Annotated in this window: 47 protein-coding genes, 1 pseudogene and 2 riboswitches; of the genes and pseudogenes, 28 read left to right on the forward strand and 20 right to left on the reverse strand. The window is 65.6% G+C overall.

Annotation, left to right across the window (positions count from 1 at the left end; genetic code table 11):
* The first annotated feature begins 53 nt into the window (after window positions 1-53).
* The 5 genes from AC1D34_RS13705 to AC1D34_RS13725 all read left to right on the forward strand — a co-directional run bounded on the left by AC1D34_RS13705 (window position 54) and on the right by AC1D34_RS13725 (window position 4,278).
* Window positions 54-572: a tripartite tricarboxylate transporter TctB family protein gene (locus tag AC1D34_RS13705; RefSeq protein WP_441488947.1), complete on the forward strand. Its 519-nt coding sequence runs from the start codon at window positions 54-56 to the stop codon at window positions 570-572.
* A gap of 4 nt (window positions 573-576) precedes the next feature.
* Window positions 577-2,079 carry a tripartite tricarboxylate transporter permease gene (locus AC1D34_RS13710; protein WP_476824507.1) on the forward strand — a complete coding sequence of 501 codons (1,503 nt, stop codon included), beginning with the start codon at window positions 577-579 and terminating at the stop codon, window positions 2,077-2,079.
* Window positions 2,080-2,141: 62 nt separating this feature from the next.
* Entirely contained in the window at window positions 2,142-3,116 is a 975-nt protein-coding gene (locus tag AC1D34_RS13715; protein WP_476824508.1) for a tripartite tricarboxylate transporter substrate-binding protein, read from the forward strand.
* 81 nt (window positions 3,117-3,197) lie between these two features.
* The gene (locus tag AC1D34_RS13720; RefSeq protein ID WP_441488945.1) at window positions 3,198-3,725 is read left to right on the forward strand and encodes an ureidoglycolate lyase; all 528 of its coding nucleotides are present in this window, start codon (window positions 3,198-3,200) and stop codon (window positions 3,723-3,725) included.
* A gap of 121 nt (window positions 3,726-3,846) precedes the next feature.
* Window positions 3,847-4,278 (forward strand): DUF1236 domain-containing protein, encoded by a 432-nt coding sequence (locus tag AC1D34_RS13725; RefSeq protein WP_441488944.1) that lies wholly within the window; start codon window positions 3,847-3,849, stop codon window positions 4,276-4,278.
* Window positions 4,279-4,377: 99 nt separating this feature from the next.
* Here AC1D34_RS13725 and upp read toward each other — a convergent pair whose 3' ends face one another.
* From upp to AC1D34_RS13755, 6 genes and pseudogenes are all read right to left on the reverse strand, one after another.
* A complete protein-coding gene (gene upp, locus AC1D34_RS13730; protein WP_441488943.1) occupies window positions 4,378-5,019 on the reverse strand; it encodes a uracil phosphoribosyltransferase in 642 nt (213 codons plus the stop codon).
* 70 nt (window positions 5,020-5,089) lie between these two features.
* A pseudogene (locus AC1D34_RS13735) lies at window positions 5,090-6,051 on the reverse strand (DUF1688 family protein).
* Window positions 6,052-6,066: 15 nt separating this feature from the next.
* A complete protein-coding gene (locus AC1D34_RS13740) occupies window positions 6,067-7,329 on the reverse strand; it encodes a GTP cyclohydrolase II (protein WP_476824509.1) in 1,263 nt (420 codons plus the stop codon).
* Window positions 7,330-7,439: 110 nt separating this feature from the next.
* A complete protein-coding gene (locus tag AC1D34_RS13745) occupies window positions 7,440-7,607 on the reverse strand; it encodes a Thivi_2564 family membrane protein (protein WP_441488940.1) in 168 nt (55 codons plus the stop codon).
* A gap of 231 nt (window positions 7,608-7,838) precedes the next feature.
* Window positions 7,839-9,977: a glycine--tRNA ligase subunit beta gene (gene glyS, locus AC1D34_RS13750; protein WP_441488939.1), complete on the reverse strand. Its 2,139-nt coding sequence runs from the start codon at window positions 9,975-9,977 to the stop codon at window positions 7,839-7,841.
* Complete coding sequence (locus AC1D34_RS13755; RefSeq protein ID WP_069882152.1) at window positions 9,977-10,894, reverse strand: glycine--tRNA ligase subunit alpha; 918 nt, start codon at window positions 10,892-10,894, stop codon at window positions 9,977-9,979. Before AC1D34_RS13755 ends, glyS begins: the two co-directional genes overlap by 1 nt.
* A 238-nt stretch (window positions 10,895-11,132) precedes the next feature.
* Between AC1D34_RS13755 and AC1D34_RS13760 the strand changes: the two genes are divergently transcribed.
* Together AC1D34_RS13760 and AC1D34_RS13765 are read left to right on the forward strand one after the other, a co-directional pair.
* Window positions 11,133-11,423, forward strand: a complete 291-nt coding sequence (locus tag AC1D34_RS13760) for a hypothetical protein (RefSeq protein WP_441488938.1) — start codon at window positions 11,133-11,135, stop codon at window positions 11,421-11,423.
* A gap of 137 nt (window positions 11,424-11,560) precedes the next feature.
* On the forward strand, window positions 11,561-11,881 hold the full coding sequence (locus AC1D34_RS13765) for a hypothetical protein (RefSeq protein WP_476824510.1): 321 nt from the start codon (window positions 11,561-11,563) through the stop codon (window positions 11,879-11,881).
* Window positions 11,882-12,068: 187 nt separating this feature from the next.
* Here the strand turns inward: AC1D34_RS13765 and AC1D34_RS13770 are convergent, their stop codons facing one another.
* On the reverse strand, window positions 12,069-12,824 hold the full coding sequence (locus tag AC1D34_RS13770) for a tRNA1(Val) (adenine(37)-N6)-methyltransferase (protein ID WP_476824511.1): 756 nt from the start codon (window positions 12,822-12,824) through the stop codon (window positions 12,069-12,071).
* Entirely contained in the window at window positions 12,817-13,041 is a 225-nt protein-coding gene (locus tag AC1D34_RS13775; RefSeq protein WP_069877466.1) for a putative signal transducing protein, read from the reverse strand. Before AC1D34_RS13775 ends, AC1D34_RS13770 begins: the two co-directional genes overlap by 8 nt.
* A 150-nt stretch (window positions 13,042-13,191) precedes the next feature.
* On the opposite strand from AC1D34_RS13775, the gene AC1D34_RS13780 reads away from it, so the two are divergent.
* On the forward strand, window positions 13,192-14,208 hold the full coding sequence (locus AC1D34_RS13780; protein ID WP_069877467.1) for a polyprenyl synthetase family protein: 1,017 nt from the start codon (window positions 13,192-13,194) through the stop codon (window positions 14,206-14,208).
* 34 nt (window positions 14,209-14,242) lie between these two features.
* Here AC1D34_RS13780 and AC1D34_RS13785 read toward each other — a convergent pair whose 3' ends face one another.
* The 3 genes from AC1D34_RS13785 to AC1D34_RS13795 all read right to left on the reverse strand — a co-directional run bounded on the left by AC1D34_RS13785 (window position 14,243) and on the right by AC1D34_RS13795 (window position 19,036).
* The gene (locus tag AC1D34_RS13785) at window positions 14,243-15,127 is read right to left on the reverse strand and encodes a 4-(cytidine 5'-diphospho)-2-C-methyl-D-erythritol kinase (protein ID WP_476824512.1); all 885 of its coding nucleotides are present in this window, start codon (window positions 15,125-15,127) and stop codon (window positions 14,243-14,245) included.
* 32 nt (window positions 15,128-15,159) lie between these two features.
* Window positions 15,160-16,938 (reverse strand): tetratricopeptide repeat protein, encoded by a 1,779-nt coding sequence (locus tag AC1D34_RS13790; protein WP_476824513.1) that lies wholly within the window; start codon window positions 16,936-16,938, stop codon window positions 15,160-15,162.
* A 418-nt stretch (window positions 16,939-17,356) separates the two neighbouring features.
* Window positions 17,357-19,036 (reverse strand): electron transfer flavoprotein-ubiquinone oxidoreductase, encoded by a 1,680-nt coding sequence (locus tag AC1D34_RS13795; RefSeq protein ID WP_441488933.1) that lies wholly within the window; start codon window positions 19,034-19,036, stop codon window positions 17,357-17,359.
* 219 nt (window positions 19,037-19,255) lie between these two features.
* Between AC1D34_RS13795 and AC1D34_RS13800 the strand changes: the two genes are divergently transcribed.
* The 4 genes from AC1D34_RS13800 to ypfJ all read left to right on the forward strand — a co-directional run bounded on the left by AC1D34_RS13800 (window position 19,256) and on the right by ypfJ (window position 23,658).
* Entirely contained in the window at window positions 19,256-20,068 is an 813-nt protein-coding gene (locus tag AC1D34_RS13800; RefSeq protein ID WP_441488932.1) for a uracil-DNA glycosylase, read from the forward strand.
* Window positions 20,069-20,218: 150 nt separating this feature from the next.
* Window positions 20,219-21,649, forward strand: a complete 1,431-nt coding sequence (locus AC1D34_RS13805) for a cytochrome ubiquinol oxidase subunit I (protein ID WP_476824514.1) — start codon at window positions 20,219-20,221, stop codon at window positions 21,647-21,649.
* 13 nt (window positions 21,650-21,662) lie between these two features.
* Entirely contained in the window at window positions 21,663-22,667 is a 1,005-nt protein-coding gene (cydB, locus tag AC1D34_RS13810; RefSeq protein ID WP_441488930.1) for a cytochrome d ubiquinol oxidase subunit II, read from the forward strand.
* A gap of 109 nt (window positions 22,668-22,776) precedes the next feature.
* Window positions 22,777-23,658: a KPN_02809 family neutral zinc metallopeptidase gene (gene ypfJ, locus AC1D34_RS13815; protein ID WP_476824515.1), complete on the forward strand. Its 882-nt coding sequence runs from the start codon at window positions 22,777-22,779 to the stop codon at window positions 23,656-23,658.
* A gap of 102 nt (window positions 23,659-23,760) precedes the next feature.
* Here ypfJ and AC1D34_RS13820 read toward each other — a convergent pair whose 3' ends face one another.
* A complete protein-coding gene (locus tag AC1D34_RS13820) occupies window positions 23,761-24,249 on the reverse strand; it encodes a glycosyltransferase family A protein (protein WP_441488929.1) in 489 nt (162 codons plus the stop codon).
* A 127-nt stretch (window positions 24,250-24,376) separates the two neighbouring features.
* Here AC1D34_RS13820 and AC1D34_RS13825 point away from each other — a divergent pair, with 127 nt between their 5' ends.
* From AC1D34_RS13825 to AC1D34_RS13835, 3 genes are all read left to right on the forward strand, one after another.
* Window positions 24,377-25,444: a radical SAM protein gene (locus tag AC1D34_RS13825; protein ID WP_476824516.1), complete on the forward strand. Its 1,068-nt coding sequence runs from the start codon at window positions 24,377-24,379 to the stop codon at window positions 25,442-25,444.
* Window positions 25,445-25,495: 51 nt separating this feature from the next.
* Window positions 25,496-26,107, forward strand: a complete 612-nt coding sequence (gene rnhB / locus AC1D34_RS13830; RefSeq protein WP_476824517.1) for a ribonuclease HII — start codon at window positions 25,496-25,498, stop codon at window positions 26,105-26,107.
* 190 nt (window positions 26,108-26,297) lie between these two features.
* Window positions 26,298-27,482 carry a DNA methyltransferase gene (locus tag AC1D34_RS13835; protein WP_476824527.1) on the forward strand — a complete coding sequence of 395 codons (1,185 nt, stop codon included), beginning with the start codon at window positions 26,298-26,300 and terminating at the stop codon, window positions 27,480-27,482.
* Here the strand turns inward: AC1D34_RS13835 and mutY are convergent.
* Entirely contained in the window at window positions 27,457-28,545 is a 1,089-nt protein-coding gene (gene mutY / locus AC1D34_RS13840) for an A/G-specific adenine glycosylase (protein ID WP_441488926.1), read from the reverse strand. The genes AC1D34_RS13835 and mutY overlap by 26 nt on opposite strands.
* Window positions 28,546-28,625: 80 nt before the next feature.
* Between mutY and AC1D34_RS13845 the strand changes: the two genes are divergently transcribed.
* The 11 genes from AC1D34_RS13845 to AC1D34_RS13895 all read left to right on the forward strand — a co-directional run bounded on the left by AC1D34_RS13845 (window position 28,626) and on the right by AC1D34_RS13895 (window position 38,306).
* Window positions 28,626-29,222 carry a demethoxyubiquinone hydroxylase family protein gene (locus AC1D34_RS13845; protein ID WP_476824528.1) on the forward strand — a complete coding sequence of 199 codons (597 nt, stop codon included), beginning with the start codon at window positions 28,626-28,628 and terminating at the stop codon, window positions 29,220-29,222.
* Window positions 29,223-29,234: 12 nt separating this feature from the next.
* Window positions 29,235-29,798 (forward strand): GNAT family N-acetyltransferase, encoded by a 564-nt coding sequence (locus tag AC1D34_RS13850; RefSeq protein WP_441488925.1) that lies wholly within the window; start codon window positions 29,235-29,237, stop codon window positions 29,796-29,798.
* Between the two features lie 48 nt (window positions 29,799-29,846).
* Window positions 29,847-30,329 (forward strand): DUF721 domain-containing protein, encoded by a 483-nt coding sequence (locus tag AC1D34_RS13855; RefSeq protein ID WP_441488924.1) that lies wholly within the window; start codon window positions 29,847-29,849, stop codon window positions 30,327-30,329.
* A gap of 104 nt (window positions 30,330-30,433) precedes the next feature.
* Entirely contained in the window at window positions 30,434-31,063 is a 630-nt protein-coding gene (locus AC1D34_RS13860) for a DsbA family protein (RefSeq protein ID WP_441488923.1), read from the forward strand.
* Window positions 31,064-31,105: 42 nt separating this feature from the next.
* The gene (gene smc, locus AC1D34_RS13865; protein ID WP_476824518.1) at window positions 31,106-34,561 is read left to right on the forward strand and encodes a chromosome segregation protein SMC; all 3,456 of its coding nucleotides are present in this window, start codon (window positions 31,106-31,108) and stop codon (window positions 34,559-34,561) included.
* A gap of 219 nt (window positions 34,562-34,780) precedes the next feature.
* Window positions 34,781-35,128 (forward strand): AtpZ/AtpI family protein, encoded by a 348-nt coding sequence (locus tag AC1D34_RS13870; RefSeq protein WP_113512844.1) that lies wholly within the window; start codon window positions 34,781-34,783, stop codon window positions 35,126-35,128.
* 44 nt (window positions 35,129-35,172) lie between these two features.
* Window positions 35,173-35,931 carry a F0F1 ATP synthase subunit A gene (locus AC1D34_RS13875; protein WP_069877479.1) on the forward strand — a complete coding sequence of 253 codons (759 nt, stop codon included), beginning with the start codon at window positions 35,173-35,175 and terminating at the stop codon, window positions 35,929-35,931.
* A 64-nt stretch (window positions 35,932-35,995) separates the two neighbouring features.
* A complete protein-coding gene (locus AC1D34_RS13880; RefSeq protein WP_043231023.1) occupies window positions 35,996-36,223 on the forward strand; it encodes a F0F1 ATP synthase subunit C in 228 nt (75 codons plus the stop codon).
* Window positions 36,224-36,303: 80 nt separating this feature from the next.
* Complete coding sequence (locus AC1D34_RS13885; protein WP_084651150.1) at window positions 36,304-36,888, forward strand: F0F1 ATP synthase subunit B family protein; 585 nt, start codon at window positions 36,304-36,306, stop codon at window positions 36,886-36,888.
* Window positions 36,889-36,900: 12 nt separating this feature from the next.
* The gene (locus tag AC1D34_RS13890) at window positions 36,901-37,377 is read left to right on the forward strand and encodes a F0F1 ATP synthase subunit B family protein (protein WP_441488920.1); all 477 of its coding nucleotides are present in this window, start codon (window positions 36,901-36,903) and stop codon (window positions 37,375-37,377) included.
* A gap of 188 nt (window positions 37,378-37,565) precedes the next feature.
* Window positions 37,566-38,306, forward strand: coding sequence for a dienelactone hydrolase family protein (locus AC1D34_RS13895; protein WP_476824519.1), 741 nt, complete (start codon window positions 37,566-37,568; stop codon window positions 38,304-38,306).
* A gap of 4 nt (window positions 38,307-38,310) precedes the next feature.
* Here AC1D34_RS13895 and AC1D34_RS13900 read toward each other — a convergent pair whose 3' ends face one another.
* The 7 genes from AC1D34_RS13900 to AC1D34_RS13930 form a co-directional block, all read right to left on the reverse strand.
* Window positions 38,311-39,588, reverse strand: coding sequence for a L,D-transpeptidase family protein (locus AC1D34_RS13900; RefSeq protein ID WP_476824520.1), 1,278 nt, complete (start codon window positions 39,586-39,588; stop codon window positions 38,311-38,313).
* Between the two features lie 130 nt (window positions 39,589-39,718).
* Window positions 39,719-41,293 (reverse strand): aminomethyl-transferring glycine dehydrogenase subunit GcvPB, encoded by a 1,575-nt coding sequence (gene gcvPB, locus AC1D34_RS13905; protein ID WP_476824521.1) that lies wholly within the window; start codon window positions 41,291-41,293, stop codon window positions 39,719-39,721.
* Window positions 41,293-42,633 (reverse strand): aminomethyl-transferring glycine dehydrogenase subunit GcvPA, encoded by a 1,341-nt coding sequence (gcvPA, locus tag AC1D34_RS13910; RefSeq protein ID WP_476824522.1) that lies wholly within the window; start codon window positions 42,631-42,633, stop codon window positions 41,293-41,295. The genes gcvPB and gcvPA overlap by 1 nt, the downstream gene beginning before the upstream one ends.
* A gap of 82 nt (window positions 42,634-42,715) precedes the next feature.
* Window positions 42,716-43,090: a glycine cleavage system protein GcvH gene (gene gcvH, locus AC1D34_RS13915; RefSeq protein WP_441488915.1), complete on the reverse strand. Its 375-nt coding sequence runs from the start codon at window positions 43,088-43,090 to the stop codon at window positions 42,716-42,718.
* 32 nt (window positions 43,091-43,122) lie between these two features.
* The gene (gcvT, locus tag AC1D34_RS13920) at window positions 43,123-44,280 is read right to left on the reverse strand and encodes a glycine cleavage system aminomethyltransferase GcvT (protein WP_476824523.1); all 1,158 of its coding nucleotides are present in this window, start codon (window positions 44,278-44,280) and stop codon (window positions 43,123-43,125) included.
* Window positions 44,281-44,337: 57 nt separating this feature from the next.
* A riboswitch (glycine riboswitch) is annotated at window positions 44,338-44,435 on the reverse strand.
* Between the two features lie 4 nt (window positions 44,436-44,439).
* A riboswitch (glycine riboswitch) is annotated at window positions 44,440-44,539 on the reverse strand.
* Window positions 44,540-44,633: 94 nt separating this feature from the next.
* Window positions 44,634-45,245: a hypothetical protein gene (locus AC1D34_RS13925; RefSeq protein WP_476824524.1), complete on the reverse strand. Its 612-nt coding sequence runs from the start codon at window positions 45,243-45,245 to the stop codon at window positions 44,634-44,636.
* Window positions 45,242-45,754 (reverse strand): invasion associated locus B family protein, encoded by a 513-nt coding sequence (locus tag AC1D34_RS13930; RefSeq protein WP_441488912.1) that lies wholly within the window; start codon window positions 45,752-45,754, stop codon window positions 45,242-45,244. The genes AC1D34_RS13925 and AC1D34_RS13930 overlap by 4 nt, the downstream gene beginning before the upstream one ends.
* 446 nt (window positions 45,755-46,200) lie before the next feature.
* On the opposite strand from AC1D34_RS13930, the gene coxB reads away from it, so the two are divergent.
* On the forward strand, window positions 46,201-47,085 hold the full coding sequence (coxB, locus tag AC1D34_RS13935) for a cytochrome c oxidase subunit II (protein ID WP_476824525.1): 885 nt from the start codon (window positions 46,201-46,203) through the stop codon (window positions 47,083-47,085).
* A 56-nt stretch (window positions 47,086-47,141) separates the two neighbouring features.
* On the forward strand, window positions 47,142-48,096 hold a 955-nt coding region (locus AC1D34_RS13940), incomplete at its 3' end, for a cbb3-type cytochrome c oxidase subunit I (protein ID WP_476824526.1).

Below are 48,096 nucleotides of genomic sequence, written 5' to 3' on the forward strand. Positions count from 1 at the left end.
CCGCCAGACCGCAGACTGGAGGAGCCCGCCAGACCGCAGACTGGAGGAGCCTGATGAGCTTGAACACTATTGAACGCGCGCAGGGGCTGCGTGTCCGTTCGCAACAGGATCTGGCCGCCGGGCTGTTCATGATCCTGCTCGCTGTCGTGGCGCTGTTCCTCGCCAGCGATCTGCCGATGGGGTCGCTGCGGCAGATCGGGCCKGGCATGCTGCCGAAGGCGTTCGCCGTGATCTGCGCCGGGCTCGGAGCGCTGCTGGCCCTGAGTTCGCTGCGCTATAACGGCGAGAAGCTCTCGGGCTGGTCCTGGCGCGGCGTCATCTTCGTGCTCGGCGGCGCGGTCGTCTTCGGCCTCACCATTCGTGGCTTCGATCTGGGGCCGATCAAGGTCCCGCAGCTCGGTCTCGTCGTTTCAGGCCCCCTCGTCGTGCTGATCTCCGGCCTGGCCGCGGATGATCGCAAGATCAAGGAGCTGGTGATCTTCGCGCTCGTTATGACGACCTTCTGCGCGCTGCTGTTCAAATATGCATTGGGCCTGCCGATCCCCCTGGCACCCTGGCTGTTGGGGATCTGATTCAATGAGTGAAATGATTGCACACCTGCAGCTCGGCTTCGGCGTCGCGCTCTCGCTGCAGAATATCGCACTCGCCTTCGCCGGCTGCCTCGTCGGCACGCTGATCGGTGTGCTGCCCGGCGTCGGGCCGATCGCCACCATCGCCATGCTGCTGCCGATCACCTTCGGCCTCGATCCTGTCGGCGCTCTGATCATGCTGGCCGGCATCTATTACGGCGCCCAGTATGGCGGCTCGACTACGGCGATCCTGGTCAACATCCCCGGCGAGGCGACAGCGGTCGTCACCACCCTCGACGGCCACCAGATGGCCAAGCAGGGCCGCGCCGGCGTCGCGCTCGGAACCGCAGCGCTCGGCTCCTTCTTCGCCGGCTGCGTCGCCACCCTGATCATCGCCGCGCTCGGCGCGCCCCTGACCAAGCTCGCACTGCTGTTTGGCCCGGCCGAGTATTTCTCGCTGATGGTCATGGGGCTTTGCTTCGCGGTCGTGCTTGCGCGCGGCTCGATCCTCAAGGCCTTCTGCATGATCATGCTCGGCCTTCTGCTCTCGACGATCGGCACCGATCTCGAGACCGGCCAGGAGCGCATGACCTTCGGCTTCCCACCTTTGTCCGATGGCATCGACTTCGCCGTGCTTGCAATGGGCGTGTTCGGCTTCGCCGAGGTGCTCAGGAACCTCGAGAATCCCGAGACGCGCGACGTCGTGCGCGCCAAGATCGGCCGCCTGCTGCCGGACTGGAACGACATCAAGCAGTCGTTCTTGCCCGTCGTACGCGGCACCGCCATCGGCGGCATTCTCGGCATCCTGCCGGGCAACGGCGCGGTGCTGGGCCCGTTCGCCAGCTACACGATCGAGAAGAAGATCGCCAAGGACCCCTCGCGCTTCGGCCGCGGTGCCATCGAAGGCGTGGCAGGTCCGGAATCGGCCAATAATGCCGGCGCACAGACGGCCTTCATCCCGCTGCTCACGCTCGGCATCCCGCCGAATGCGGTGATGGCGCTGATGGTCGGCGCGATGACCATCCACGGCATCATCCCCGGCCCGCAGGTCATGACCAAGAACCCAGAACTGTTCTGGGGCATGATCGCGTCGATGTGGATTGGCAACCTGATGCTGCTGATCATCAACCTGCCGCTGGTCGGCGTCTGGGTGAAGCTGCTTCAGGTGCCCTACCGCCTGATGTTCCCGGCGATCCTGATCTTCTGCTGCATCGGCATCTACTCGGTGAACAACCAGCCGGTCGACGTCGCCTTCACGKCGCTGTTCGGCCTGTTCGGCTACATCCTGATCAAGCTCGGCTTCGAGCCAGCCCCGATGCTGCTCGGCTTCGTGCTCGGCAAGCTGATGGAAGAGAAGCTGCGGCAGGCGCTGATCATCTCGCGCGGCTCGTTCATGACCTTCATCGAACGGCCGATCTCCGGCGGCCTGCTGGCCGTCGCCGTGATCATTCTGGTCGTCGCTCTGCTGCCATCGATCTCCCAGAAGCGCGACGAGGTGTTCACCGAATGACGGGGTTGCCTCGCCATCCATTTCACCATCACGCTACGTCACCGATCTCTGGGAGGATCCACATGAAGAAACTCGTACTTGGTTTGGCTACGACAGTTGCGCTCGCCCTCACCGGCAGCGCGCAGGCACAGTCGAAATATCCGGAGAAGCCGATCACCATGATCGTGCCCTTCGCTGCCGGCGGCCCGACCGACATCATCGCCCGCATCGTCGGCGAGAACATGTCGAAGACACTCGGCCAGCAGGTCGTGATCGAGAACGTGGCGGGCGCCGGCGGCACGACCGGCATCACCCGCGCCCTGACCGCAACGCCCGACGGCTACACCATTGCGATGGGCCATCTCGGCACCTTCTCGGCTGCGCCGGCGACCTATCCAGGCCTGAAATACGACCCGATCAACGGCATGCAGCCGATCGGCCTCGCCGGCGGCACGCCGATCCTGATCGTCGCCCGCAAGAATTTCGAGCCGAAGGACCTGAAGGAGTTCGTCGCCTATGTGAAGGCGAACACCGACAAGGTGAACGAGGCCCATGCCGGCGTCGRATCGGTCTCATGGACGACCTGCACGCTGTTGAAGGGTCAGCTTGGCGTGCCGAAGCTGAATGCCGTCGCCTATCGCGGCACGGGCCCGGCCCTCAACGATCTCGTCTCCGGCCAGATCGATTTCATGTGCGACCAGATCGTCAGCGTCGCCGAGCAGGTCAAGGCCGATACGATCAAGGCTTATGCGATTGCCTCGACCGAGCGCTCGCCCGCCCTGCCGAACGTGCCGACCACCAAGGAAGCCGGGATGCCCGAATATCAGATCGAGGCCTGGAACGGCATCGCCGCGCCGAAGGGCACGCCGAAGGAGGTCGTCGACCGGCTCGTCGATGCACTCGACAAGGCGCTGAAGGACGAAGGCGTCAAGAAGCGCCTTCTCGATCTCGGCACCGTGATGCCGAGCGCCGAGGAGCGCACGCCCGCCGGCTTCGGCGCGTTGATCAAGCGTGACGCCGACAAGCTCAGCCCGACCCTGGCGGCGGCGCCGAAGTAAGCGCCCTCCCTATCGGCTTCCATGGCGGCGGGCCCAGCGGTCCGCCGTTTTCTTTTGGCCCCGAACCGATAGCATCGCGCCATGACCGAGACTATCAGCCTCACCATCGAGCCTCTCACCGCCGAGACCTTCGCGCCCTATGGCCGGCTGCTTGCGCCGGAAGGGCCCCGCGATGCCGGGCGCGAGGGCTATGACATCTGGATCAAGCCGTTCAGCGCCGAGAGCCAGGCCAGGCTCCAGATCGTGCGCTATCACGCCCGCCCCTTCGTCGTGCGGGTCATGGAACGGCATCTTCATGTCACTGAAACCCGGATGCCGCTGGGAGGACCATCCGCCATCCTCGTGGTCGCACCGCGCGAGGCAGATTGCCCGACTGGTGCCAATCTGCGTGCCTTCCGCCTCGAACAAACCGGCATCCTGCTGCATCGCGGCACCTGGCATTCGATCGACGCCTATCCCGAGTCAGGCGCGCATGCAGATTTCCTCTTCCTTTCGGAAGAGGCGACCGTAAGCGAGCTCTTCGACACCCCAAACAGCCCCCCACGAAGGACCGAAGTCGTCGACCTCGGCAAGCGAGACATTCACGTCGTGATCGACGTTAGTCGTTGATATCGCGGACCGATCGCGAGTTCTTTCGCGGTCAGTCACATCTCGTTACCTCGAAATTCCGGAACCTAATCTGCAGTACATCGTTCTCCTCCCAGTTTCCCGATTTCGAAGGAGAATGAAAATGATCAAGAAGCTCCTTATTGCTGCTGCTATCGCTGCAACTCCTGCGATGGCCTTTGCCCAGACGGATACAGCGCCGAAGGGCGGCGCGGTCGGCGGTGCAACCAGCGGGGCGGTGAGCGGCGCCGTCGGTGGCGCGGTTGTCGGCGGTCCGGTCGGTGCCGTTGTCGGCGGCGTCGGCGGCGCGGTGGTCGGCGCGATCATCGGCGACGCGACGACACCGCGCTTCCGCCAGTATGTCGTCGAGCAGCGGGTCCCGTCCTACACCTATGCCGAGCCCGTTGCCGTCGGCACGGTCCTGCCGGAGCAGGGCGTGGTCTACCGTCAGGTTCCGGCGGAGTATAATGCTCCGAACTATCGCTATACGGTCATCAACAACCGTGCCGTCCTGGTCGAGCCGCAGACTCGCCGCATCGTCCAGGTGATCGAATAACCGGTGATCGAAACGATCCGAAGGGCGACCTTGTATCGAGACCCGGTCGCTCTTCAGATCCGGCCCGCTCCAGCGATGGGGCGGGCCTCAATCCTTGTGTCAGCGCGTGCCGAACATGCGGTCGCCGGCATCGCCGAGGCCCGGCACGATATAGCCGTGCTCGTTCAGGCGCTCGTCGATCGCTGCCGTCCAGATGCGCACATCCGGGTGAGCACCGCGCAGGCGTGCGACCCCTTCCGGCGATGCCAGCAGGCAAACGAAGCGAAGGTCCCTGGCACCGCGCTCCTTCAGCCGATCCATCGCCGCCACGGCCGAGTTTGCCGTGGCCAGCATCGGGTCCATGACCACGATCATGCGGTCGGCAATGTCGGACGGGGCCTTGAAATAATACTCGACCGCCTGGAGCGTATCAGGATCGCGATAGAGCCCGATATGAGCGACGCGGGCAGCCGGGACGAGTTCCAGCATGCCATCGAGGAAGCCGACGCCGGCGCGCAGGATCGGCGCGAAGACCAGCTTCTTGCCGGCGATGATCGGCTGCATGCTCTTGGTCAGCGGCGTCTCTATCTCGATCAGCTCGGTCGGCAGGTCGCGCGTGACCTCGTAGCAGAGCAGCATGCCGATCTCGTTCAGGAGCTGCCGGAAGCTCTTGGTCGAGCGATCCTTCTCCCGCATCAGCGTCAGCTTGTGCTGGACCAGCGGATGGTCGACCACGGTGACGCCGTCGGAATGCCTGGTCATACGCTCTACCCCTCATCGTTCTCATGAGCCCTCGCCCCAGGCGAAGGCTGCTGCTCACGGCAGCACGGTCTCAGAATACCGTGCCATCGCTGACGATGGTCAAGGGCGGCCCGCCATCCCCGCGTTTTTCTCGTGCGATGCGCCGTCCGGCAGCCCAGGTCCCACCCTCGAGGATCTTGGCGGCGAATATGAGAGCCATTGCGAGAGCTTGTGGAACGGCACGAGCCCGGCCGTGGAGACATCCGGAGCGATCAGCGGATGACGCCAGGTATCGCCCAGGGCAATTCCTGCGATCGTCAGTCGTGACGGCCAGATGCCGCCAAAGGTGCCGAGAACCTCGGCCAGGATGTGGGCGGCGCGGATCGAGCCGCCCGACGCCGTCTCGATGAAGCGATCGAAGAGGTCGCCCGGCCGTGTCAGGCCCTGGCGTTCGAGTTCCTCGCCGAGTCGGTTCAGCAATGCGGCCCGCCCTTCGAGCGCAAGCAGGGGATTGGCCGGTCCGGCCTGGAAACCGGCGGCGAATGCCTCGGTGTCGAGCCGCTTCAGGGCCTCGGAATCGGCCCGTAGCGGGTCCGCCGCGTCGCTCGAGAACAGCCCCGCAGCGAACATGCCGAGCGAGGCGAGCGCCAGCCCTTCCGATCGGCCGATCGGCTTGCCCGTCACCCTGTCGTGATAACTCCAGGCGGGCCCCGCACCGGCATCGAGCAGAACGCTGACGACCGCGAGATCGTAGGCCGCGCGGCCGCGCGCTCCGGCATCCGGGAAATGCGCCCCGCGCTCAAGCATGCTCCAGCGATCCATGCCTCCGACCACGAAATGGCGCCAGCGCGCGTGGARGGGGATGTCCAGCGTCGGATAATTTGCCCGGATCGTCTCGAGGACATAGTCCGCGCAGGCCGCCAGCCGCTCGGGATGCACGGAGAAATGCAGCAGGCGGCCTTCAAGGCCGAGCTGGAGCATTTCCTGCGCCCGCTCACGGATTGCGGCGGGCTTCAGGAGCCGGCGGACGGCCTCGGGGTCACGGTCGGGCATGGCTGGCTGGTGCTCTCAGAACTTGTCGAGGTCGCGACCGACGGTCGCCTTCAGCGTGTTGTCGCCAGGCGTGCCCTCCGGCGAGTAGTAGCCGGCTGCCTTCTTGGCCTCGATCTCGACCGAGGCATCGGGCGGGATCAGCTCCGGCGGAATGGCAACGCGCTCGCCGATCTCGATGCCCGACTGCACCATGGCGTCGTATTTCATGTTCGACATCGACATCAACCGGTCGATGCGCGTGACACCGAGCCAATGCAGCACATCCGGCATCAATTGCTGGAAGCGGGCATCCTGCACGCCGGCAACGCATTCGGTGCGCTCGAAATAGGTCGCAGCGGAATCGCCACCCTCCTGGCGCTTGCGGGCATTGTAGACGAGGAACTTGGTGACCTCGCCAAGCGCCCTGCCCTCCTTGCGGTTGTAGACGATGAGGCCGACGCCGCCGCCTTGCGCCTCCTTCACCGCCTCCTCGATGCCATGCACGAGATAGGGCCGGCAGGTGCAGATATCGGAGCCGAAGACATCCGAGCCGTTGCATTCGTCATGGACACGGCAGGCAACCCTGCGCTTCGGATCGGTGATCGCTGAGATATCGCCGATGACATAGCAGGTGATCGAGCCGATCGGCGGCAGGAAGACGTGCAGATCGGGTCGGGTGACGAGTTCGGGGTACATGCCGCCGGTCTGCTCGAACAGCGTGCGGCGCAATTCCTGCTCCGACGTACCGAAGCGCTCGGCAATGCCCGGCAGATGCCAGACCGGGTCGATCGCGATCTTGGTGACGCTGATATCGCCGGACTTGTGCAGGATACCCTCATCGGCGGCGAGCCTGTGGCCAGCCATCGCCGCGAGAATCTCCGGCAGGTTCAACCGCGCCTTGGTGATGGCGATGGTTGGCCGGATATCGACGCCCTCGGCAATCAGTCGCCCGAAATCCTGTGCGACCCGATGGCCGTAAGGGTCCAGCGAGACGATCTTGCCGGGTTCAGCCCATTGCGGCTGCGGCAGAATGTCAGTGGTCGGCTGCGTGTTCGTCAGGTCCGGGCGCTGCGACGGATTCATGGCGCGCGCCGAGATCGCAAGCGCACGATAGACCGAGTAGGAGCCGCCATGGGCTCCTATGACGTTGCGGTCAGCCGGGTTGGTGGTCGAGGCAATGACCGGGCCGCGCTCGACGGCGGTTTCCGCACCCCATCGGATCGGGAAGCGCGTCGCCGCACTGCCAGGCTCGGGATGCGWCGTCAGGCGGATATGGGTGGTCCGGTTCTGCGAATTCATCGCGACGCTCTCGAATCGGAAAAGGGCCCATGACGGAGTCGTCCGGGCCCTTTTGACCGATAGGAGAGTGGATCAGTGCTCAGCGCACGTCAATCGACCCGCGCTGGCGCTCAGAAAACCGCGAGATAGCGCAGCAGCGAGATGATGCCGATGATGATGACGATGATCTGGACGATGTTCTTGATCTGGGCATCGAGCGGCAGCATGCGCACGAGATAGAGCACCAGACCGATCACCAGAATCGTGATCAGAAGCGAAATCAGAATACTCAGACCCATAGCCCACATCCTTTATCGCGGCCGCTTGCCGGCCCCCCGGAGGCCGTGCGCGAGGCGTTCGCGGCACGGTTTCTCTGCAGGACAGAACGTCGCAGGATGGGAATTGGTTCCGTTTCAGGGGCCGAGCGCCCGCTTATCCCGAGCTTTCACCGCCATTTTCGGCATAATCGGGCCTGACCCGACCATGCCTGTCGCGAGGCGCGGATGCTCGCCGCAAGGCGCCGTGGCGCGCTAGCCTGCGATCCGCGAGAAATCCGCCACGGCGCGCGTCGCCTCACGCAGCTGGTTGAGCAGCTTGAGGCGGTTGGCGCGCAGGGCCGGATCGGGATCGTTGACCGTAACCTTGTCGAAGAAGGCATCGACCGCGGGCCTGAGCTCGGCCAGCGCAGCCATCGCACTCTCGAAATCCTCCTTGGCGACGGCAGCCTCGGCCTTCGGCGTTGCCTGGGCCAGTGCAACGGCGAGCCCCTTCTCTTCGATCAGCCCGGCATCGGCGATGAGCTGGAGATCGGCGGCAGCGGCAAAAGCGCCCTCGCCGTCCTTCTTCTCCTCGGCCTTGAGGATATTCGCCGCACGGCGATAACCGCTGAGCAGGTTCACGCCGTCTTCGGTGTCGAGGAAGCGGCTGAGCGCGTCGACGCGGCGGGTGATGAGCAGGAGATCGTCGCTGTTCGATGCGCCTTCGCCCAGCACGGCATCGACCAGGTCATGCCGCGCCCCGGCATCGCGCAGCACGACCTTCAAGCGGTCATGGAAGAAAGAGACGAGGTCTGGATCCCTGGCCAGATCGGCGAGCGAGAGCCTGACCCCATTCTCGACAACCAGCCTGATCACGCCCAGCGCCGCGCGGCGCAGCGCATAGGGATCCTTGCTCCCGGTCGGCTTCTCGTCGATGGCCCAGAAGCCGACCAGCGTATCGAGCTTGTCGGCCAGCGCCACGGCAACGGAGACCGGATCCGTCGGCACGCGATCGGAGGGGCCGAGCGGCTTGTAGTGCTCTTCGATCGCTGCGGCGACAGAAGCGTTCTCGCCCTGCAGCTCGGCATATTTCCGGCCCATCAGCCCCTGCAATTCCGGGAACTCGCCGACCATCTCGGTCGGCAGATCGGCCTTGGCGAGTTTCGCCGCGCGTTCGGCGAGAGCGGGATCGGCACCGACGAGCGGCGCCAGCTCGCGAGCCAGCGCCGCGATGCGCTGCACGCGCGCGCCCTGCGTCCCAAGCTTGGCGTGGAAGACGACGCCGAGCTTATCAAGCTTGGCCATGCGCTGGTCGAGCGGCTTGGCGAGGTCGAGGCCAAGTGTCCCGGCACTCTCCCTGAACGTGTCGAGATCGGGCAGTGAGCCCTTGTCGGTCGCGAAGAAATAGGCCGCGTCCGAGAGGCGCGCACGCACGACGCGGCCATTGCCGGCGACGATTGCGCTGCCGCCATCGCTGGCGTTCAGGTTCGAGACAAGGATGAACTTGTTGGCGAGCGCGCCCGTCACCGGGTCACGCAGCACGAAGCATTTCTGGTTGGCGCGGATCGTGGCGCGGATCGCCTCGCCCGGAATCTCGAGGAAGCGCTCCTCGAAGGCGCCCATCAGCACGACCGGCCATTCGACGAGGCCGGCGACCTCCTCGAGCAGGCCTTCATCCTCGACGAGGTCCAGCCCCTGCGCGAAGGCGAGGTTCCGGGCGTCGGTGAGGATGATTTCCTTGCGCCGGTCGGCATCGAGCACGACCTTCGCCTTTTCCAGATGCGCGACATAATCGTCGAAACGCCTGACTGTTATGGCCTGAGGCGCATGGAAGCGGTGGCCATAGGTCGTGTTGCCGGAGGCAATGCCGTCGACCTCGAACCGGACCACCTCGGGCTCCTCGGTCTCCGGCCCGAAGGTGCAGAGGATCGAGTGGAGCGGGCGCACCCAGCGCAGGCTGGCGCCGGCGGCGGAGGCTTTGCCCCAGCGCATCGATTTCGGCCAGGGAAAGCTGCGAATCACCTGCGGGACGATCTCGGCGATGGCGGCGACCGTCTCCTGCCCCGGCTTCTCGATGATGGCGACGTAGGAATCGCCCTTCTTGGGGTCGCTGACGATGGTCGCCTGGTCGAGCGAGGCAAGCCCTGCCGCCTTCAGGAACCCTTGGACGGCGGCGTCGGGCGCGCCCACGCGCGGCCCCTTGCGCTCCTCGCGGATATCGCGGCCGCGCACCGGCAGTTCAGCGATGTGCAAGGCGAGGCGGCGCGGCGTCGCAAAGGCCCTGGCGCCCTCATAGACGAGGCCGCGTTCGACCAACTCATCGGTGACGAGCTTCTTGAGGTCTTCCGCCGCCTTGCGCTGCATGCGGGCGGGAATCTCTTCCGAGAAGAGTTCGAGCAGGAGATCGGGCATCAGTTCGCTCCCCCGCCGGCGGTCTTCAGCCAGGCCGCACCGCAGGCCTTGGACAGTTCACGCACGCGCAGGATGTAGCTCTGGCGCTCGGTGACCGAGATCACCCCGCGCGCATCGAGCAGGTTGAACATGTGGCTGGCCTTGATGCACTGGTCATAGGCCGGCAGCGCCAGCGAGTGGCGCGGATCATTGGCTCCCTCCCCGGCTTCGCCCGCGGCGAGCAGCGCCCGGCACTCGGCCTCGGCATCGTTGAAGTGGCGGAACAGCATCGCCGTGTCGGCATGTTCGAAATTATAGCGCGAGAATTCCTGCTCGGCCTGGAGGAAGACATCGCCGTAGCTGACGCGATCCTCACCCTCGAGCCCGTTGAAATTCAGATCCATGATGCGGTCGACGCCCTGCAGATAGCAGGCGAGACGTTCGAGCCCATAGGTCAGCTCTCCCGCGACAGGCGCGCATTCGACGCCGGCGACCTGCTGGAAATAGGTGAACTGACTCACCTCCATGCCGTCGCACCAGCACTCCCAGCCGAGCCCCCAGGCGCCCAGTGTCGGGCTCTCCCAATCGTCCTCGACGAAGCGGATATCGTGGAGCCCCATGTCGACGCCAATGGCCTGGAGCGAGTCGAGATAGAGCTGCTGCAGATCCGGCGGCGATGGCTTCAGAATGACCTGGAACTGGTAATAATGCTGCAGGCGGTTGGGGTTCTCGCCATAGCGGCCGTCCTTCGGCCGACGCGAAGGCTGGACATAGGCAGCCTTCCAGGGCTTGGGACCGAGCGCGCGCAGCGTCGTCGCCGGGTGGAACGTACCGGCGCCGACTTCCATGTCGTAGGGCTGCAGGACGACGCAACCGCGCTCCGCCCAGAAGCGCTGCAAGGTCAGCAGCAGGCCCTGGAACGAGCGGGTCGGGTTCATCGGATCGGAGACGGGAGCACCGGCCAAGAGCTTGAGCCTTCCAGACAATCTAAGAATAGCGGCGTGCTTAGGGGCAGCCACGGCGCGCGGTCAAGCATTCCGCGCATGACCATGGAACCGACGCGGACAGCATTCGTTCATGATCGGCGGGATAATCTCCGCAGCAACCGTACAGTCCGCGGCGTTCGGGGCGAGCGCTCGAGACGGGCCGGCGGCGTCAGCCAGCAGGAGTAGCTTAATGCTGTCATCACGTTTCATTGCCGCTCTCTTCGGAGCGCTCACCCTCATGTTCGCGGCCTTCACCGTCGCCCCCGCAACGGCCGCACCGGTCAGCACCGGCACGATGCAGACGACGCAGGCTCCGACTGATCTGGTCCAGCAGGCGCAGTACTATGGCCCGCGTCCCTATTATGGCCCGCGCCGCCCGTATTACGGCCGCCCGGTCTATCGTCCGCGCTGCTTCTACAGTAACCGCCGCGTCTGGAACGGCTATCGCTGGGTGATGCGTTCGGTGCGCGTCTGCCGCTGATCGCGGCGTGAATTGTGGCTGCCATGTGGCGGTCCGATGAAGGATAGCTGAACGGCGCGGTGTCGCGCCGTTCAGTTTTTGAGCGTTAGCATCTTCACCGAATTGGTGTTCGACCGGCAGGGGAGAGAATCCACGCCATGCTTCGCAAAGCTTTTCTCGGTGTCGCGGCAGCGGTCAGCCTCGGCGGCGGCGTCATCGCCAGCGCCCCGGCCTCGGCCCAGGTCGTCACCCTCGGCTTGAGTGCAGCCGCGCAGGCGGATCATGGCTACGAGCAGGTCCAGTACGGCTATGGCCCGGGTTGGGGCCMGCGCCCCTATTACGGTCGGCCCTATTATGGCGGTCCGCAGCCCTATTACGGCTATGGCGGTCCGTATTACCGCCCGCGCTGCTTTTTCCGCCCGTTCCGTTATTGGGATGGCTGGCGCTGGGTCGTGCAGCAGCAGCGGATCTGCCGCTGATCTCACCGTCCGTGATTGCATCGGCTTTCCCGAGAGCGGTGATCCACTTTTCGGGCCGGTGATCTAACCTTCTATGTTCGCATCGGCTTTCCCGAAAACCGCAATCCACTTTTCGGGCCGATCATCTAACCTTCTGTGTTCGCATCGGCTTTCCCGAAAACCGCAATCCACTTTTCGGGCCGATGCTTTAGCCGAGCAGTGCCCGGCCACGGTGAACCGCTTCGCTGAGTTCGGTGAAGCGGCCATCAGGCCCGTTCAAGACAAAGGCCGGCAGCAGCGCTGCCGGCTTTCTGCTGTTCAGCGTCGCCGTGACGATGATGCGAATCGCCGGCCGGTCGGCCGAGGCGTGCACGGGGCGGATGGCCACGCCACCAAAGCCGGTTTCCAGCCCATTCAGAATAGCCCCCAGCGCCTCGGCCCGATGAATGATCGCGACGCGTCCGCGCGGCTTGAGCAGCCGGCGCGCTGCCTTCAACCAGATTTCGAACGGCTGATCGGCGACATGCGCCGTTCGCCGGTTGCTCACTGGCGACGCCTTCACCGTATCGTCTGCAAAGAAGGGCGGGTTCATTGCCACGCAGGCGAAACCTGCTGGCACAAGGCTGGCTTCGGCACCGGCCCCGACATCGGCCGCAACGAGCCTGACCCGATCGCCGAAGCCGTTCAGGACGATGTTCTGCTCGGCCAGCGCCGCAAGGCGGGGATRCCGCTCGATCAGCGTGACCGTCAGCTCCGGCCGAAGCATCGCCGCGGCCAGACCGACCGTCCCGACGCCAGCGCCGAAATCGGCCAGCGGGCCTGTTTCGTCTTCCGACAACGCCGCAGCGAGCAGAATCGCGTCCGTGCCGGCACGATGCCCCTTCTTCGGCTGACGAAGAATCAGACGGCCATCGAGCAATCGATCCTCGACGATCTCGCCGAGATCCGTCTCCGAATCACTCATCGCGCAGCTCGGCGCCGAACCCCGCCTCGATCAAAAGCGCGCGGGCCCTTCGGCGATCCACCTCGCGCACGAGCAGGCGCCTCTGGAAGGCTCCGGTCATGCCCTCAAGCGCGCTCATGTGCTGGTCGGCGATCAGACAATCGAGATTGGCGGATGCGAGCAGCGCCTCGATGGCGCCAAGCAGGACAAGGTCATTGGTACGGACGAGTTCGTGCATTGTGTCATGGAGACGAAGGCAGGGTCTGCGCGCAAGCCATTTTCGGCCCTGGACTCGCGGGTGCGGCGTCAAAGTGCGATTGCGGGGGCTGGCCACCCATGCAACGGTTGTGGCAATGCAACAAAGCTGAAATCGGCCGGAGTGAGCAGCGTGGGCGTCGTCGTACCCTTCGAGGACAAGGAACAGGGACAGGCCAGTATCGAGGGTCTCGTCGGCCTGACACGCACCGACATGGAGCGCGTCAATGCGATGATCCTGTCGCGCACCGGCTCGGACGTCACCATGATCCCCGAGGTCGCCAACCACCTGATCTCGTCGGGCGGCAAGCGCCTGCGGCCGATGCTGACGCTCGCCACGGCCGCGCTCTGCGGCTATCGGGGCGAGGGTCATGTCAAGCTCGCGGCCAGCGTCGAGTTCATGCACACCGCAACGCTGCTTCATGACGACGTCGTCGACGAGAGCGACATGCGCCGCGGCAAGCTCGCGGCCCGCATGGTCTGGGGCAATGAAGCGAGCGTGCTGGTCGGTGACTTCCTGCTCGGACAGGCCTTCAAGATGATGGTCGAGGTCGGCTCGCTCCGCGCGCTCGATATTCTCTCCACCGCAGCCGCCGTCATCGCCGAAGGCGAGGTGATGCAGCTCGCCGCGGCCAAGAACACCGCCACGACCGAGGACGAGTACCTCGCCGTCATCCGCGGCAAGACCGCGGAGCTGTTCGCGGCGGCCTGCGAAGTCGGGCCGGTGATCGCCGAATCACCCAAGGCCGATGCTGCCGCCTGCCGCAGCTATGGGCTCAATCTCGGCATCGCCTTCCAGCTCATCGACGACGCGCTCGACTACGGCGGCGTCGCGAACAAACTCGGCAAGAACACCGGCGACGATTTCCGCGAGGGCAAGATCACCCTGCCGGTCGTGCTCTCCTTCCGGCGCGGCGACGAGACCGAACGCGCCTTCTGGCGCCGCACGCTGCAGGATGGCGAGATCAAGGACGGCGATCTCGAGGAGGCGCAAGCGATCATGCGCCGTCACCGTGCCCTCGACGATACGATCGAGCGGGCCCAGCACTACGCCAAGATGGCGAAGGATGCGCTCGGCCTCTTCCCCTCATCGCCGATGAAGCAGGCGCTGAACGAGACAGTCGATTTCTGCGTGGCGCGGGCGCACTGAGCGTGGCGCGGGCGCACTGAGCAGCCCGCGGACCTCATCTCAGCAGGGTCGGCTTGATCCACCAATCCGGCCGCTCATCCGCCAGCAGCTTCGCAGCGGCAGCGCTCTGCCGGCAATCGTCGAACAGGGCAAAGCAGGTCGCGCCCGAGCCTGACATTCTGCCGAGCCGGTAACCCGGCAGCCGGGACAGCCGCTGCAGGACGTCGGTGATGATCGGCGCGACMTGAGCCGCCGGGGCTTCGAGATCGTTGCCGGTCCGATGCAGCGCCGCAAGCAGGTCCGGGGCAGCAGCGAAGCGCTCCGCCGCACCGATGCCCGATTCCACTGCGGCCGGGCAAGATTGCCCCTGCGCAAGTCCGAGCGTACGGAAAACGTCTGCGGTGCCGACGGCGACATTCGGGTTGACCAGAATGGCGAAGAGCGGCGGCAGGCACAGTGCGGGGCCGAGGCGCTCGCCAATCCCGGCCATGATGCGAGCGCGCGACTCGAGGCAGACCAGGACATCGGCGCCAACCCTGATGGCGGCGCGCTGCAGCTGAGGCGAGGCAGGCGAGAGCCCGTTCAGCCCTGCCAGCAGACGCRAGGTTGCTGCTGCGTCAGCCGAGCCTCCGCCAATGCCGGAGGCGACCGGCAGACGCTTGACGAGGTGGAAATGTCCGGTTCGCAGTCCGGGGAGCTCGTCTGCCAGCGCCTGCACCGCACGGAGAACCAGATTCCCATCATCCGCGACAAGACTGGTGCCTTGCGGACCGCCGATCGTCAGGCCGAGGCCTGAAGCCGGTTCCAGCGCCAGCGAATCACCGACACTGGCGAAGGCGACGAGGCTCTTCAGCTCGTGATAGCCATCGGCGCGACGGCCGAGGATTTTCAGATCGAGATTGACCTTGGCGCGAGCGCGGGTCGTCAGCGCAACAGGCACGCGAGGTCCGTCACCGCATCACAATGCATCGGTCAGCCGCCATCCGCCTTCGGCTCGGCGGCATTGGCCGACGGGGCCTCCTCCAGCCCCTTCTCGATCTTGTGCTTGATCTTGACCAGATCCTCGGGCTCCGGGCTGAGATCGCGGGCGGCGTTCCACTGAAAGACCGCCTCCAGCTTGCGGTCGACGCGCCAATAGACATCGCCGAGATGATCGTTGATCACCGGATCGGAGGGCCGCAGCTCCATCGCGCGCTCGAGTTCGCGGGTCGCCTCGGTATAGCGGCCGAGCCGGTAGTAAGCCCAGCCGAGCGAATCGGTGATGTAGCCGTCACGCGGGCGCAGTTCGACGGCCCGGCGCAGCATGCCCAGCGCTTCATCGAGCTTGAGATGCTGATCGACCAGGGAATAGCCGAGATAGTTGAGCACCAGCGCCCGCTCGCGCCCCAGCGCCTCCGGCATCAGTTCGAGGGCCTTGCGCAGATCCTCCTCGGCCTCCGCCCAGCGCTTGATGCGCTCGCGGGCAATGCCACGGAAGTAATAAAGGTCCCAGTTCGAGCGGCCCGGCGAAGCGAGCTTCGCGATCGCCTTGTCATAGGTGTCGGCAGCCTCGGCGAAGCGCTTGCGTGAGCGGTAGACATTGCCGAGCGCCGAGAGCGCGTCGACATCGTCAGGACGCGCTGCGATCAGCGCTTCGAGATGCTTCACCGCCTCGTCCGACTTGCCAAGCGCTTCCAGCGCCAGACCGGACTGGATCTCGGCATTGGAGGCCAGCGGCGAACCCGGCGGCATGCGGTTGTAGACCGTCACCGCATCATCGAGCTGCTTGGCCCGCTCCAGGATGTCGCCGAGCGTCAGGACGGCGAGATCGTGATTGGGGTCGAGATAGAGGGCGAGCCTGAGATAGAGCAGTGCAGCGGCCTCGTCTCCCTGGCGGTTCCCCGCGCTGGCGAGGCCGTAGAGCACTTCGGCTGCACCCTGCTGCGCCGTAGCGACCGAGCGGGCAAGCGGCTCCTTGGCGGCGACCCGGGTCAATCCGTCACGCACGATGGGGTGATTCGGCAGGAGCCTGTCGAAGGCGCCATAGGTTGCCGCAGCTCCTTCGAAATCGCCGGAGCGGGTCTGGAAGCGAGCCCAGAGATCGACGAGACGCAGCGTCGTCTTCTCGGCCTCATAGGCCGCCTTGAGCCTGCGCTCGGAATCCGCCTTGCGGCCGGCGATATCGAGGATCAGGCCGGCATGATAGTCGCGGAAGAGATTGTAGGAAGGCTCGCCCTTGAGCCGCTCGAGCGTCTCGAGCGCGCGGTTGGTCTGGCCGGAGCCGGCATAGGACCATGCGGACAGCAAGGTCGCCGTGATGTCGGCGGAACGCCCGCGCCCGCCGCGCTGCAGGTGATTGCGCGCCGTCTGATACTGTTTCTGCTTGATGGCGCGAATGCCGATCGCGAGCTGCGCCAGCCCGTTGCTCGGGTCGCGCTGCACCAGCTTCTCGGCGGCGCGGAACGCGTCATCCATGGAGCCATCGGCCAGGAAGGCGACGAAACCACGCTCCAGCAGATCGTTGTTCTTCGGATCGCCCTTGATCGCCTCCCGCAGGAAGACCGAGGCCGCGCCAWGGTCTCGGCCGGCACCGGCCACGATCGCGGCCAGATAGTTGCCTTCAAGGCTTTCGGCAGGCTCAAGCGGCTCGGTGGTGCGGGTCGGCGTATTGGCTTGCGTGGTGGCCTGCGCAGCGGCCCCGGCATGAAGCGCGACAAACAAGGCCAAGGCCAATGTCGCGCCGGCCCCTCGGCCGTTCATTCGAAACGTCACGACTGCTATTCTCCCTCGGTCCGCTGCCTCGTGTGGCACAGGGGCTGGGTCCATTCAGCGCGACCGTGACCGCTTCGCATAGGCGCGCAAGATGGCCGTTTCCGGGCGCCCCGGCAAGCCGCAAAGCCGGCGCAGATCGCCTCCGTAGCAAGGATGCAACAACCACTGCAATCACGTCGTGCAGCGCACAAATTCAATCACGTCACGCTGCAGATCGGCACGCCATCACCATTGCAGCTGCATCTCTCGGCTCTGTGGCGACGATTCGCCCAGGATCATCCCAGGGAGACGATCGTTCGCTCGGTCGCCGCGATGATCGACCGCACCTCGCCGGGGCCAAGTGACCATTTCGGCAGGACAAGCCGCCGCCCTGGCAGGGCGCGGCCTCCTTATCGCACCGGTCACCGTCGCCGGCTCATCACATGTTCGAGTAGCCCGGGCCACCGCCGCCCTCAGGCACTACCCAGGTGATGTTCTGGGCGGGATCCTTGATGTCGCATGTCTTGCAGTGCACGCAGTTCTGCGCGTTGATGACGAAGCGCGGATCGCTCTTCGTCTCGTTGTCCTTGTAGACGATCTCGTAGACGCCGGCCGGGCAATAGAGCCGGGCGGGCTCGCCATAGAGTGGCAGATTCTTCGCCACAGGAATGGCGGGGTCGGTCAGCTTCAGATGGGCGGGCTGGTCTTCCTCGTGATTGGTCGAGGACAGGAACACCGACGACAGCTTGTCGAAGGAGAGCTTGCCGTCCGGCTTGGGATAGGTGATCGGCGTCACCTCGCTCAGTGGCTTCAGCGTCGCGTAATCCGGCTTGCCATGCTTGAGCGTGCCGAAAGGCGACCAGCCGAAGAGCTGGTTCAGCCACATGTCGATGCCGCCGAGCACCACACCGCCGATCGTCCCGAATTTCGACCAGAGCGGCTTGACGTTGCGGACCGGCTTGAGGTCGCGGCCGATCGGAGACGCGCGCCAGCTGGTTTCGATCTCGCTGACTTCGTCATGCGCGCGTCCCGCCGCCAGCGCCGGCACGAGATGCTCGGCCGCCAGCATTCCGGACAGGATCGCGTTGTGGCTGCCCTTGATGCGCGGCACGTTGACGAAGCCGGCCGCGCAGCCGACCAATGCCCCGCCCGGGAAGCTGAGTTTCGGCACGGATTGCCAGCCACCTTCGGTGATGGCGCGCGCGCCGTAGGACAGGCGCTTGCCGCCCTCGAAGACGTCCCGGATCATCGGGTGCGTCTTGAAGCGCTGGAACTCGTCGAAGGGCGAGAGTGTCGGGTTCTCGTAGTTGAGATGCACGACGAAGCCGACGGTGACGAGATTGTCGTCGAAATGATAGAGGAACGAGCCGCCACCGGTCTTGCCGTCGAGCGGCCAGCCGAAGGAGTGCTGCACCCGGCCCTTGTGGAACTTCTCCGGCTTGACCTGCCAGATCTCCTTGAGGCCGATGCCGTATTTCTGGGGCTCACGATCCTTGTCGAGACCAAAGCGCTGGATCGCGATCTTGGACAGCGAGCCGCGCGCTCCTTCGCCGAGCAGCGTATAGCGCCCGCGCAGCTCCATGCCGCGGGTGAAGCGTTCGGAGACCGTGCCGTCCTTGGCGATCCCCATGTCGCCCGTGGCGACACCAGTGACGGCGCCCTTCTCATCGAAGAGAAGCTCAGCGGCCGCGAAGCCTGGATAGATCTCGACACCCAGCGCCTCGGCGCGGGTCGCCAGATAGCGCGTCACCAGCCCGAGCGAGCCGACGAAATTGCCGTGATTGTTCATCAGCTTCGGCATGCCGAAATTCGGCAGCCGGATTCCGTTCGGCTCGGTCAGGAAATAGAAGATGTCCTCGCTGACTTCCGTGGTCAGCGGGCGTGCCTCGTCCTGGCGCCAGTGAGGCAACAGCGCGTCGAGACCAATCGGATCGATAACCGCGCCCGAGAGGATATGGGCGCCGACCTCCGCCCCCTTCTCGACCACGACCACCGAGATGGCCTCGTCGAGCTGCTTCAGGCGAATGGCGGCTGCGAGACCAGCGGGACCTGCGCCGACGATGACGACGTCATAGTCCATGCTCTCGCGCGGGGTGCTTTGCGCTTCCTCGAGTTCCATCCTGCCCTCCGCCAGCAACTTTCGCCTTGACAGCGATAGTTTACATATGAACGATCACACTCTCTGGCTCAAGCCAAACCGAAACCAGATTGGAACCCCTCTATCCGAGCCCACGTTCCAATTTGCAACCGCGTTTGACCGCTCCGGCGAGCACGCGGAGCCGGGACAGCCGCCCGACAGGTGTCGCGAAGCCGCGCCGGACCGTGCTAAGACGCCGGGATGATCCCTGCTGGCCACGATCCCGTCGAACTCATTGCCTGGTACGCCGAGATGGGCGTCACCGAGATGCTCGACGAGACGCCGCATGACCATTTCGCCGAATCCGCACAGGCCGCCGAGGCAGCCGCCACGCAGGCTGCAGCACGCCGCAATCCTCTGCGTGCGGTTCCTGCCGCGCGCGTCATCGCGGCCGACGCGACGGCGCCCGACGAGGCCATGCAGAGCGCGCGCCTGCTGGCCGGGCAGGCGAAGACGCTCGACGAATTGAAGGTGGCACTGGCCAGCTTCGAGGGCTGCGCGCTCAAGGCCACCGCGAAGAATCTCGTCTTCGCCGACGGCAATCCGGAGGGGCGCGTGATGTTCGTCGGGGAGGCCCCCGGCGCCGATGAAGACAGGCTCGGCCTGCCCTTCGTCGGGCGCTCCGGCCAGTTGCTCGACCGGATGCTGGCGGCCATCGGCCTCAACCGGCAGGAACATGTCTACATCGCCAATCTTCTGCCCTGGCGTCCGCCCGGCAACCGCACGCCGACGCCGCAGGAGGTCGCGATCTGCCTGCCCTTCATTCAACGGCAGATCGAACTCGCCAATCCCGACATCCTCGTCTGTATCGGCGGCCCCTCTGCCCAGGGCCTGCTCGGCTTCACCGGCATCCTCGCCTCGCGCGGCAAGTGGACCGAGTACGATATGGGCACCCGGCGCATCCGCGCCCTCGCCACGCTTCACCCCGCCTATCTGTTGCGCCAGCCCCTGCAGAAACGCCTCGCCTGGCGCGACATGCGGGCGCTCAGGACAGCACTCGACGCAGCCAGCTAAAGTATTCGCCTGCGACAACGCAGCCCTGCCTCTGCGACAATCCGGCCCCTCGCGCAGTTTCGGATTTGACTAAGTTGCCCCGCAGCGACGATGCTGTGCGGGCAGAGTCGTTTCAAGCCGCTCGTGCGGCGTGCCGGCCGGAGCCTTGCGATGGAAATCGACGCATTTCTGCTTTCGCGTATTCAATTTGCTTTCACGGTTTCCTTTCACATCGTCTTCCCCGCCTTCACGATCGGGCTTTCCGCCTATATCGCGACATTGCTCGGCCTCTGGCTGAAGACCGGCGACGACAAGTTTCATCTGCTCGCCCGGTTCTGGACCAAGATCTTTGCGGTCTCCTTCGCGATGGGCGTCGTTTCGGGAATCGTGCTGTCCTACCAGTTCGGCACGAACTGGAGCCGGTTCTCGACGGTGGTCGGCAACGTCATCGGTCCGCTGATCGGCTACGAGGTGCTGAGCGCCTTCTTCCTCGAGGCCTCCTTCCTGGGCGTCATGCTGTTCGGCTGGAAGCGCGTCCCGCCCTGGCTGCATTTCCTGTCCGCGGTGATCGTCGCCGCCGGAACGGCCTTGTCGGGGTTCTGGATTCTCTCGGCCAATAGCTGGATGCAGTATCCGACCGGCCACGAGATGCGCGACGGCATCGCCTATCCGGTCGACTGGCTGCAGATCATCTTCAATCCGACCTTCCCCTTGCGCTTCATGCACATGATGACGGCGGCCTATCTGACCACCGCCTTTGTGGTGCTGGCGACGGGAGCGCGCCATCTCCTGGCCGGGACGAGCATCGAGCCTGCTAGGACGATGGTGCGAATGGCGATCCTGATGATCGCCCTGACGGCTCCGATCCAGGCCGTCATCGGCCACCAGCACGGCGAGGACACGGCGAAATACCAGCCGGCGAAGCTCGCAGCGATCGAAGCGCATTGGGATTCGTCGAAGCCCGGCGCTCTGGTTCTCTTCGCCTGGCCCGACGAGAAGGCCGGCATCAACCGCTACGAAATCGCGATTCCCGGGCTCGCCAGCCTCGTGACCCATGGCAGCATGAGCGCTCTCTTTCCCGGCCTGAATGATTTCGCGCCGCAGGACCGGCCGTCCGTCAAGATTCCCTTCTTCGCCTTCCGGCTGATGGTCGGCATCGGCTTCCTGATGATCGGCTTCGGTTGGCTCGGTGCCTATCTCTGGTCACGTGGCAAGGTGTTCGAAGCACGACGTTGGCTCTGGCTGGCGCAATACACCTGGCCACTCGGTTTCGTCGCCATCCTCGCCGGCTGGTTCGTGACCGAGGTCGGGCGCCAGCCCTGGCTCGCAACGGGTGTGCTGCGTTCGGTCGACTCCGTCTCGCCGGTGACGGCGATGCAGGTCGCAATCTCGCTCGCGCTCTTCGTCTGCGTCTATTCCGTGGTCTTTGCGGCCGGGATCCTGCTGATGAACCGGTTGATCGACAAGGGCCCCGACGCTCTCCTCGCCACGGACCCACCGGAGCAGCCTTCGAAGCGGACGCTCAAGGCGACGCAGGATGACGCCTCCGTGCTGTTCGGCGACGGGCATCCCGGCGACGACAAGATCCAGCCGGCGAATTGAGGGGAGAGCTGAGATGGAATGGTATCTCCCCGTCATCTGGGCCGTCCTGATCGGCACGGCCGTGATGCTCTATGTCGTGCTCGACGGTTTCGACCTCGGCATCGCGATCCTCTTCCCGACGACCAGGGACGAGGGCGAACGCGACCAGATGATGAACTCGGTCGCGCCCTTCTGGGATGGTAACGAAACCTGGCTCGTGCTCGGCGGCGGCGGCCTCTGGGTCGCCTTTCCAACCGCCTACGCCATCATCATGCCGGCCTTCTACACACCGATCATCCTGATGCTGCTGGCGCTGATCTTCCGCGGGGTCGCCTTCGAATTCCGCTGGGTCGCCAAGCCGCATCACAGGAAATGGGACATTGCCTTCTGGCTCGGCTCGACCCTTGCGGCCTTCGCTCAGGGCCTCGTGCTCGGTGGCTTGATCCAGGGCATCACCGTGAGCAACCGCGAGTTTGCCGGCGGCCCCTTCGACTGGCTGACGCCGTTCTCGGTGATGTGCGGGGTCGGCGTCGTCGTCGGCTACGCGCTGCTCGGCGCGACCTGGCTCGTTTTCAAGACGGAAGGTGCCGTCGCGGACAGGGCACGGCACCAGGCGAAATGGCTGCTGCTCGGTCTGATGGCTTTCGCGGTGATCGTCTCGCTGTGGACGCCCTACGCACATCCGCGCATCGCCGCGCGCTGGTTCACGCCGTCCAACCTGCTGCTGCTCTGGCCATTCCCGGTCCTGACGGCGTTCTGCGGCTATATGGTCTGGAAGCGGCTGCACGGGCAGCACGAATTCACGCCCTTTGCCTTCACCATCGCGATCTTCCTGCTCTGCTTCCTGGGACTCGCGATCTCGAACTATCCCTATCTGGTGCCCCCGAGCCTGACGATCTGGGATGTGGCCGCAGCGCCGTCCTCCCATATCTTCGTCCTGATCGGCGTCTGCTTCCTGCTGCCGATGATCCTGTTCTACACGGCCTTCGTCTACTGGACCTTCCGCGGCAAGGTGAGGGCCGACAGCGGCTATCACTGAGGTAGCAGGAAGAACCTGGGGAACCACCCGCGCGCGAGCCGGTTGACGAATAGCTTGAGTTCCGGGCCTCTCTCCACGAGATTGCTCGGGACTAGACGGGGACTCCGCCATGCGTTGGGAAGATTATCGCCAGTCCGAGAATCTCGAGGACAGGCGCAATGGCGGCGGCGGCTTCGCGGGGCTTCCCGGCGGGCGCGGCGGTGTCGSCATCGGAACCATGGTCGTGCTCGGCCTTGTCGGCTGGGCGCTCGGGATCGATCCGCGCATCCTGATCGGTGGCGCCGAAATGCTCGGGGTCGGGCGCAGTGCTCCGACCCAGGAGAGCCGCCCGGCCTCAGGCCCGCCGCAGGATGAAATGGGCCGCTTCGTTTCGGCGGTGCTGGCGCAGAACGAAGATATCTGGACCAAGATCCTGCCGCAGCAGGCGAACCGCCGCTACGAACCGCCGAAGCTCGTGCTGTTCTCGCGCATAGATCGCTCGGGGTGCGGCACGGCACAGGCAGCGATGGGGCCGTTCTATTGCCCCGAAGACAAGAAGGTCTATCTCGACCTCTCCTTCTTCCAGGAGATGCAGCGCAAGCTCGGCGGTGGTGGTGACTTCGCCTATGCCTATGTGATCGGCCACGAGGTCGGCCATCACATCCAGAACCTGCTCGGTATCCTGCCCAAGGTGAACCAGCTGCGACAGCGCATCTCGGAGCGCGAATCGAATGCGCTGTCAGTGCGGGTCGAGCTGCAGGCGGACTGCTTCGCCGGCGTCTGGGCGCATAATGTCCAGGCGATGGGCCGAATCGACCAGGGCGATGTCGACGAGGCGATGCGGACGGCGGCGGCGATCGGCGATGACCGGCTGCAGCAAGCCTCGCAAGGCGTGGCCGTGCCCGATTCCTTCACCCACGGCTCGTCGGCGCAACGCACACGCTGGTTCACGACCGGCTTCAAGTCCGGCTCGCTGCAAAGCTGCGATACCTTCCGGACGAACCAGCTTTAGATCATCGGACCCGATCCCGTATCCGGTCCGATCTCACCTTCTGGGGTTGCGTCGGCTTTCCCCGAATACCGCGATCCACCTTTCGGGCCGATCCCTTGCGTCTCAGGATACGGCACGCTCCCGGCGCACCGAGAGACGCCGCGGCGCGGCATTCAGCCGCCCGGCCAGAACCAGTCCCTTCGGCACCACAAGGCCGGCCCGCAGCCGACGCGGGCCGAATGACAGCGCGGCGCGCTCCTTGAGCCCCGCAGCAACCCCGCTCAGCGGCAACAAGGCCGGCCTGTCGGGCGCCAGCAGCAGATGGCGCTCGGTCGCCTGAATCCAGTTTGGCTGCAGGATGTCCCCGGCGCTCAACAGAAGCAGCCAATCGCCGCGCGCCTGTGCGGCACCGGCATGCCAGCTTTCAGGCACGGCCGCCCTGACATAGGTCGCACCCGTCGCATCGGCGAGGCGTTCCACCTCCCCCTCACCATCCGCATCGACGACCACGGCATGGCCGAGGAAACCTTCGGCAACGGCCGGGATCAGCACGGAAAAAGTCGCAGCGAGTGCTCTGGCCGGTCCGTCGGCCCTGATGACGGCTGTAAGCATGGCCCATTGATTATGGCGCAGCGCAACATGCCGCAATCCCGCCACTTGCATTTTGTTCCCTATATGTTCACATTAATGGTCACGGAAACGCCGATTCTTACGGCCCTCTCAGGAACGGCTCAGCGCCATGCAGCAAGCCAGACCCAGTTCGCGACCGATCGCAGCCCAGCCGCTCAGGCGGCATGACGGCGAAACCCTGTCGGCATCCGCGCGTGTCGCTCCGGCCGAGCCCCTCGCCTATGCCGGCCACCGCATCGATCCGGAACGACGGCGCGGGCGCGGGGCAACGATCAATCCAGGCGGACGCTTCGAGACCGAGCAGCGCGTCGCCGAAGATGATGGCTGGGGCTCTCTCGGCGAATTACCAGCCTTCAAGACGGAAGTCGCGATTGAGAAAGCGCGCACGATCATCACGCGGAATGATTCGCCGGATATTTCGTTCGATCGCTCGATCAACCCCTATCGCGGCTGCGAACATGGCTGCGTCTACTGTWTCGCGCGGCCGAGCCATGCCTATCTCGGGCTTTCGCCCGGGCTCGATTTCGAGAGCAAGCTGACAGCCAAGCCCGACGCCGCGCTGCTGCTCGAGAAGGAATTATCGGCACCGTCCTACCAGCCGCGCACCATTGCGATCGGCACCAATACCGACGCCTATCAGCCGATCGAGAAGAAGCTGCGGATCATGCGCTCGATCCTGGAGGTGCTGGCGCGCTTCCGCCACCCGGTCGGCATCGTCACGAAATCGGCACTGGTGCAGCGCGACATCGACATCCTGGCGCCGATGGCAGCGCAGGGCCTCGCCAAGGTCGCGATCTCGGTGACGACGCTCGATCCCAAGATCGCGCGCGGTATGGAGCTCCTCGACGCCGCCAAGGCCGCCGGGGCGCGCGAGGCCGGTTACGTGCTGCTGCGGCTGCCGCTGGAGGTGAAGGATCTCGTCCAGGACTGGCTGCTGACCCACCATCCAGACAAGCTGCGCCATGTCGTTTCGCTGATCCGCTCGACACGCGGCGGCAAGGATTACGACTCGGCCTGGGGCCAGCGTCAGGTCGGTTCCGGTCCCTATGCCTGGATGATCGGGCGGCGCTTCGAAATGGCGGCCGAACGGCTCGGCTTCAACGCGACGCGATTGCGGTTGCGCAGCGACCTCTTCCTGAAGCCGGAAAAGGAAAAGGCACAGCTCAGCCTGTTCTAGACGACGGCCTTCCGGCATAAGCCCGGCAACGATTTCTTTCCTGGACCGGGCATGGCCGCCGATTTCAGCCGCGAGACGCACGCAATTGAGCAAGGATTCTGGCCGTTGGCCGGCGTCGACGAGGTCGGACGCGGGCCGCTGGCCGGGCCGGTGGTCGCGGCTGCCGTCATTCTCGACCCCGACCTGATTCCGGCTGGCCTCGCCGATTCGAAGGAACTCAGCGCYGCAAGGCGCGAAGCGCTGTTCGGGGAGATCGCCAAAGCCGCGCTCGGTATCGGGATCGGCAGCGTCACAGCGCAGGAGATCGACGCGCTCAACATCAGGCAGGCGACGCTGCTCGCCATGAAGCGCGCGGTTGCCGGTCTGCCTGTCCAGCCGCGGCATGTGCTGGTCGATGGCAACGACCCTCCCACTCTGCCCTGCTCCTGCGATGCGATCATCAAGGGCGACGGCAGCGTGGCCTCGATTGCGGCCGCATCGATCATCGCAAAGGTGACCCGCGACCGGATGATGGCGCGCCTGGCGACGCATTATCCGGCCTATGGTTTTGCCGGGCATGCCGGATATGGCACGGCCGCGCATCGCGCCGCGATACAGACCCACGGCCCGTGCCCGGAGCACCGTTTTTCCTTCGCGCCGATCAAGGGCGTCTGGCGGCGCTGAGCGGTTGTGCGATGCCCGCGACACGTTAGCCGTTTCTTAACACCCGATCCGGATTCAGCTGGTTTGCCAACGCACTAGGCAAAAACTGCAGCCCCAAAACGAGACGCATTTTTTTCAACCCGGAAACCCGGCTTTTACCCTGACTCCCCCAAGATCGCGACTGTTGAAGTTGCGTAAATGGTTCGGCGTCATGGGTACCTCGCGTACCGGGACTGCCAGCGCCGCCGTCCGGATTCAGGTTTCGCGTACCGGACGGCCTGCGCTGCAGTCTCGGATGAAGGCTTCRAGCCTTTCATTTGATCTTCCGCTCGATCAGGTCGTCGTCGGCGACTGCATCGCCGCGCTCGACCGCCTGCCTCCGGCAAGCGTCGACCTCGTCTTCGCGGATCCACCCTACAATCTTCAGCTTGGCGGCGATCTCCGCAGGCCTGACGACAGCCTCGTCGATGCCGTCGACGACGACTGGGACAAGTTCGCCTCCTTCGCCGAGTATGACGCCTTCACGCGAGCCTGGCTGACCGCCTGCCGGCGGGTGCTGAAGCCGGACGGCGCAATGTGGGTGATCGGCTCCTATCACAACATCTTCCGCGTCGGCGCGATCCTGCAGGATCTCGGCTTCTGGATGCTGAACGACATCGTCTGGCGCAAGGCCAACCCGATGCCGAACTTCCGCGGCCGGCGCTTCACCAACGCGCATGAAACACTGATCTGGGCCGCGCGCGGCGAAAGCTCGAAATACACCTTCCATTACGAGGCGTTGAAGGGCGGCAATGACGACCTGCAGATGCGCTCGGACTGGTATCTGCCGCTCTGCACCGGCGAGGAACGTCTGAAGGACGCGTCCGGCGCCAAGGTGCATCCGACTCAAAAGCMGGAGGCCCTGCTGGCCCGCGTCATGCTTTCGGCCAGCAACCCCGGCGACGTAATCCTCGATCCGTTCTTCGGCACCGGCACCACGGGTGCCGTCGCGAAAGCTCTCGGTCGGCGGTTCATCGGCCTTGAACGCGACCCGGTCTATGCCGAGGCGGCGCGCAAGCGCATCGCCGCTGTCCAGCCATTGCCGCCCGAATCGTTTTCCACCGCGCCTTCGAAGCGCAGCGAACCGCGCGTGCCCTTCCTCAGCCTGGTCGAGGCCGGGCTGGTCAAGGCCGGTGAGAGTGTCGTCGACGAGAAACGCCGCCACAAGGCGACGATCCGGGCCGATGGCACGCTGTTGCTTGGCCCGGCTGTCGGCTCGATCCACAAGGTCGGAGCGCTGGCCCAGGGGTTACCCGCCTGCAATGGCTGGACCTTCTGGCATGTCGAGCGCCCGGAAGGGCTGACGCTGCTCGATTCACTGCGCGGCGAGATCAGGGCGCAGATGGCAGCGGCCTGAGCGCCTCGAGCCCTGCCTCGAGCGCTTTCAGGAAGACCGCCGGGAACGGCTCGTCACGGAGCCGCGCCAACGGAGTGAAGCGGGAACCTTGCGGCGCCGGCGTCGCCCGCGGGGCACGCGCGACAAGGACCGTGAGCTCGAGCGGAAAATGGGTGAAGACATGGCGAATGGGCGTTGCCAGCCTGCGCCACTGCGCCGGAAGCGGAGCATCCTGCAAAGCGTCAGCTAGGCGGTAATCCGGGCTCCATTGGCCGGTCGGCACCTCCGCCATGCCTCCAAGCAGCCCCTTGGCCGGGCGCGTCCGCAGCAGAACCGCGCCATCCTCGCGTAGCAGCACGAAGGCAGCCCCGTAGCGGGTTGCCCCGGTCTTCTTCGCCGCCTTCCGCGGAAAGGTCTCCTGTGTCCCCGCCGCCCGTGAGACGCACGGCGCCTGCCACGGACAAATGCCGCAGGCTGGCGAGCGCGGCGTGCAGATCGTGGCGCCGAGATCCATCAGTGCCTGCGCGTAATCGCCCGGTCGTTCCGACGGCAACAGGGCCAGGGTGCGCTCCTTGATCAAGGGCTTGGCCCCCGGCAAAGCATCCTCGATTGCAAAGAGACGGGTCATGACGCGCTCGACATTGCCGTCAACCGCAACCGCTGGCCGGTTGAAGGCAATGGCTGCGACAGCGCCTGCCGTATAAGTTCCGATGCCCGGCAGTTCGCGCAGGCCTTCCTCGGTATCGGGAAAGCGACCCGCGTGCAGCGCCGAGACCGCCTTGGCGCAGGCATGCAGATTGCGAGCCCGCGAGTAATAGCCGAGGCCGGCCCAGGCCTGCATGACATCCTCGCTCGGCGCGTCGGCAAGGGCTCCAACCGTCGGGAACCGTGCCATGAACCGTTCGAAATAGGGCTTCACTGCCGCGATCGTGGTCTGCTGCAGCATGATCTCCGAGACCCAGACGCGATAGGGTTCGGCCCTCTCGCCGGGCAAGGCCCGCCAAGGCAGGACACGGCGGTGGCGATCGTACCAGTCCAGGAGATCGGCAGCCTCTGGCACGGGCGGTCGCGTTGCGAGGTTCATGGCCCCGGTTTAGCGTGCCGCCCCCCAACCGCAAGATGCTAACGTCCAAGATGCTAACGTCATTGAGCTCCCGCGATCACATGTCCATATCGCCGGAGAGCCCTTCACCCCGCGACGCTCTCACGATCAAGCGGATCGTGCGCGTGAACCATGCCGGGGAATACGGCGCGATCCGCATCTACTCCGCGMAGATCGCAGTGGCGAAGCGGCTCACGCCCGACATCGTCCCGGCTTTGCAGCAGATGCTCACCGACGAAATCGACCATTGCGCCAGGTTCTATGCGGCCATGCCGGCACGCGGTTCACGTCCCTGCCGGATCATGAAGCTGTGGAGTCTCGGCGGCTCGCTGCTCGGCTTGATGACGGCATTGATGGGGCGACGCGCGATTTGGGTTTGCACCGCAGCGGTGGAAGAGACCGTACACCGTCATCTCGATGAACAAATGCATTTCCTACAGGGCCGAGACGCCGATCTCCACGCCGTCATCAACAGCATCCGCGAGGAAGAGCTGGCGCATCTTCATCATGCCGAAATGCAGCTCGGCAGCGAAGCAAGACACTCGCTGCAGACCATGCTGCAATCCGCCATTGCGATGGTGACCGAAATTCTGATCTGGCTATCGACTTGGGGGGATTCCACCCGCATGACACGCGCGCTGCGGCAAGCGCGCTCGTAACGGCGAACGACCATGTCGACAGCAACGCAAGCCATCCCCGCCCTCGAAACGCGCCGCCTGGTTCTCAAGCCGCTGACGCTCGATGACGCACCAGCGATCCAGGCGCTGTTTCCGCGCTGGGAGATCGTGCGCTATCTCACCAGGCGGGTGCCTTGGCCCTACCCGCCCGACGGCGCGCTCGCCTATCTGCATGAGGTCGCCTTGCCAGCGATGGCACAGGGCACGGAATGGCACTGGAGCCTGCGGCTGAAGAGCGAGCTCGGCCAACTCGTCGGCCTGATCTCGCTCAGGGAGGGCGAGGACGAGAACCGCGGCTTCTGGCTCGGTCTGCCCTGGCAGCGACAAGGGCTGATGAGCGAAGCGGCCGCCGCCGTCACCGATTTCTGGTTCGATGTCCTCGGGCGTTCGGTGCTGCGCGTGCCGAAGGCCGCCGACAACACCGCGTCCCGCCGCATCTCCGAGAGCGGCGGCATGCGCGTCATCCGGACCGAGATGCGCGATTATGTCGGCGGCCGGCATCTTTCGGAAATCTGGGAGATCAGCGCCGAGGAGTGGCGACGTCACCGCAACAGCTGATAGAGCTTCGGCCCTTGTCGCGCCGATGCGCCGGCCCCAGAATAGAGCATGGCTGCCAAACCCCTCGCCGACCTGATCGATGACTGCCTTGCGCCGGCGCTCGCCGCCCAGGGTTTTGCCGGGCGCGCCATCGTCTCGCTCTGGCCGGAGATTGTCGGCGAGCGGCTGGCAGCACGATCGCGGCCGCTCAAGATCGATTGGCCGCGCCGACGCCCGGCGCCCGGCGAGACATCGGAACCGGCGACGCTCGTCGTGCGCGTCGAGGGCGCCTTCGCGCTCGACATGCAACAACTCGGGCCCGTGGTCCTGGAGCGGGTCAACACCCATCTCGGCTGGCGGGCCGTCGGCAAGCTCGTGCTGAAACAGGGCCCGGTCGAGGCCCCGCAGCAGAAACCGGTTCCTCCGCCGCCCGACCCGGCCCTCGTCGGGCGGATCGCCCAGCAGGTCGCCCATATCGAAGACCCGGGGCTCCGGGCCGCGCTGGAACGGCTCGGCCTGGGCGTCGCTCAGAAATCCGCCACCACGAGATGACACGGCTTCGTGAGGAAGCCGTCATTCCCCGCGAACCGATCTTGCCACATTCGTGTTRGCCACTATGGTCCCGACACCGATTTGGCCCCTTAGGATATTGCACGATGACGAACAGGCGACAGCTTCTGACCGGCGCGGCCGGGATCGCAGCCGCCGCGATGCTGGGTTCCGCTCCGGCCCGGGCGCAATCCGCGACTGCCGACCTCGCTGTCGCCGGCCCGCTGGGCGATGTCTGGCTCGGCAAGCCCGACGCCAAGGTCACCATCATCGAATACGCCTCGCTGACCTGCAGCCATTGCGCGAGCTTCCACCGCGATACCTGGCCGGCGCTGAAGGCGAAATATATCGACACCGGCAAGGCGCGCTTCACCCTGCGCGAATTCCCGCTCGATCCGCTGGCGACGGCGGGCTTCATGCTGGCTCGCTGCAACGGCAACGACAAATACTACCCGATGTCGGATCTGCTGTTCGATCAGCAGCGCAACTGGGCTTTCACCGAGAAGCCGGTCGATGCGCTGGCCGCGATGGTGAAGCAGGCCGGTTTCACACAGGAATCTTTTGAAGCCTGCTTGAAACGGCAGGATATCTATGACGCCGTCACGCAAGTGAAGGATCGCGGGGCCAAGGCTGGCGTCGACTCGACGCCGACCTTCTTCATCAACGGGCAAAAGCGTGCAGGTGCGCTTTCGATCGCGGAATTCGACAAGATCCTCGAGCCGCTGCTGGCCGGCTAAGCCCACGCGCCATCCTGCCACCCTGGACGATGAGGCGCGTCGATGCATCTGACGCGCCTCAAGCTGACCGGCTTCAAGACCTTCGTCGAGCCGTCCGAGTTCCTGATCGAGCCAGGCCTGACGGGAATCGTCGGCCCCAATGGCTGCGGCAAGTCCAATCTCGTCGAAGCCCTGCGCTGGGTGATGGGCGAGAGTTCGTTCAAGAACATGCGCGCGTCCGGCATGGACGACGTCATCTTCGCCGGATCCTCCGAACGTCCCGGCCGCAACATGGCCGAAGTCGCGCTCACCCTCGACAATAGCGACCGCAAGGCTCCCGCGGCCTTCAACGATACCGATGTCCTCGAAGTGACCCGCCGGATCGAGCGCGAGGAAGGCTCGACCTATCGCGTCAATGGCAAAGAGGTGCGCGCCCGCGACGTGCAACTGCTCTTTGCCGATGCGGCGACCGGAGCCCGCTCGCCGGCCCTGGTGCGGCAGGGGCAGATCAGCGAACTGATCGCCGCCAAGCCGCAATCGCGTCGCCGCATCCTTGAAGACGCCGCCGGCATCGCGGGCCTGTACAGCCGCCGACACGAGGCCGAACTCCGACTCAGGGGGGCGGAAGAAAATCTGACGCGGCTGGAAGACGTGCTTGGCGAGATCGGCACGCAGGTCGACGCCTTGCAGCGGCAGGCGCGGCAGGCCGGGCGCTATCGCAGCCTTGCCGCCGACATCCGCCGCGCCGAGGCGACGCTCGCCCTGATCGCCCATCGCGACGCACGCGAACATGCGGCCGCTGCCGATCGGGCCCTGGAAGCGGCGGTCCGCGGCGTTGCCGAACAGACAGGCATCCAGGCCGAAGCGGCGCGCCGTCAGGCGGTGGCGGCGCATGCGCTGCCGGCGCTACGCGAGGCCGAGGCCGCCGCAGCCGCCGCCCTGGTCAGGCTGAAGCGCGGCCTCGATGAGCTCGAGGCGGCAAACAGACGCGCCAAGCTACGCGCAGACGAGCTTGGCAAGCGCCTGACCGAGTTGCAGAGCGATCTGACGCGCCAGGACAGGCTCGCCGACGATGCCGCCGAAAGTCTCGCGCGGCTGACCGGAGAGGATGAGACGCTTGCCGGCGAAGCCAGCGCGGCCACGACCGTGGGAGAGGCTGCAGGAGCCTCGCTGGCCGAGGCTGAAGCGATCCTGCTTCAGGCAGAGGGTGAGCATTCCACGGCACAGGCAAGATTGTCGGAATTCGCGGCCCGCCGCGACGCCATGGAGCGGACGCTCCGTGACGCCCGGAACCGCGAGGCCAGGAATGTCGCGGAGCAGGACAGGTTGCGTCGCGACCTTGCCGCGCTCGACGCAGATGATGCCGCGGCTCAACTCGACAGGCTGACGGGCGCGCGTGCTCAGGCCGAGGAGACCATGCTGGAGATGGATTCGGCGGCAGCCAGCGCAAGAGCTGTTCTGGGTGCAGCCCGAGAAGAAGAGACCCGGCTGCGCGCGCCGCTGGCCGAGGCAGATCGCGCAGCCCAGCGCCTCGACACGGAAATCCGCACGCTGCAGAAACTTCTGGCACCGGCGGCCGGCGATCGCTGGCCGGCGATCCTCGAAGCGATCAGCGTCACGAAAGGGTTCGAGACCGCACTTGGTGCGGCCCTTGGCGACGATCTCGACGCCGCCTCCGACACTGCTGCCCCGGCTCATTGGCGCGACATGGGCAATGCTGCGGGGGACCCTGCCCTTCCCGATGGCGCCGAGGCGCTGGCCCGGCATGTGCGCGGTCCGCAAGCCCTGGCGCGGCGCCTGGCCCAGGTCGGCATCGTGCCGCGCGAAGAGGGCGCGAGGCTTCGCGCCTCGTTGCAGCCCGGCCAGCGCCTGGTCTCACGCGAAGGCGACATCTGGCGCTGGGACGGCTTCACCAGCGCGGCGGAGGCCCCGTCCCCAGCGGCCCGCCGCCTCGCCGAAAAGAATCGCCTTGGCGACCTCGAACGCGAGGCGGAGGCCGCGCGCAAAGCTGCAGAGATTGCGGGGCAGGGCCTCGATACCGCCACCAAGACGGTTCGCGCCTCCGCGCAGGCTGAAACGGCCGCCGTCGAAGCCGTGCGGCTCGCCCGCCGCGATCTGGATCAGGCCCGAGAGCGGCTCGCAAGCGCCGAGCGCAAGGCCGGCGAGACAGCCGCGCGCCGCTCGGCTCTCGATGAGGCCGTCGCCCGCCTGGGCCAGGCGATCGCGGAAGCGACGACCCAGGCTTCTGCAGCCGAAGAGGCGCTCGCCGCGCTGGCGCCGGCGACCGAGCTCGAAAGCGTCCTCCTGAAGGCGCGCGCCGTCCTCAGTGAACAGCGCGCAGCCGCTTCTGATGCGCGTGCCCGCGTCCAGACCCTGGCGCGAGAGGCGGAGCTTCGCGAGCGACGCCGCGCCACGATCTTCGTCGATATCCGGGCCTGGCAGGAACGAGCCAGGGCGAGCGCCCAGACCGCTGACGAGACGAAGCGGCGCATCGCGACTGCGGAGATCGAGCGCAAGGCGCTGCTCGACGCACCGGACACCTTCCTGGTCGAGCGCAGGCGCCTGGTCGGCGAGATCGAGGCGGCCGAGACGGCACGCCGCGAGGCGGCTGACCGCCTGGCCACGGCGGAGACCGCCCAGGCTGAGGCCGATCGGCTGGCCAGAGCGGCCCTGGAAACCCTCTCTGGTGCACGCGAGGTCCGCGCCTCCGCCGAGGCGCGCCTGGAGGCAGCCCGACAGCGCCTGGTCGATGTGGAGCGGCAGATCGAGGACGGGCTCGAGACAGGGCTCGCCGGGCTCCAGGAACTGACTCTGATCAAGCCGGGCGAAGCGCTGCCGAATCCCGCCGAAATCGAAGGTCGCCTCGCAGGCCTGAGGACCGAACGCGAACGTCTGGGCGCTGTGAACCTGCGTGCCGAGGATGAGCTCGTCGAAATCCAGACCAAGCGCGCGGGCCTGACAGGGGAGCGCGACGACCTGAGCGAGGCGATCCGGCGCCTGCGCCAGGCCATCGGCGCGCTGAACCGCGAAGGCCGCGAGCGGCTGTTGGCCGCGTTCGAGGTGGTGCACGAACACTTCCAGCGTCTGTTCGGCATCCTGTTCGGCGGTGGCACGGCCGAGCTCCGGCTGGTCGACTCGGAGGATCCTCTCGAGGCGGGGCTGGAAATCTTCGCGCGCCCCCCGGGCAAAAAGCCGCAGGTGATGACCCTGCTCTCCGGCGGCGAGCAGGCCCTGACCGCGACCGCCCTGATCTTCGCCGTGTTCCTGACCAACCCCTCGCCGATCTGCGTGCTCGACGAGGTCGACGCGCCGCTCGATGACGCCAATGTCGAGCGCTACTGCGATCTGCTCGACGATATGGCCCGAAATACCGAGACGCGCTTCATTTTGATCACCCACAACCCCATTACCATGGCGCGCATGGAACGGTTGTTCGGCGTGACCATGGCCGAGCGAGGGGTCAGCCAACTGGTCTCGGTCGACCTCGCAACAGCGGAACAAATCCGCGAAGCCGTCTGAAAAAAAGCCACATTCGGGTTCGCAATGCGGCAAGAATGCCGCACAAAGCACTAATATCAAATAATTTCAACAACTTAACACCAATCCCCATGCCTTGACAGTCGCCGGAGCGGACAATAAAGGAAACGCGCTGACAACGGCTCGGCCTGCGGGTCCGGACAGGTTCGTGGCAATTTCGGACGCGGTCGTGGCCATGACACGGTCGGCAGGGAGTTGCTGATGTCTGAATCCGACCCGAACGGCTCCGATCCGAAGTTGCGGGAAAGACTGGACTCGCTGAAGGCCGCCCTCGGGCGTGCTGAAGCCGCCGAAAAGGCGGATTCAGAGAAGGCGGGTCCCGACAAAGCGCTTGCTGGCGCGATGTCATCAGGTTTTCGCGCAGCCACGGATATGGCTGGCGGCGTTATCGCTGGTGCCCTGATCGGGTATTTCGGCGACCGGTGGTTGGGAACGTCGCCGTTCCTGCTGATCGCCTTCCTGGTGATCGGAACCATCGCCGGCCTGCGCTCCGCCTATCGGCTCGGAACGCGCCCTTCCTCACCGAAGGGCGGCGAACCGGAACGTTGAATGTGTTTGCAGTGCCCCGAACCGGGGCAATTTAGGGGTGACTTATGGCGGCTGGCGGCGGAATCGATCCGATCCACCAATTCGAGATCAAGCCGATCCTGGGCCTGCGGCCGTTCGGCCTCGATCTGTCCTTCACCAATGCTTCGCTGTTCATGGTGGTGGCCGTCGCGGTGATCTCCGCCATCATGATCTATGGCTCCAGCCAGCGGGCGACGGTTCCAGGCCGCCTGCAGTCGCTCGCCGAGATGCTCTACGAGTTCGTCGCGTCCACCATCACAGGCGTGATGGGTCGGGACGGGATGCGCTTCTTCCCCTTCGTGTTCTCGCTCTTCATGTTCGTGCTGACCGCGAACATGCTCGGCATGGTCCCGGGTTCGTTCACCGTCACCAGCCAGATCATCGTGACGGCGGCCTTCGCCTTCCTCGTGATCACCGTCGTGCTGGTCTACGGAATCATGAAGCATGGCAGCCATTTCTTCGGCCTGTTCGTGCCGTCAGGCGTGCCGGGCTGGCTGCTGCCCTTCATGGTCCTGATCGAAGCCGTCTCCTTCATGTCCCGGCCGATCTCGCTCAGCCTGCGCCTGTTCGGCAACATGCTGGCCGGCCACATCGCGCTCAAGGTCTTCGGCGGCTTCGTCGTCGCCCTGACCGGCGCAGGCATCTACGCCACACTGGCGCCGCTGCCGCTGTTCCTGGCCGTCGCGCTGACCGCGCTTGAGTTCCTCGTCGCTTTTCTGCAGGCCTATGTCTTCACGATATTGACCTGCGTCTATCTCAACGACGCTCTCCATCCGGGACACTGACCGGGCGAGCTCGCGAGACTTCACCCTTCCACCACTCTCAACTGTTTTACATCGGAGAAAGACTATGGATCCCGTCGCAGCTAAGTATATCGGCGCTGGTCTCGCCAGCCTCGGCATGGGCCTCGCCGCTATCGGCGTCGGCACCATCTTCGGCAACTTCCTGTCCGGCGCCCTGCGCAACCCGTCGGCTGCCGACGGTCAGTTCCCGCGCGCCTTCATCGGCGCGGCGCTCGCGGAAGGTCTCGGCATCTTCGCGTTCGTCGTCGCGCTCGTTCTGCTCTTCGTCGTCTGACGAGCATTCACTGCGGCTCCGCAGGCGTTATCATGCGCCGCGGAGCCGTCATTCGTTGACGCAACCTTCAGAGGCGTTCCATGCAGGTTCGCGCTTCCCGCGCACAGCGCATCGGGGTCGTATCAGCCGCCGCCAGCGTTATGGCGGTTTCGGCCGACACGGCGTTCGCGAAGGGCGCTTTCCCCCCCTTCGACCCGACCTTCTTCGCCAGTCAGATCTTCTGGCTCGCGATCAGCTTCGGTGCGCTCTATTGGCTCATGTCGCGGATCGCCCTGCCGCGTGTCGGCGAGGTTCTGGCCGAACGCAGCACGACGATCGCTCGCGATCTCGACCAGGCAACCGAGATCCACGCCAAGGTCGAGGCCGTCGCCAAGGACCATGAGCAGGCGCTCGCCGAAAGCCGCCGCAACGCCCAGGCCATCGCTCAGGAGGCTCGCACCGCCAGCGCTCGCGAGACCGATGCCAAGCGTCACGCGACCGAAGCGGAGCTCGGCGCCAAACTCGCAGCCGCCGAGAAGACAATCGCGGATCGCAAGACCGCCGCGATGAAGCATGTCGAGACGATCGCTGCCGGCGCTGCCGCCGAGATCGTCGGCAAGCTGACGGGTCAGAGCCCCACCGACGCCGAGACCGCTGCCGCGGTCAAGTCCGTCCTGAGCGCCTGAGGAGACCGAACCATGGATACCGTCTGGGTTGCGGTTGCCCTCGTCATCTTCCTCGGCATTCTGGGGTATTTTGGCGTCCACAAGTCGCTTCTGAGCGCACTCGATTCGCGCGGCGAGAAGATTGCCCGCGAGCTTTCCGAAGCCCGCCGGCTGCGTCAGGAGGCTGCCAAGCTGCTCGCCGAGTACGAGGCGAAGCGCAAGGCTGCCGAAGGTGAAGCCGAGGCGATCGTCGCCGCAGCCAAGGACGAGGCGATCCGCCTTGCCACCGAGGCTGAGGAGAAGCTCGCCGATTTCGTCACCCGCCGGACCAAGTCCGCCGAGGACAAGATCGCGCAGGCCGAGATGGAGGCTGCCGCGGAAGTCCGCGCTGCCGCCGCCGAGGCCGCTACGCTGGCCGCCGAAGGCATCCTGCGCAGCCAGATGGGCGGCAAGGCTGCCGAAAGCCTGTTCGCGACCGGTCTGAAGGAAATCAAATCCAAGCTGAACTGAGCGATCAGTTCAGCCAGGGAATGCGACGCCGCGAACCTCCGGGTTTGCGGCGTTGTCGTTTTCACATCCTGCGCGCGCCGGATTCGGCCGAGCACATAGAACCTCGCCGAGATGGAGGCCCCATCCTGATCGCTCGCCTGGCACTGGCCACGATCGTTGTGCTCGCCTGCGCCATGCCGGCCCGCGCGATGGAGGAGGTCTCGTTCTCGTCACGCGACGGCACCGTCCTGACCGGCTGGATTGCCAAGCCCGCTGGAACAGGCCCCTTCCCCGCCGTGGTTGCCCTGCACGGCTGCAGCGGCCTCTGGCGAGCCTCTGGAGGGCTTAGCGCACGCGAGAGCGACTGGAGTGCCAGGCTGGTCGCTGCTGGCTTCCTCGTGCTCCTGCCCGACAGTTTTCGCCCGCGCGGGATCGTCGCGCTTTGCAATGACCGCGAACGTGCGCTGCGGCCGGCGGATCGCGCCAGCGATGCCCTCGGCGCCGCCGACTGGCTCGCCCGTCAGCCCTTCGCCAAACCCGCCGGGATACATCTGATCGGCTGGTCGAATGGCGGCTCGACAGCGCTCCATGTCGCCGCCGATCGCGCGGCCGCGGGCCCCGGAGGGTTTCGGGCGATCATCGCCTTCTATCCTGGCTGCAGGGTCCTGCTGAAACGCGGCTGGCGCGCTCGGGTGCCGACGACGATCCTTCAGGGACTGGCAGATGACTGGACACCAGCGGCGCCCTGCGAGGCGCTGGCACGGCAAGGCGGAGCGCGCTTCGTGGGCTTCGCCGGCGCCTATCACGATTTCGACCATCCGGACCTGCCGCTCCGGGAGCGCCGCGCGGCCTATTCGCAGCGCCCGGACGGCAAGGTGACGATCGGGACGGATGTCGCGGCGCGCGCCCAGGCCATCAGCGACGTGATGGCGATCCTCCGGGCGCCCTGACGCCTCAGTTGACGGCGGTGACCGCCTTCACAGTCGCGGCCCTGGCAGGGGCTGCAACCGGGCTCGGAGCAGCCGGTGCCGGACGCGCCTCGAGCTTGGCGGGCTGTACTTTCGGCTTGGGTTTGCGCGCCTGGATCGTCGATGTGACGATGCCCTGCGGCGTGTCCAGCCCATAGATGTCCTCGCGGAACTGGACCAGCCCATCGGCGCCCTGCCAGCCGGTCAGATAGACCCAGGCCACGGGCACCGCCTTCTTCAGCCGGATGTCCTTGCGCTCGCCCTTGGCGATCTCGGCCACGATCGCTGGCTCGGTCCACTCGGTGCCTTCGAGCAACCAGGCGGCGAGGTCGCGCACCCCTTCGATGCGCGCACAGCCGGAAGAGTTGAAGCGAACATCCGAACGGAACAGCGTCTTCTTCGGCGTGTCGTGCATGTAGACCGCCTCGGTATTCGGCATGTCGATCTTGAGCTGGCCAAGCGCGTTGAGCGGTCCGAAATCCTGCCGAACGGTGAAATACGGCGAGGTCAGGCCTGCCCAGTTCACGGTCGCCGGATCGATCTCCCGATTTTCTGCTCCGAGAAGGCGCATGTTCGACTTCACGATGAAGTCGGGCTCCTTGCGCATCTTGGGGATGATGTCGGCCTTCACGATCGAGGTCGGCACGGTCCAGTAGGGGTTGAGGTTCACCGAGGTGATATTGGCCTGGAGCACCGGCGAGGGTCGATCGGGGCGACCGACAACCGCGAGATGCTTGCGCTGGACCACGCCGTTCTCGACCGCCTCGACGCTGGCGCCGGGGATGTTCACGACGACATAGCGCTCGGCAAAGACGAAGCCGTTGCTCTTCAGCTGCTCCAGGGTCGCGGTCAGCTGGTTCAGCCGGACTTCAACGGGAACGTTCAGCGCCTTGAGCGTCAGGCGGCCGACCGTTCCGAGATCGGACAGGCCGTGACGAACCTGGAAGCGCTTCACGGCTGCGATCGTCGCAGCGTCATAGATGTCGCCGGGCAAGGCCGTCGGCGGCAGATCTCCGCTCAACATCAGGCGCTGCTTCAGTGCGACGACATCAGGCCCCTGCGAATCCGGCTTCAGGGCGGAGACACTGCCGGCGAGCCTGGGCCAGCCACCACGCGACGCGATCTCCTCATGGGTGATCAGCGCCTCAAGCGTGCGGTCATAGGTGTTGGGGCCGTAGCTCGGCTCCTGTGCACGCGCGATGCCGACCGTCAGAACGAGCGCGGCAACGGCAACTGCGGAGCTCCGGACAAAAGAGCGATACATCGACTGTTCCCAAGGTGCGAAAACACGCACCGAGGAAATCATCCTCGCACATGGTCAAGGAATGCTTAAGACCGCGAGGGGATATGACGATAGGGCAGCATCCGATCGCTGCCCTATCGATCAAGCATCCTTACTCAGCCGCAGCTGCAATCGGCTCCGGCTTCACCCATTTCAGGATCGGCTGCCGGGCAGCGCGCGTCTCGTCGAGACGGCGGATCGGGGCATGGTGCGGCGCCGCGGTGAAGCGGGCCTTGTCATTGCCCTTCGCGGCCATGGCCAGATCGCGCAGCGTCGCAATGAAGAGGTCGAGCGAGGCCTTAGATTCCGACTCGGTCGGCTCGATCAGCATCGCGCCATGGACGACCAGCGGGAAATACACGGTCATCGGGTGATACCCCTCGTCGATCATCGCCTTGGCAAAGTCGAGCGTGGTGACGCCGGTGCCCTTCAGCCACTCATCGTCGAACAGCGCCTCGTGCATCGAGGGGTGGTCGGGGAACGGCAGCGACATCAGGTCGGACAGGCCGGCGCGGATGTAGTTGGCGCTCAGCACCGCATCCTCGGAGGCCTGCTTCATGCCGTCGGCGCCATGGCTCAGCATATAGGCGAGCGCACGCACATACATGCCCATCTGGCCGTGGAAGGCGGTCATGCGGCCGAAGGGATCATTGCCCGCCGGCGCGTCGCCGGCGTGCTCCACGAGCCGCGCCGCACCACCCTCGACATGGATGAAAGGCACCGGCGCATAGGGAGCCAGCCTGCTCGACAGCACGACCGGACCGGCGCCTGGGCCGCCGCCGCCATGCGGCGTCGAGAAGGTCTTGTGCAGGTTGATATGCATGGCGTCGACGCCGAGGTCACCCGGCTTCGCCTTGCCGACGATGGCGTTGAAGTTCGCGCCGTCACAATAGAAATAGGCGCCGGCCGCATGCAGCGCAGCCGCGATTTCGACGATCTGCGGCTCGAAGATGCCGCAGGTATTGGGGTTGGTCAGCATGATCGCGGCAATGTCCGGCCCGAGCAGGGCCTTCACGTCCTCGACCGCCACCGTGCCGTCCGGGCGCGCCGGGACGGACCGGACCTCGAAGCCGATCAGCGCCGCGGTCGCCGGGTTGGTGCCGTGCGCCGATTCCGGCACGAGCACGACCTTGCGGGTCTCGCCCTCGCCCTTGGCGGCAATGGCGGCCTTGATCGCCATCATGCCGCAGGCCTCGCCATGGGCACCGGCCTTGGGCGACAGCGCCACGGCCGGCATGCCGGTCAACGTCATCAGGTACCGCGCGAGCTCCAGCATCAGCTCGAGCGCGCCCGGCACGGTCGAAAGCGGCTGGAGCGGATGGACGTCCGAGAAGCCCGGCAGCCGCGCCATCTTCTCGTTGAGGCGGGCATTGTGCTTCATCGTGCAGGAACCGAGCGGGAAGAGCCCGGTGTCGATGCCGTAGTTCTTCTGGCTCAGTCGCACGTAGTGACGCATCGTCTCCGGCTCGGAAAGTCCGGGCAGGCCGATGCCGTCCTTGCGCGCATGCTTGCCGAGGCGGCTCTTGAACGGCGCCGGCTTCTCGATATCGACGCCGGTCGTCTCATGATGGCCGATCTCGAAGATCAGCGGTTCGATCTGCTGCAGCGCGCGATTGCCGGTGAAGGTCTCGCGGCCATGATCCACGGAGGAAGCAGCCTGGGTGGGACGTCCCTGACGGTTCAGCATCACAGCACCTCCACGAGCGCCGCCACGAAGGCCGCCCGATCCTCATCCGTGTTGATCTCGGTATTGGCGACGATCAGCAGATCGTCGAGCCCGGCTCCCGGCAGCAGGCGCGAGGCCGGCACCCCGCCAAGCACGCCCCTCTCGGCCAACGCCTCGACGACCTCGGCCGCCGGCTTCGACAGCTTCAGCGTGAACTCGTTGAAGAAGCTGTCGTTGAGCAGCTTCACCCCCTTCACGCCGGCCAGCATGTCGGCCAGCTTCACGGCATTTGCGTGATTGAGCTCGGCCAGACGCGCGTGCCCGGCCTCACCGAGCAGGGTCATGTGAATGGTGAAGGCCAGCACGCAGAGGCCGGAATTGGTGCAGATGTTCGACGTCGCCTTGTCGCGCCGGATGTGCTGCTCGCGGGTCGAGAGCGTCAGCACGAAGCCGCGATGTCCGTCGGCATCGACGGTCTCGCCGCAGAGCCTGCCCGGCATCTGGCGCAGATATTTCGTCTTGGCGGCGAAGAGGCCGACATAGGGACCACCGAAGTTCAGCGCATTGCCGATCGACTGGCCTTCCCCGACGACGATATCGGCGTCCATCGCCCCCGGAGACGTGACCGCGCCTAGCGACACGACCTCGGTGAAGACGGCAATCAGAAGCGCACCATGGGCATGGGCCTTGTCGGCGATCGGCTTCAGGTCGCGGAGATTGCCGAAGACGTCCGGAGACTGGACGACGACGCAGGATGTTTGATCGTCGATCTGTGCGAGGATGTCCTCGTTAGCGGCGACATCGGGCGCCAGCGCCACGACCTCGTCGCTCGCCATGCCGGACAGGGTCTTCACCACATCGGTGTAGTGGGGATGCAGCCCCCCCGACAGGACCGCCTTGCGGCGCTTGGTGACGCGGTGAGCCATCAGCACGGCCTCGCCGGTCGCGGTCGAGCCGTCGTACATTGAGGCGTTGGCGACCTCCATGCCGGTCAGCGCGGCGATCTGGGTCTGGAATTCGAAGAGGTATTGCAGCGTGCCCTGCGCAATCTCGGGCTGATAGGGCGTGTAGCTGGTCAGGAATTCCGAGCGCTGGATCAAGTGATCGACGGTCGCCGGAACATGGTGCTTGTAGGCGCCTGCACCCACGAAGAACGGAGCCGCGGAGGCTGCGACATTCCTGGCCGCCATCCGGCCCATGATGCGCTCGACCTCGAGTTCACCCTTGGCGCGCGGCAGGTCGAGCGGAGCCTTCAGCAGCTTTCCGGTGGGCACGTCGCTGAACAGGGCGTCGATATCGGGAACGCCGATGCGCGCGAGCATGTCCTCGCGGTCGGTGTCGGTGAGGGGCAAATAGCGCATCGGGGTTTCCTTGATCATTCCAGGTCCGGGCGCAGCGCGCGCCCGGCACCGGACATTCAGGTCATGGGCAATGAATCGCTGCTCACAGCGTCTTCACGTAGTCCTGGTACTCGGCCTCGCTGAGCAGGCCCTCGAGCTCGGCAGGATTGGTCAGCTTCAGCTTGACGAACCAGCCCTTGCCGGCCGGGTCCTCATTGACCGCGCCAGGCGCAGCCTCGAGCTCGCTGTTGACGGCGACAATCTCGCCCGAGACCGGGGCATAGACCTCGGACGCGGCCTTGACGCTCTCCACCACAGCGGCCTCGCCGCCCTTGGCGACCGCCTTGCCGACGGAAGGCAGCTCGACGAAGACGACATCGCCGAGCTGGCCCTGGGCGTAGTCGGTGATGCCGATGGTGCCGGTGTCACCCTCGATGCGGATATACTCGTGGTCCTTGGTGTAWCGGGTCTCGGCCATGATGGTCCTCCAGATCAGGATAGGGTCGGGAATCAGCGCTTGTAGCGGTTGGGCACGAAGGGCATCGGCGCGACGGTCGCCGCCAACGGCTTGCCGCGCACGATCAGGTCAAGGCGCGTGCCGGGAGCCGCGTGGGCCTTTGCGACATACCCCATCGCGCAGGGCGCGTTGAGCGTCGGGCCGAAGCCGCCGGATGTGACTTTGCCGACGATCTCGCCTTCCGGCGTCGCAATGTCGGCGCCTTCGCGGGCAGGAGCGCGGCCCTCGGGCAGGAGCCCGATGCGGACGCGCGAAACGCCTTCCGCGAATTCGCGCTGGATGCGGGCCGCTCCCGGGAAGCCGCCTTCCTCGCGCCGCCGCTTCTGGATCGACCAGTTCAGTCCGGCCTCGACCGGCGAGGTCGTGGTGTCGATGTCGTGCCCGTAGAGGCAGAGCCCGGCCTCGAGGCGCAGCGAATCGCGGGCACCGAGTCCGATCGGCTTGACGCGCGGATCGAGCAGGAGCGCGTCCCAGATCTCGCCGATCCTGTTTGCCGCGGCAGAAATCTCGTAGCCGTCCTCGCCGGTATAGCCGGAGCGGCTGAGATTGGCCTTGACGCCCGCCACCTTCATGCTGCGCGCACTCATGAAGCCCATCTCGGCGGCCTCGGGCGCCAGCGCGGCGAGCGCTTCAGCGGCAGCAGGCCCTTGCAGCGCGATCAACCCGCGATGTTCCGCGCGGACGAGCTTCACATTGGCCGGCAGGCGCGCCTCGATATGGGCGTAGTCGGCCGTCTTGCAGGCCGCATTGACGATGAGGAGGAGAGCACCGTCCTCGTCGGGCTCGCTGGAGCGCGTGACCATCAGATCGTCGAGGATGCCGCCATTCTCATCGAGGAGCTGCGAATAACGCTGCTTGCCGGGAGCGAGGTTGACGATGTCGGCGGGGACCAAAGCCTCGAGCGCGCGCGCGGTGGTCTCGTGATCGGGCCCGAGCAGAAAGGCCTGCCCCATATGCGAGACGTCGAAGAGCCCGGCCTTCTCGCGCGTCCAGTTATGCTCGGTGAGAATACCCGTCGGGTACTGCACCGGCATGTCATAACCGGCAAACGGCACCATGCGGGCACCGAGCATGACATGACGGGAATGAAGCGGGGTCTTGAGCAGCGCCTCGGCGCCTGCGGCATCAGCTTCAACGGCTTCGGCAGCCATGGCGGCCCCTTCCAGAATCGAGCGCAAGCCCCGGACGGAATGTCCGGAGCGCGCCCCCTCTGTCTTGGAACCTGAGAGATTTCCCCGAACCGGCAGGATCAGCCGGACAGGTTACACCCGTCGGTGGGCGGAGTTGCATCCGCCGCTTTCCAGAGCGCCAATTCCCACGCGGTCCGTTTGCCTGAGCGTTTCCGGGGCGGTTGCGCCTTCGGCGCCGGGCCTGGACAAGTCCGGGCCCGGTCTCTCCCGCGGGGATGATGCGGCGTCAGCACAGATACAAGACGCCGCCTTCGAGTCAATCGGCGCCTTGCCTCAGTTCACGGCAAACGCCGGCGCCATTCGCGGCGGCAAGGCTACCGGCGCCGCGCGCGAGCCGGCGCCGCAGCACCAGCGGTGTTGAGGCCGACGATGATCTCGACGTCGCCCTTGCCCGGCGGGACGACGATCCCGTCCTCGACATGGGTGAAGTCGGTTCCGCCCTGGCCGGAGGGGATCGTGCCGCCGACACGCGCCGCACGGCGTGCAACGACGGTCGTCCCGCGCAGGACCTCCGTGCTCATCGACGCATAATAGCTGCCGGGGCCACCGGCCGGACCAGCCAACACACGGCCTTCGGCACCCACCTTCAGCCTGAAGCCGCCACCGCCCGTCGGCGTGCACTCGCGCGCCACGTTCAGGATCGAAATCTGGTGCCGCAGGCTACCGCTATCGGGGCCGGACTGGGCGCGAATGGCAGCGCCACCATCGGCAATGGTCACGCTCGGGCAGACGAAGTCCGCCTCCTGATCAACCAGCGGCTTCTCCACCGGCGGAGGCGGCTTGGTCGACTGGAACATCACGATATTGCTCAGCGTCTGCATGCCGCTCTGCTCGCCCGCGGGCGAGCGCGAACCGCAGCCGGCAAGGCCAAGGCACAGCACAGAAGCAGCCAGCATAGTCAGCCGGCGAGGCATCACGTCATTCACGGCAAGGTCTCCACGCCAGGCCCGAATCCGGAAAGCGAGACGGGGATACCCACGCCCTCCTCCGGCGTCTGAAATACGATGAATGTGGCGCTTTTTCCGGCCTTGAGCTGGCCGAGAAGCGTATCGTCCATCACCACCTCGGCAACGCAGCCCGTGGTCAGGCAACGAACGAAGCCAGCGCGGCCGATGTCCTTGTCGTCGATCTTGAGACCGAGCCCCGACGGCAGCAGCACACCGAGGGGCGCCACGACACGCAGAAGCCGGCTCTTCTGGTCGGCCGTCTTCAGCACGATGACCAGCAGCGTCAAATTCGGCCGATCCTCGGCCGCGACATTCTGCACGAGCGCGCATTGCTCGGCCTTGGCGCCAGGCGGCACCTCGCAGCGCAACTGCCAATCGCCATGCGTCGACTTCACAGCGCCCTGGGCGAAAGCCACGCTGCTCGAACCCAGACATACGCCCACGGCCGCCAGCGCAGCCGCGAAGACAGGTCCGATGAACTTGCCCATCCCCGTCATTCCCTTCAAACCGGCACGAATAGCCGGACATCGCCCCCTRAAGCCGGATCGCCCTTGCAGGAATCGTTCGTCCGATTCCGACAAAACCGCCATCCGTCTCTAATCATATTCGAGAGGGCGATCCATGTTTTGAGGGATGCCAGAAGGGCTTCCACACAAAACAATCACGCTCCGAATGTGCCTGCGTTGGGACCATGCAGACCCCGCCCTGTCAAGGACAGAGCCACAACGGAAGCACTTCTTGAGGCCGAGACCTCGCGTGATTATGCCGCACGGGCTGCGTGGAAGGCCTGCATTGCCCCTCTGGCGCAAGCGTGATCTTTGATTTATCGCAATGCCGAAGAACGAGGCGGGCCGATCAGCCGGCCTCGTTGCGCGTGGGCCGCATAGACAAGGACAGCGGGCCGCGACGGGATCACAGGAGCTATGTCGGACCGATGCGATTTCTGAGCAGGACCATTGCAACAGTGGCCGCAGCGGCCCTCGCCGCGGGCGCGACGACGCTTCTTCCTGAAAGTGCGCTGGCCGGCACCGGCATGCCTTCGCCCTGGCAGATGAATCTGCAGGGCGCCGCCACCGAAGTCTCGGAATACATTCACTGGTTCCATGACTGGCTTAACGTGATCATCTTCACGATCTCGATTTTCGTGCTGGGGCTGCTGATCTATGTCGCGTGGCGCTTCAACGAGAGGAAGAACCCCGTCCCCTCCAAGACGACGCATAATGCGCTGCTGGAAGTGGCTTGGACGGTCATCCCGGTCCTGATTCTCGTCGTCATCGCCATTCCCTCCTTCCGCCTGCTCAAGCTCCAGCTCGAGATTCCGCAGTCGGACCTGACCGTTAAGGTCACCGGCAAGCAGTGGTACTGGTCCTACGAATATCCGCAGGACGGCGGCGCCTTCGGCTTCGATTCGCTGATGCTCGACGAAAAGCAGCGCGCCGAAGCGATCGCCAGCAACAAGATCGCCGCAGCCGAGTCTCCGCGCCTGCTCGCTGTCGACAACGAGGCGGTCGTGCCGGTCGGCAAGGTCGTGCGCGTCCAGGTCACCGCGGCCGACGTCATCCACAAGTTCACCGTGCCGTCCTTCGGCATCAAGATCGACGCCATCCCCGGCCGTCTCAACGAGACCTGGTTCCGCGCCGATCGCGAAGGCATCTATTATGGCCAGTGCTCGTTCATCTGCGGGCAGAACCACGCCTATATGCCGATCGCGTTCCGCGTCGTGAGCGCCGAGCGCTATGCGGCCTGGCTTGCCGAATCGAAGAAGAAATTCGCCAGCGCCGGCGACGCCGCCGGCAAGGTCGCCGCCGCGGCCGAGTGAACGAACCAGATCTGACTGAACTCACGCGAACAGATTTCGCACGAGGAGACGAATCCATGGCAACTGCGGCTCCGGGCGCCCACGCCCACGCACACGGACATGATGACGCCCACGCCCACCCGACCGGGTGGCGGCGCTGGCTGCTCTCGACCAATCACAAGGACATCGGGACGCTCTACCTGACCTTCTCGATCATGGCTGGTCTGGTCGGCGGCTTCCTCTCGATCATGATGCGCATCGAGCTGCAGCAGCCCGGCCTGCAGATCTTCGCCAACGGCCAGAGCTACAACGTCTTCGTCACCGGCCACGGCCTGATCATGATCTTCTTCATGGTCATGCCCGCCGTGATCGGCGGCTTCGGCAACTGGTTCGTGCCGCTGATGATCGGCGCGCCGGACATGGCCTTCCCGCGCATGAACAACATCTCGTTCTGGCTGACCGTCGCCGGCTTCGTGCTGCTGGTCATCTCGATGTTCGTCGAAGGCGCGCCTGGCGCCCATGGCGTCGGCACGGGCTGGACGATCTATCCGCCCTTCTCGTCGGCAGGCCACCCAGGTCCTTCGGTCGATTTCGGCATTCTCGCGCTTCACCTCGCGGGCGCTGCCTCGATCCTCGGCGCGATCAACTTCATCACCACCATCCTGAACATGCGCGCGCCTGGCATGACCATGCACAAGATGCCGCTGTTCGCCTGGGGCGTTCTGGTCACCGCCTTCCTGCTGCTGCTGTCGCTGCCCGTGCTCGCCGGMGCCATCACCATGCTGCTGACGGACCGCAATTTCGGCACCACCTTCYATGACCCGGCCGGTGGCGGCGATCCGGTGCTCTACCAGCACCTGTTCTGGTTCTTCGGTCACCCCGAAGTGTACATCATGATCCTGCCGGCTTTCGGCATCGTCAGCCACATCATCTCGACCTTCTCGAAGAAGCCGATCTTCGGCTATCTCGGCATGGCTTATGCGATGGTGGCGATCGGCGTCGTCGGCTTCATCGTGTGGGCGCACCACATGT

It is taken from the genome of Allobosea sp. P1_A7, from assembly GCF_056406775.1.

Excerpts from the sequence above, each read along its gene's own strand:
- AC1D34_RS13720 (WP_441488945.1), top strand. The coding sequence starts at position 3,198 with ATGACCGAGACTATCAGCCTCACCATCGAGCCTCTCACCGCCGAGACC.
- AC1D34_RS13725 (WP_441488944.1), top strand. The coding sequence starts at position 3,847 with ATGATCAAGAAGCTCCTTATTGCTGCTGCTATCGCTGCAACTCCTGCG.
- upp (WP_441488943.1), bottom strand. The coding sequence starts at position 5,019 with ATGACCAGGCATTCCGACGGCGTCACCGTGGTCGACCATCCGCTGGTC.
- AC1D34_RS13745 (WP_441488940.1), bottom strand. The coding sequence starts at position 7,607 with ATGGGTCTGAGTATTCTGATTTCGCTTCTGATCACGATTCTGGTGATC.
- glyS (WP_441488939.1), bottom strand. The coding sequence starts at position 9,977 with ATGCCCGATCTCCTGCTCGAACTCTTCTCGGAAGAGATTCCCGCCCGC.
- AC1D34_RS13755 (WP_069882152.1), bottom strand. The coding sequence starts at position 10,894 with ATGAACCCGACCCGCTCGTTCCAGGGCCTGCTGCTGACCTTGCAGCGC.
- AC1D34_RS13760 (WP_441488938.1), top strand. The coding sequence starts at position 11,133 with ATGCTGTCATCACGTTTCATTGCCGCTCTCTTCGGAGCGCTCACCCTC.
- AC1D34_RS13775 (WP_069877466.1), bottom strand. The coding sequence starts at position 13,041 with ATGCACGAACTCGTCCGTACCAATGACCTTGTCCTGCTTGGCGCCATC.
- AC1D34_RS13795 (WP_441488933.1), bottom strand. The coding sequence starts at position 19,036 with ATGGAACTCGAGGAAGCGCAAAGCACCCCGCGCGAGAGCATGGACTAT.
- AC1D34_RS13800 (WP_441488932.1), top strand. The coding sequence starts at position 19,256 with ATGATCCCTGCTGGCCACGATCCCGTCGAACTCATTGCCTGGTACGCC.
- AC1D34_RS13805 (WP_476824514.1), top strand. The coding sequence starts at position 20,219 with ATGGAAATCGACGCATTTCTGCTTTCGCGTATTCAATTTGCTTTCACG.
- cydB (WP_441488930.1), top strand. The coding sequence starts at position 21,663 with ATGGAATGGTATCTCCCCGTCATCTGGGCCGTCCTGATCGGCACGGCC.
- AC1D34_RS13820 (WP_441488929.1), bottom strand. The coding sequence starts at position 24,249 with ATGCTTACAGCCGTCATCAGGGCCGACGGACCGGCCAGAGCACTCGCT.
- mutY (WP_441488926.1), bottom strand. The coding sequence starts at position 28,545 with ATGAACCTCGCAACGCGACCGCCCGTGCCAGAGGCTGCCGATCTCCTG.
- AC1D34_RS13850 (WP_441488925.1), top strand. The coding sequence starts at position 29,235 with ATGTCGACAGCAACGCAAGCCATCCCCGCCCTCGAAACGCGCCGCCTG.
- AC1D34_RS13855 (WP_441488924.1), top strand. The coding sequence starts at position 29,847 with ATGGCTGCCAAACCCCTCGCCGACCTGATCGATGACTGCCTTGCGCCG.
- AC1D34_RS13860 (WP_441488923.1), top strand. The coding sequence starts at position 30,434 with ATGACGAACAGGCGACAGCTTCTGACCGGCGCGGCCGGGATCGCAGCC.
- smc (WP_476824518.1), top strand. The coding sequence starts at position 31,106 with ATGCATCTGACGCGCCTCAAGCTGACCGGCTTCAAGACCTTCGTCGAG.
- AC1D34_RS13870 (WP_113512844.1), top strand. The coding sequence starts at position 34,781 with ATGTCTGAATCCGACCCGAACGGCTCCGATCCGAAGTTGCGGGAAAGA.
- AC1D34_RS13875 (WP_069877479.1), top strand. The coding sequence starts at position 35,173 with ATGGCGGCTGGCGGCGGAATCGATCCGATCCACCAATTCGAGATCAAG.
- AC1D34_RS13880 (WP_043231023.1), top strand. The coding sequence starts at position 35,996 with ATGGATCCCGTCGCAGCTAAGTATATCGGCGCTGGTCTCGCCAGCCTC.
- AC1D34_RS13885 (WP_084651150.1), top strand. The coding sequence starts at position 36,304 with ATGCAGGTTCGCGCTTCCCGCGCACAGCGCATCGGGGTCGTATCAGCC.
- AC1D34_RS13890 (WP_441488920.1), top strand. The coding sequence starts at position 36,901 with ATGGATACCGTCTGGGTTGCGGTTGCCCTCGTCATCTTCCTCGGCATT.
- AC1D34_RS13895 (WP_476824519.1), top strand. The coding sequence starts at position 37,566 with ATGGAGGAGGTCTCGTTCTCGTCACGCGACGGCACCGTCCTGACCGGC.
- AC1D34_RS13900 (WP_476824520.1), bottom strand. The coding sequence starts at position 39,588 with ATGTATCGCTCTTTTGTCCGGAGCTCCGCAGTTGCCGTTGCCGCGCTC.
- gcvPB (WP_476824521.1), bottom strand. The coding sequence starts at position 41,293 with ATGCTGAACCGTCAGGGACGTCCCACCCAGGCTGCTTCCTCCGTGGAT.
- gcvPA (WP_476824522.1), bottom strand. The coding sequence starts at position 42,633 with ATGCGCTATTTGCCCCTCACCGACACCGACCGCGAGGACATGCTCGCG.
- gcvT (WP_476824523.1), bottom strand. The coding sequence starts at position 44,280 with ATGGCTGCCGAAGCCGTTGAAGCTGATGCCGCAGGCGCCGAGGCGCTG.
- AC1D34_RS13930 (WP_441488912.1), bottom strand. The coding sequence starts at position 45,754 with ATGGGCAAGTTCATCGGACCTGTCTTCGCGGCTGCGCTGGCGGCCGTG.
- coxB (WP_476824525.1), top strand. The coding sequence starts at position 46,201 with ATGCGATTTCTGAGCAGGACCATTGCAACAGTGGCCGCAGCGGCCCTC.